The organism is Pseudomonas sp. GW821-FHT10B02 (assembly GCF_059415665.1).
The window spans coordinates 53,403-111,073 of record NZ_JBWKNR010000016.1; the positions used below are offsets into that span (position 1 = coordinate 53,403).

51 protein-coding genes (2 of these 51 cut by a window edge) are annotated in these 57,671 nt (G+C 60.8%); 38 read left to right on the plus strand and 13 right to left on the minus strand.

Translation table 11 applies throughout. The annotated features are described in order from the left end of the window. Positions 1-326, minus strand: the start of a protein-coding gene (gene ftsK / locus AC07OF_RS22400; protein ID WP_495073462.1) for a DNA translocase FtsK. It extends 2,083 nt beyond the left edge of the window; the window shows 326 of its 2,409 coding nt (coding positions 1-326); the start codon lies at positions 324-326; the stop codon falls past the left edge of the window. Positions 327-618: 292 nt separating this feature from the next. Here ftsK and aat point away from each other — a divergent pair, with 292 nt between their 5' ends. The 3 genes from aat to infA all read left to right on the plus strand — a co-directional run bounded on the left by aat (position 619) and on the right by infA (position 2,387). Then, positions 619-1,299, plus strand: coding sequence for a leucyl/phenylalanyl-tRNA--protein transferase (aat, locus tag AC07OF_RS22405; protein ID WP_157193214.1), 681 nt, complete (start codon positions 619-621; stop codon positions 1,297-1,299). A 57-nt stretch (positions 1,300-1,356) separates the two neighbouring features. Continuing rightward, positions 1,357-2,064: an arginyltransferase gene (locus AC07OF_RS22410; RefSeq protein ID WP_157193215.1), complete on the plus strand. Its 708-nt coding sequence runs from the start codon at positions 1,357-1,359 to the stop codon at positions 2,062-2,064. A 104-nt stretch (positions 2,065-2,168) separates the two neighbouring features. Next, the gene (infA, locus tag AC07OF_RS22415; RefSeq protein WP_002553999.1) at positions 2,169-2,387 is read left to right on the plus strand and encodes a translation initiation factor IF-1; all 219 of its coding nucleotides are present in this window, start codon (positions 2,169-2,171) and stop codon (positions 2,385-2,387) included. Between the two features lie 135 nt (positions 2,388-2,522). Here infA and clpA read toward each other — a convergent pair whose 3' ends face one another. Then, positions 2,523-4,793 carry an ATP-dependent Clp protease ATP-binding subunit ClpA gene (clpA, locus tag AC07OF_RS22420; protein WP_038612792.1) on the minus strand — a complete coding sequence of 757 codons (2,271 nt, stop codon included), beginning with the start codon at positions 4,791-4,793 and terminating at the stop codon, positions 2,523-2,525. Between the two features lie 30 nt (positions 4,794-4,823). After that, positions 4,824-5,186 (minus strand): ATP-dependent Clp protease adapter ClpS, encoded by a 363-nt coding sequence (gene clpS / locus AC07OF_RS22425; protein WP_009400967.1) that lies wholly within the window; start codon positions 5,184-5,186, stop codon positions 4,824-4,826. A 225-nt stretch (positions 5,187-5,411) separates the two neighbouring features. Here clpS and cspD point away from each other — a divergent pair, with 225 nt between their 5' ends. Beyond that, the gene (cspD, locus tag AC07OF_RS22430) at positions 5,412-5,675 is read left to right on the plus strand and encodes a cold shock domain-containing protein CspD (protein ID WP_198325370.1); all 264 of its coding nucleotides are present in this window, start codon (positions 5,412-5,414) and stop codon (positions 5,673-5,675) included. Between the two features lie 58 nt (positions 5,676-5,733). On the opposite strand, the gene icd is transcribed toward cspD, so the two are convergent. Then, positions 5,734-6,990, minus strand: coding sequence for an NADP-dependent isocitrate dehydrogenase (gene icd, locus AC07OF_RS22435; protein WP_123567421.1), 1,257 nt, complete (start codon positions 6,988-6,990; stop codon positions 5,734-5,736). Between the two features lie 402 nt (positions 6,991-7,392). Here icd and AC07OF_RS22440 point away from each other — a divergent pair, with 402 nt between their 5' ends. The 24 genes from AC07OF_RS22440 to AC07OF_RS22555 all read left to right on the plus strand — a co-directional run bounded on the left by AC07OF_RS22440 (position 7,393) and on the right by AC07OF_RS22555 (position 36,261). Next, positions 7,393-9,618, plus strand: a complete 2,226-nt coding sequence (locus AC07OF_RS22440) for an NADP-dependent isocitrate dehydrogenase (RefSeq protein ID WP_495073463.1) — start codon at positions 7,393-7,395, stop codon at positions 9,616-9,618. Between the two features lie 82 nt (positions 9,619-9,700). After that, on the plus strand, positions 9,701-10,141 hold the full coding sequence (locus AC07OF_RS22445; protein ID WP_157193218.1) for an NUDIX hydrolase: 441 nt from the start codon (positions 9,701-9,703) through the stop codon (positions 10,139-10,141). A gap of 70 nt (positions 10,142-10,211) precedes the next feature. Beyond that, positions 10,212-11,333 carry a tRNA 2-thiouridine(34) synthase MnmA gene (gene mnmA, locus AC07OF_RS22450; protein ID WP_157193219.1) on the plus strand — a complete coding sequence of 374 codons (1,122 nt, stop codon included), beginning with the start codon at positions 10,212-10,214 and terminating at the stop codon, positions 11,331-11,333. Then, positions 11,333-11,953, plus strand: a complete 621-nt coding sequence (gene hflD / locus AC07OF_RS22455) for a high frequency lysogenization protein HflD (RefSeq protein WP_128324651.1) — start codon at positions 11,333-11,335, stop codon at positions 11,951-11,953. Before mnmA ends, hflD begins: the two co-directional genes overlap by 1 nt. Before the next feature lie 178 nt (positions 11,954-12,131). Further along, positions 12,132-13,502: an adenylosuccinate lyase gene (purB, locus tag AC07OF_RS22460; RefSeq protein ID WP_495073464.1), complete on the plus strand. Its 1,371-nt coding sequence runs from the start codon at positions 12,132-12,134 to the stop codon at positions 13,500-13,502. Between the two features lie 82 nt (positions 13,503-13,584). Continuing rightward, a complete protein-coding gene (locus AC07OF_RS22465) occupies positions 13,585-14,751 on the plus strand; it encodes a ribosomal protein uL16 3-hydroxylase (RefSeq protein ID WP_157193221.1) in 1,167 nt (388 codons plus the stop codon). Further along, a complete protein-coding gene (locus AC07OF_RS22470; protein ID WP_038612808.1) occupies positions 14,744-15,178 on the plus strand; it encodes a GNAT family N-acetyltransferase in 435 nt (144 codons plus the stop codon). Before AC07OF_RS22465 ends, AC07OF_RS22470 begins: the two co-directional genes overlap by 8 nt. Before the next feature lie 117 nt (positions 15,179-15,295). Beyond that, positions 15,296-16,030: a secretin N-terminal domain-containing protein gene (locus AC07OF_RS22475; RefSeq protein ID WP_232478194.1), complete on the plus strand. Its 735-nt coding sequence runs from the start codon at positions 15,296-15,298 to the stop codon at positions 16,028-16,030. Positions 16,031-16,518: 488 nt separating this feature from the next. Next, positions 16,519-17,844 carry an isocitrate lyase gene (aceA, locus tag AC07OF_RS22480; RefSeq protein ID WP_128324647.1) on the plus strand — a complete coding sequence of 442 codons (1,326 nt, stop codon included), beginning with the start codon at positions 16,519-16,521 and terminating at the stop codon, positions 17,842-17,844. Between the two features lie 175 nt (positions 17,845-18,019). Next, a complete protein-coding gene (locus AC07OF_RS22485) occupies positions 18,020-18,682 on the plus strand; it encodes a lysoplasmalogenase (protein ID WP_157193223.1) in 663 nt (220 codons plus the stop codon). A 358-nt stretch (positions 18,683-19,040) separates the two neighbouring features. After that, positions 19,041-19,454, plus strand: a complete 414-nt coding sequence (locus AC07OF_RS22490; RefSeq protein WP_010220397.1) for an NADH-quinone oxidoreductase subunit A — start codon at positions 19,041-19,043, stop codon at positions 19,452-19,454. Positions 19,455-19,464: 10 nt separating this feature from the next. Further along, entirely contained in the window at positions 19,465-20,142 is a 678-nt protein-coding gene (locus tag AC07OF_RS22495) for an NADH-quinone oxidoreductase subunit B (RefSeq protein WP_010220398.1), read from the plus strand. A gap of 78 nt (positions 20,143-20,220) precedes the next feature. Continuing rightward, positions 20,221-22,002, plus strand: coding sequence for an NADH-quinone oxidoreductase subunit C/D (nuoC, locus tag AC07OF_RS22500; protein ID WP_157193224.1), 1,782 nt, complete (start codon positions 20,221-20,223; stop codon positions 22,000-22,002). A 2-nt stretch (positions 22,003-22,004) separates the two neighbouring features. After that, the gene (gene nuoE / locus AC07OF_RS22505; RefSeq protein WP_045188416.1) at positions 22,005-22,502 is read left to right on the plus strand and encodes an NADH-quinone oxidoreductase subunit NuoE; all 498 of its coding nucleotides are present in this window, start codon (positions 22,005-22,007) and stop codon (positions 22,500-22,502) included. Further along, positions 22,499-23,863: an NADH-quinone oxidoreductase subunit NuoF gene (nuoF, locus tag AC07OF_RS22510; protein WP_038612816.1), complete on the plus strand. Its 1,365-nt coding sequence runs from the start codon at positions 22,499-22,501 to the stop codon at positions 23,861-23,863. The genes nuoE and nuoF overlap by 4 nt, the downstream gene beginning before the upstream one ends. Before the next feature lie 133 nt (positions 23,864-23,996). After that, entirely contained in the window at positions 23,997-26,711 is a 2,715-nt protein-coding gene (gene nuoG / locus AC07OF_RS22515) for an NADH-quinone oxidoreductase subunit NuoG (protein ID WP_476446681.1), read from the plus strand. After that, complete coding sequence (gene nuoH, locus AC07OF_RS22520) at positions 26,708-27,715, plus strand: NADH-quinone oxidoreductase subunit NuoH (RefSeq protein ID WP_157193226.1); 1,008 nt, start codon at positions 26,708-26,710, stop codon at positions 27,713-27,715. Before nuoG ends, nuoH begins: the two co-directional genes overlap by 4 nt. Before the next feature lie 11 nt (positions 27,716-27,726). Continuing rightward, positions 27,727-28,275, plus strand: a complete 549-nt coding sequence (gene nuoI / locus AC07OF_RS22525) for an NADH-quinone oxidoreductase subunit NuoI (RefSeq protein ID WP_009400993.1) — start codon at positions 27,727-27,729, stop codon at positions 28,273-28,275. A 9-nt stretch (positions 28,276-28,284) separates the two neighbouring features. Continuing rightward, a complete protein-coding gene (gene nuoJ / locus AC07OF_RS22530; RefSeq protein ID WP_038612821.1) occupies positions 28,285-28,785 on the plus strand; it encodes an NADH-quinone oxidoreductase subunit J in 501 nt (166 codons plus the stop codon). A gap of 4 nt (positions 28,786-28,789) precedes the next feature. Further along, positions 28,790-29,098, plus strand: a complete 309-nt coding sequence (gene nuoK / locus AC07OF_RS22535) for an NADH-quinone oxidoreductase subunit NuoK (RefSeq protein ID WP_107025567.1) — start codon at positions 28,790-28,792, stop codon at positions 29,096-29,098. Beyond that, a complete protein-coding gene (gene nuoL, locus AC07OF_RS22540) occupies positions 29,095-30,948 on the plus strand; it encodes an NADH-quinone oxidoreductase subunit L (protein ID WP_157193227.1) in 1,854 nt (617 codons plus the stop codon). The genes nuoK and nuoL overlap by 4 nt, the downstream gene beginning before the upstream one ends. Before the next feature lie 39 nt (positions 30,949-30,987). After that, positions 30,988-32,520: an NADH-quinone oxidoreductase subunit M gene (gene nuoM / locus AC07OF_RS22545; RefSeq protein ID WP_157193228.1), complete on the plus strand. Its 1,533-nt coding sequence runs from the start codon at positions 30,988-30,990 to the stop codon at positions 32,518-32,520. Between the two features lie 7 nt (positions 32,521-32,527). Beyond that, positions 32,528-33,997, plus strand: coding sequence for an NADH-quinone oxidoreductase subunit NuoN (gene nuoN, locus AC07OF_RS22550; protein ID WP_157193229.1), 1,470 nt, complete (start codon positions 32,528-32,530; stop codon positions 33,995-33,997). Positions 33,998-34,206: 209 nt separating this feature from the next. Then, a complete protein-coding gene (locus tag AC07OF_RS22555) occupies positions 34,207-36,261 on the plus strand; it encodes a TonB-dependent receptor family protein (protein ID WP_495073465.1) in 2,055 nt (684 codons plus the stop codon). Here AC07OF_RS22555 and AC07OF_RS22560 read toward each other — a convergent pair. From AC07OF_RS22560 to AC07OF_RS22570, 3 genes are all read right to left on the minus strand, one after another. Then, positions 36,258-37,322, minus strand: a complete 1,065-nt coding sequence (locus tag AC07OF_RS22560) for an AI-2E family transporter (RefSeq protein ID WP_157193231.1) — start codon at positions 37,320-37,322, stop codon at positions 36,258-36,260. The genes AC07OF_RS22555 and AC07OF_RS22560 overlap by 4 nt on opposite strands. 73 nt (positions 37,323-37,395) lie before the next feature. Beyond that, positions 37,396-37,803 (minus strand): hypothetical protein, encoded by a 408-nt coding sequence (locus AC07OF_RS22565; RefSeq protein ID WP_157193232.1) that lies wholly within the window; start codon positions 37,801-37,803, stop codon positions 37,396-37,398. A 44-nt stretch (positions 37,804-37,847) separates the two neighbouring features. After that, positions 37,848-38,558 (minus strand): cyclic nucleotide-binding domain-containing protein, encoded by a 711-nt coding sequence (locus AC07OF_RS22570; RefSeq protein WP_476446678.1) that lies wholly within the window; start codon positions 38,556-38,558, stop codon positions 37,848-37,850. A 272-nt stretch (positions 38,559-38,830) separates the two neighbouring features. Here AC07OF_RS22570 and trhP point away from each other — a divergent pair, with 272 nt between their 5' ends. After that, complete coding sequence (trhP, locus tag AC07OF_RS22575) at positions 38,831-40,150, plus strand: prephenate-dependent tRNA uridine(34) hydroxylase TrhP (RefSeq protein ID WP_157193234.1); 1,320 nt, start codon at positions 38,831-38,833, stop codon at positions 40,148-40,150. A gap of 60 nt (positions 40,151-40,210) precedes the next feature. Here the strand turns inward: trhP and pvdQ are convergent, their stop codons facing one another. After that, on the minus strand, positions 40,211-42,526 hold the full coding sequence (gene pvdQ / locus AC07OF_RS22580; protein ID WP_495073466.1) for a bifunctional acylase PvdQ: 2,316 nt from the start codon (positions 42,524-42,526) through the stop codon (positions 40,211-40,213). Positions 42,527-42,739: 213 nt separating this feature from the next. Between pvdQ and AC07OF_RS22585 the strand changes: the two genes are divergently transcribed. Continuing rightward, positions 42,740-43,126 carry a fe2+ zn2+ uptake regulation protein gene (locus AC07OF_RS22585; protein WP_157193236.1) on the plus strand — a complete coding sequence of 129 codons (387 nt, stop codon included), beginning with the start codon at positions 42,740-42,742 and terminating at the stop codon, positions 43,124-43,126. A 36-nt stretch (positions 43,127-43,162) separates the two neighbouring features. Here AC07OF_RS22585 and AC07OF_RS22590 read toward each other — a convergent pair whose 3' ends face one another. After that, entirely contained in the window at positions 43,163-43,351 is a 189-nt protein-coding gene (locus AC07OF_RS22590) for a hypothetical protein (RefSeq protein ID WP_038612844.1), read from the minus strand. Between the two features lie 158 nt (positions 43,352-43,509). Here AC07OF_RS22590 and AC07OF_RS22595 point away from each other — a divergent pair, with 158 nt between their 5' ends. From AC07OF_RS22595 to AC07OF_RS22610, 4 genes are all read left to right on the plus strand, one after another. Further along, a complete protein-coding gene (locus tag AC07OF_RS22595) occupies positions 43,510-43,971 on the plus strand; it encodes a hypothetical protein (protein ID WP_157193237.1) in 462 nt (153 codons plus the stop codon). Between the two features lie 218 nt (positions 43,972-44,189). Further along, positions 44,190-44,585, plus strand: a complete 396-nt coding sequence (locus tag AC07OF_RS22600; RefSeq protein ID WP_157193238.1) for a Mor transcription activator family protein — start codon at positions 44,190-44,192, stop codon at positions 44,583-44,585. A 66-nt stretch (positions 44,586-44,651) separates the two neighbouring features. Next, positions 44,652-45,290, plus strand: a complete 639-nt coding sequence (locus tag AC07OF_RS22605) for a DUF2589 domain-containing protein (protein ID WP_157193239.1) — start codon at positions 44,652-44,654, stop codon at positions 45,288-45,290. A 118-nt stretch (positions 45,291-45,408) separates the two neighbouring features. Beyond that, positions 45,409-45,942 (plus strand): DUF2589 domain-containing protein, encoded by a 534-nt coding sequence (locus AC07OF_RS22610; protein WP_157194771.1) that lies wholly within the window; start codon positions 45,409-45,411, stop codon positions 45,940-45,942. Between the two features lie 6 nt (positions 45,943-45,948). Here the strand turns inward: AC07OF_RS22610 and AC07OF_RS22615 are convergent, their stop codons facing one another. The 3 genes from AC07OF_RS22615 to AC07OF_RS22625 are packed head-to-tail and all read right to left on the minus strand — an operon-like array spanning position 45,949 to position 52,079. Further along, positions 45,949-49,572: a translocation/assembly module TamB domain-containing protein gene (locus AC07OF_RS22615; protein WP_157194772.1), complete on the minus strand. Its 3,624-nt coding sequence runs from the start codon at positions 49,570-49,572 to the stop codon at positions 45,949-45,951. A 47-nt stretch (positions 49,573-49,619) separates the two neighbouring features. Beyond that, on the minus strand, positions 49,620-51,362 hold the full coding sequence (locus tag AC07OF_RS22620; RefSeq protein ID WP_157193240.1) for an autotransporter assembly complex protein TamA: 1,743 nt from the start codon (positions 51,360-51,362) through the stop codon (positions 49,620-49,622). Positions 51,363-51,419: 57 nt separating this feature from the next. Continuing rightward, positions 51,420-52,079 (minus strand): GNAT family N-acetyltransferase, encoded by a 660-nt coding sequence (locus tag AC07OF_RS22625; protein WP_157193241.1) that lies wholly within the window; start codon positions 52,077-52,079, stop codon positions 51,420-51,422. Between the two features lie 162 nt (positions 52,080-52,241). Between AC07OF_RS22625 and xthA the strand changes: the two genes are divergently transcribed. From xthA to AC07OF_RS22640, 3 genes are all read left to right on the plus strand, one after another. Then, positions 52,242-53,054, plus strand: a complete 813-nt coding sequence (xthA, locus tag AC07OF_RS22630; protein ID WP_157193242.1) for an exodeoxyribonuclease III — start codon at positions 52,242-52,244, stop codon at positions 53,052-53,054. Between the two features lie 151 nt (positions 53,055-53,205). Next, on the plus strand, positions 53,206-54,528 hold the full coding sequence (locus AC07OF_RS22635; protein ID WP_157193243.1) for a substrate-binding domain-containing protein: 1,323 nt from the start codon (positions 53,206-53,208) through the stop codon (positions 54,526-54,528). 167 nt (positions 54,529-54,695) lie between these two features. Beyond that, on the plus strand, positions 54,696-55,703 hold the full coding sequence (locus AC07OF_RS22640) for a TerC family protein (RefSeq protein WP_157193244.1): 1,008 nt from the start codon (positions 54,696-54,698) through the stop codon (positions 55,701-55,703). 42 nt (positions 55,704-55,745) lie between these two features. Here the strand turns inward: AC07OF_RS22640 and AC07OF_RS22645 are convergent, their stop codons facing one another. Next, positions 55,746-56,975 (minus strand): acyl-CoA dehydrogenase, encoded by a 1,230-nt coding sequence (locus AC07OF_RS22645; protein WP_038612864.1) that lies wholly within the window; start codon positions 56,973-56,975, stop codon positions 55,746-55,748. A gap of 138 nt (positions 56,976-57,113) precedes the next feature. Between AC07OF_RS22645 and AC07OF_RS22650 the strand changes: the two genes are divergently transcribed. Further along, positions 57,114-57,671 carry the 5' portion of a LysR family transcriptional regulator gene (locus tag AC07OF_RS22650; RefSeq protein WP_157193245.1) on the plus strand. 372 nt of this gene lie beyond the right edge of the window, so the window shows 558 of its 930 coding nt (coding positions 1-558); it begins with the start codon at positions 57,114-57,116; the stop codon falls past the right edge of the window.

Genomic DNA, 57,671 nt, shown 5'->3' on the forward strand with positions numbered 1-57,671 from the left:
CACTGCCAGGGCTGGTGACGCTCGCGGAAGATCTGCCAGGTCTTGATCGCCAGCAATAGCGGGAAGATATAGGCGAAGTAGCCCAACACCATGAACAGGACATCGGCAAAGTAAGCACCCGCACGTCCGGCGGCATTCTGCACCTGCTCGACATTGCTGGTATGGCTGAAGCCCGGGTCGGCCTGGTCGTAGGTCAGCAGCGCCATCCACAGGTACAGGCACAGCGCCCCCATGGCAATCAGCGCGCCTTCCTTGAGGCGATAATGCAATTGCTGGCGCCACTGCGGCACAGGCAAGGGATTCGATGTTGCGGTGGATTTCTTCAAAACGCGTCTATTCCTGCGCTCAATGCGCGTCCAACAGTGATTGACCTATGTGAACAGTCAACAAACCACTACTTTTAACATTACTGCCCGCCTACCGCCATGGCGGCACGCCAGAAACACGCGTAAACGGGGGCCAATTTCCTATATCGCAATTTGAGCACGCATTTTCTTTTGTGACAAAGGCTTATGCGGTGTTTTTATGCAAGTGTGACAACAAAGGCCCATGCAAGTTGCGAAGGCTCCGGAATGGAGCGATGCTGGGCGCCCTCCCCTCCTGCGCCATTGAACGACGATGCTGACCTGGTTGAGCCGCGACTCCCTGACCTTCCCTGCGCTGGATAAAGCCCTGCGCGATCCCAACGGCCTGCTGGCCGCTGGCGGCGACCTTAGCGCCGAGCGCCTGGTGCAAGCCTACCGCCACGGTTGCTTCCCCTGGTACCAGGACGGCCAGCCGATCCTCTGGTGGTCGCCCGACCCGCGCACAGTGCTGTTTCCCGACGAATTGCACGTATCGCGCTCACTGCGCAAGTTCATCCGCCAGGGCCATTACCAGGTCAGTTTCGACCAGGATTTTGCCGCCGTGATCAAAGCCTGTGCGGCGCCCCGCAACTACGCCGATGGCACCTGGATCACCGACAGCATGCAGGCGGCCTACCTCAAACTGCATCAGCAGGGCTTCGCCCATTCGGTTGAAGTACGTCAGAACGGCGAGCTGGTGGGCGGCCTGTATGGCCTGGCCATGGGCCGACTGTTTTTCGGCGAGTCGATGTTCAGCCGCGCCGACAACGCCTCCAAGGTAGGTTTCGTGACCCTGGTCGAGCACCTGCAGCAGGCCGGTTTTGTCCTGATCGACTGCCAGATGCCGACCGACCACTTGCATAGTCTGGGCGCCAGGGCCATTGCCCGGGCGACCTTCGCCGACTACCTGCAGCGCTACCTGGACCAACCCAGCAGCGCCAGCTGGGTTTGCTAGGCGAGTTTTTCCAGCTGGCTTACACTTAAATCTAAAGCACCTCCCGAGGGGTTGATCATGACAGAGCTGGCGCGGTTGAAGTTTTATGCCACTCAACCCCATTCCTGCAGTTACCTGCCAGACGAACAGGCCACCACGCTGTTTCTCGACCCGAGCCAGCCAATGGATGTGAACGTCTACGCAGACCTGTCGGAAATGGGCTTCCGGCGTAGCGGCGACCACCTGTATCGCCCGCACTGCCAGAACTGCAACGCCTGCGTGCCGGCGCGGATTCCGGCTGCGCGCTTTCTACCCAACCGTCAGCAGAAACGCATCCTCAAGCGCAATGCCGACTTGACCGTCAGCGCCGCACGCCCGGCGTTCAAGGAGGAGTACTTCGAGCTGTACCGGCGCTACATCGAACAACGCCATGCTGACGGTGACATGTACCCGCCCAGCCGCGATCAATTTGCCACCTTCCTGGTCCGCGACCTGCCGTTTTCCCGCTTCTACGAGTTCCGCCTCAACGGCCGCCTGGTCGCCGTAGCGGTCACCGACCTGTTGCCCAATGGCCTGTCGGCGGTCTACACCTTCTACGACCCCGACGAAGAGCGCCGCAGCCTGGGGCGCTTCGCCATCCTCTGGCAGATCACCGAAGCCCTGCGCCAGGGTCTGGATGCGGTCTACCTCGGTTACTGGATCAAAAACTGCAAAAAGATGAACTACAAAACCCAGTACCGCCCCATTGAGCTATTGATCAATCAGCGCTGGGTAACCCTGAACTGAAATCATTGGCTTAAAATCCAGTTTTCGGGCACAATGCACGCCACTTTTTTTGCCTGGCGCAGTTGTGCACCGGGCCATTAACTGGACACCGAGGGCTTTACTGCATGTCGAAAGAAGACAGCTTCGAAATGGAAGGCACTGTCGTCGACACCCTGCCCAACACCATGTTCCGTGTGGAGTTGGAAAATGGGCACGTCGTTACCGCGCATATCTCCGGAAAAATGCGCAAGAACTACATTCGTATTCTGACCGGTGACAAGGTCCGCGTCGAACTGACGCCTTACGACCTGAGCAAGGGGCGCATCACCTACCGCGCCCGCTAAGCGACACCAACAAAAACGCCCGGCTATATGCCGGGCGTTTTTGTTGGTCTTCGAAAAGCATCGCCGGCAAGGCCAGCTCCCACAGGCTGGGCATACACCCTACCTGTGGGAGCCGACCTTGCCGGCGATTAGCCGTTATGCCATCTCAGCCGTGGTCTCGAACTCGAACACCAGCTCGCCATCGCGAATGTCGATGTGCACCACACCGCCGTGCTCGGCCAGCTCTCCGAACAGGATCTCTTCGGCCAATGGCCGTTTGATCTTGTCCTGGATCAGCCGTGCCATTGGCCGTGCACCCATCTGCGCATCGTAACCACCGGCAGCCAGCCAGCTGCGCGCCGCATCGCTCACCTCCAGCAGCACGCGCTTGTCTTCCAGTTGCGCCTGCAGCTCGATGAGGAACTTGTCCACCACACTCTTGATCGTCTCGTGACTGAGGCGACCAAACTGGATGATGGTGTCCAGACGGTTGCGGAACTCTGGCGTGAAGCTCTTCTTGATCACTTCCATGGCGTCGGAGGAGTGATCTTGCTGAGTGAAGCCGATCGAGGCTCGTGCAGCGGTTTCAGCACCGGCGTTGGTGGTCATGATCACGATGACGTTGCGGAAGTCCGCTTTGCGCCCGTTGTTGTCGGTCAGGGTACCGTGGTCCATCACCTGCAGCAGCAGGTTGAAGACTTCAGGATGGGCCTTCTCGATTTCATCGAGCAGCAATACGCAATGCGGCTGCTTGGTGATCGCTTCAGTGAGCAGACCACCCTGATCGAAACCGACGTAACCCGGAGGCGCACCGATCAACCGCGATACGGTATGCCGCTCCATGTACTCGGACATGTCGAAACGCACCAGCTCGACGCCCAAGGCCTTGGCCAACTGACGCGCCGCCTCGGTTTTACCGACACCGGTAGGGCCGGCGAACAGGAACGAGCCCACTGGTTTGTCCGGCGACTTCAAGCCGGCGCGCGACAGTTTGATCGCAGTCGCCAGCGAATCGATCGCTGCATCCTGGCCGAACACGGTCAGCTTCAGATCACGCTCAAGGTTACGCAGCAGCTCTTTGTCGGAACTGGTGACGTGCTTAGGCGGAATCCGCGCGATTTTCGCGACGATGTCCTCGACTTGTGGCACATCGATACGCTTGACGCGCATCTCCACCGGTTGCAGGCGCTGATAAGCGCCGGCCTCGTCGATCACATCGATGGCCTTGTCGGGCATGTGCCGATCATTGATGTAACGGGCCGCCAGCTCGGCAGCGGCGCGCAAGGCTTCATCACTGTATTCGATATTGTGATGAGACTCGAAACGCCCCTTGAGGCCACGCAGAATGCCCACGGTGTCTTCCACCGATGGCTCGCTGACATCAACCTTCTGGAAGCGCCGCGCCAGGGCGCGATCCTTCTCGAAGATCCCGCGAAACTCCTGGAAGGTGGTCGAACCGATGCAACGGATATCACCCGAAGACAACAACGGCTTGAGCAGATTGGAGGCATCCATGACGCCACCGGAAGCTGCACCCGCGCCGATAATGGTGTGAATTTCGTCGATAAACAGGATTGCCTGCGGCCGTTTGCGCAACTCGTTGAGCAGCGCCTTGAAGCGCTTCTCGAAGTCACCGCGGTACTTGGTACCGGCCAGCAAAGCCCCCAGATCCAGGGAATAGACCACGCTTTGCGCCAACAGGTCGGGTACCTGGCCGTCGACGATACGCTTGGCCAGGCCTTCGGCGATGGCCGTCTTGCCGACGCCGGCCTCACCGACCAGCAGCGGGTTGTTCTTGCGCCGACGGGCAAGGATCTGCGCTACGCGCTCGACCTCAAGCTCGCGACCGACCAGCGGGTCGATGCGCCCTTGACGGGCTTGCTCGTTGAGGTTGCTGGCATAGGCATCCAGTGGATTGCCCGACGATGAAGTCTCGCCGCCGTCCTCGTCCTGCATATCCTGCTCGCCCTCGGAGTGCTCACCATGGCCCGGCACCTTGGAGATGCCATGGGCGATGTAATTGACCACGTCGATACGCGCCACGCTCTGCTGCTTGAGCAGGAATACAGCCTGGCTTTCCTGTTCGCTGAAAATCGCTACCAGCACATTGGCACCGGTGACTTCACGCTTGCCCGAGCTCTGGACATGAAAGACTGCGCGCTGCAACACCCGCTGGAAGCCCAGGGTTGGCTGGGTTTCGCGATCCTCGTCATGCACGGGAATCAACGGCGTGGTGGAGTCAATGAACTCCTGCAGGTCGTGTTTGAGTTTGTCGAGGTTCGCGCCGCAGGCGCGCAGAACGGTCGCGGCGGCCTCATTATCCAATAGTGCCAGCAGCAGGTGCTCGACGGTCATGAACTCATGACGTTTCGAGCGCGCCTCCTTGAAGGCCAGATTGAGGGTGACTTCGAGCTCGCGGTTTAACATAGCTTCACCTCATACCCAAGTGGCCGGCGATTAACCGTCCTTCTCGATTTCACAGAGTAGCGGATGCTGGCTTTCCCTTGCGTATTGGTTGACCTGCATGGCCTTGGTCTCGGCGATGTCACGGGTAAACAATCCGCATACTGCCCGTCCTTCTGTATGGACGGCCAGCATGACCTTGGTCGCCAGCTCGCGATTCAGGTTAAAAAACACCTCGAGCACTTCGACGACGAAATCCATCGGTGTGTAGTCATCGTTGAACAAAACCACCTTGTACATGGGTGGCGCCTGCAGGGCCGGTTTGGCCTCCTGTACCGCCAGGCCAGAACCATCGTCCTCATGCGATTGCGGGCGATCCTGATTGAATGTTAGTCGAATCTGGCTATGTGCATGCATGGAAAGAATTTCATCATTTCGACAGGTTGGATTATGGATTGACCGCACAGGTGACGCGCAACTGCCGCCACCTCACCTTGACTATCGGCAAAACGGTGTTACAACCAATAAGAACCCACCGTGGTCGATAAAGATCCGCGCAGTCAACCAGAATTTTCGCAGGTTCATATGCGGATGGAGTGGATGATACTCCAGTGATGGAGTCCTTTGCAGAGGGATATGAGGATGGCAAGCGGTAAAGTCAAGTGGTTCAACAATGCCAAGGGCTATGGCTTCATCAATGAAGACGGGAAAACAGAGGATCTGTTTGCACACTACTCGGCCATTCAGATGGACGGCTATAAAACATTGAAAGCCGGTCAACCCGTCAAGTTCGAGATTATCCAGGGCCCCAAAGGCATGCACGCGGTGAACATCACCAGTGCAACCGTTCAACCCGCTGCCGCCACTACCCCCAACCCCAACCCGGAAGAAACAGTCAAGGCCTGACCCGCCAGACGAAAAAAAACCGGCCAGCCCGCAAGGGCCGGCCGGTTTTTTGTGCTGATTACATGTGTTTGATCAGCGCATCACCAAAACCGGAGCTGCTGACCAGCGTCGCGCCATCCATCAGGCGCTCGAAGTCATAAGTCACGGTTTTAGCCGCGATGGCACCATTGGTACCCTTGATGATCAGGTCAGCCGCCTCGGTCCAGCCCAGGTGGCGCAGCATCATTTCGGCCGAGAGGATTACCGAACCCGGGTTGACCTGGTCTTTGCCGGCGTATTTCGGCGCGGTACCGTGGGTGGCTTCGAACATGGCCACGGTGTCGGACAGGTTGGCGCCCGGCGCAATACCGATACCACCCACTTCTGCCGCCAGGGCATCAGAGAGGTAGTCACCGTTGAGGTTAAGGGTGGCAATCACGTCATATTCGGCCGGACGCAGCAGGATCTGCTGGAGCATGGCGTCAGCGATGGCATCCTTGACGATGACTTCACGGCCGGTTTTCGGGTTTTTGAACTTCATCCATGGGCCGCCGTCGAGCAGCTCGGCGCCGAATTCGTTCTTGGCCACTTCGTAGCCCCAGTCCTTGAAGGCACCTTCGGTGAACTTCATGATGTTGCCCTTGTGCACGATGGTCAGCGACTTGCGGTCGTTGTCCACTACGTACTGCAGCGCCTTGCGCACCAGACGCTGGGTGCCTTCCTTCGATACCGGCTTGATGCCGATGCCGCAATCCTGGTCGAAACGGATCTTGGTGACACCCATTTCTTCTTTCAGGAACTTGATGACCTTGGTCGCCTCAGGCGAACCGGCCTTCCATTCGATACCGGCATAAATGTCTTCGGAGTTTTCGCGGAAGATCACCATGTCGACGTCACCCGGCTTTTTCACCGGGCTCGGCACACCCTGGAACCACACCACCGGACGCAGGCAGACATACAGGTCCAGTTGCTGGCGCAGGGCCACGTTAAGGGAGCGAATACCTCCACCGACCGGGGTGGTCAGCGGACCTTTGATGGAGACGACGTAATCCTTGACCGCATCCAGGGTTTCCTGGGGCAGCCAGGTATCCTGGTCATACACCTGGGTGGCCTTCTCACCGGCGTAGACTTCCATCCAGGAAATCTTGCGCTTGCCCCCATAGGCTTTCTCTACAGCAGCATCGACCACTTTGATCATGACGGGACTGACGTCTACGCCAATGCCGTCGCCTTCGATGAACGGGATGATCGGATTATCAGGAACATTGAGAGAATGGTCCGCATTGACGGTGATTTTGTCGCCGACTGCCGGAACCTTGATTTTCTGGTATCCCATGCTGCACTCCGTTTTTTTTGGTGTGGTACGTCATCTGGATCCCCAGAGCGTACCCCAGATGCACGGCAACGGGAACCATGGCTGCGAATGCACCAAATTGGAGCTCGCGCACCTACATCTTTGGTCTAAAAAAGGCGCTGTTACACGTTGACCTTGATGATTACGAGCAAGGATTTGATATACTCGACCGGTGACCAAAGGGTCACTGGGGCGAACCGTCATTCAACCCCGACCAGACTGGGCTGTTACCGCAGTTCAGCCGTTTGACACTCGACTGATGCAATCCACCATCACTGCACAGAACCCTCGACCTTCTGCTCATAGATGTGTCTGAGCGAAGCGCCTACCCTGCGCACTTCGAGATTCTGCGCACGCTCAGCAAAACAGAGAGTTAACCCGAATATGCCCACCCGATCCAAGATCATCTACACCTTCACCGACGAAGCCCCTGCCCTCGCCACCTATTCACTGCTCCCCATCGTCGAAGCCTTCACCGCTTGCGCCGACATCGCCGTAGAAACCCGGGACATCTCTCTGGCCGGCCGCATCCTTTCTGCCTTCCCTGAACAGCTCGGCGCCGACAAGCAAGTGGCCGACCACCTGGCAGAACTGGGCCAACTGGCAACCACGCCAGAAGCCAACATCATCAAGCTGCCGAACATCAGCGCCTCGGTACCGCAGCTCAAGGCCGCGATCAAGGAACTGCAAGCCAAGGGCTTCAACGTTCCTGACTACCCTGAAGCCGCCGCTACCGATGCCGAGAAAGAAGCCAAGGCTCGCTACGACCGCATCAAGGGCAGCGCCGTAAACCCGGTTCTGCGCGAAGGCAACTCCGACCGCCGCGCGCCGCTGTCGGTCAAGAACTACGCACGCAAGCACCCGCACAAGATGGGCGCCTGGGCTGCCGACTCCAAGTCTCACGTGGCACACATGAGCCACGGCGACTTCTACGGCAGCGAGAAAGCCGCGCTGATCGAAGCCGATGACAGCCTGCGTATCGAACTGCTGGACAAGAACGGCACCACCACCGTTCTGAAAGAAAAGACCTCGGTCAAAGCCGGCGAGATCATCGACTGCGCAGTATTGAGCACCAAAGCCCTGCGCAAGTTCATCGCCGCCGAAATCGAAGACGCCAAGGCCAAGGGCGTACTGCTGTCGGTACACCTCAAAGCCACCATGATGAAGGTTTCCGACCCGATCATGTTCGGCCAGATCGTTGCCGAGTACTACCAGGACGCGCTGAACAAGCACGCCGCAGTACTGGAAGAGATCGGCTTCAACCTGAACAACGGTATCGGCGACCTGTACGCCCGCATCAAGGCCCTGCCAGCTGAACAGCAGGCGCAGATCGAAGCCGACGTCAAAGCCGTCTACGACGTGCGTCCGGCGCTGGCCATGGTCAACTCCGACAAGGGCATCACCAACCTGCACGTGCCAAGCGACGTCATCGTCGATGCCTCGATGCCGGCGATGATCCGTGACTCGGGCAAGATGTGGAACACCGAAGGTCAGCTGCAAGACACCAAGGCAGTCATCCCGGACCGTTGCTACGCGACCATCTACCAGGCCGTTATCGAAGACTGCAAGCAACACGGCGCCTTCGATCCGACCACCATGGGCAGCGTGCCGAACGTTGGCCTGATGGCGCAGAAAGCCGAAGAGTACGGCTCGCACGACAAGACCTTCCAGGCCAAGGCCGACGGCGTGATCCGTGTAGTTGACGGCAAGGGCAACCTGGTCCTGTCGCAGGAAGTCGAAGCCGGCGACATCTTCCGCATGTGCCAGACCAAAGACGCGCCGATCCAGGACTGGGTCAAACTGGCCGTCAACCGCGCCCGCGCCAGCAACACCCCGGCGCTGTTCTGGCTCGACCCGCAGCGTGCCCACGACGGCGTGCTGATCGAGAAGGTCCAGAAGTACCTGAAAGACCACGACACCGCCGGCCTGGACATCCGCGTCCTGTCGCCTGTCGAGGCGATGAAGGTTTCCCTGCAGCGCATCCGTGCTGGCCAGGACACCATCTCGGTAACCGGTAACGTACTGCGCGACTACCTGACCGACCTGTTCCCGATCATGGAGCTGGGCACCAGCGCCAAGATGCTGTCGATCGTGCCGCTGATGAACAACGGTGGCCTGTTCGAAACCGGCGCCGGCGGCTCGGCACCGAAACACGTACAGCAACTGGTTGAAGAGAACTTCCTGCGCTGGGATTCCCTGGGCGAGTTTCTGGCCCTGGCCGCTTCCCTGGAGCACCTGGGCACTGCCTACGCCAACCCGAAAGCCAAGGTACTGGCGGCAACCCTGGACCAGGCCACCGGCCAGTTCCTGGACACCAACAAGTCCCCTGCGCGCAAGGTTGGCGGTATCGACAACCGTGGCAGCCACTTCTACCTGACCCTGTACTGGGCACAGGCTCTGGCTACCCAGAGCGACGACGCCGCCCTGCAAGCGCGCTTCGCCCCACTGGCAAAAGCCCTGGCCGAGAACGAAGCGACCATCGTCGCCGAACTCAACGCCGTTCAGGGCAAGCCGGCTGAAATCGGTGGTTACTACTACCCGGATGCCGAGCTGACCAGCAAAGTGATGCGTCCGAGCCAGACCCTCAACAGCGCGATTGCCGCCCTGTAAGGTTCGCTTGACGTAACATCGGAAGCCCCGGCCACGCACCGGGGCTTCTGCTTTTCCGGGCTACCACCACAGGACCAACTGCATGACCTGGCAACCCCACATCACCGTCGCCACTATCGTCGAAGACCAGGGCCGCTTCCTCATGGTCGAGGAATTCAAAGCCGGCAAACACGTCTACAACCAACCCGCCGGGCACCTGGAAGCCAACGAGAGCCTGCTCGACGCCGCCCGCCGTGAAACCCTCGAAGAAACCGCCTGGGAGGTCGAACTGACCGGCGTAGTCGGCATCTACCTCTATACCGCCCCGAGCAATGGCGTGACCTACCAACGCGTGTGCTTCGCCGCCCGCCCACTCAAGCATCACCCCGAGCGCGCCCTGGACAGCGACATCGTCCGCGCCGCATGGCTGACCCGCGACGAATTGCTGGCAGACCCTGAACGCTGGCGCAGCGAGCTGGTGCCACGCTGTATCGACGACTACCTGGCCGGGCCGCTACACAGCCTGGCATTGATCCGCGACTGACAGTGACGATGCCTTGAAGGCCGTAGCCTGATAGAATTGTTGTCTTTTTCCAGATACACAGCCGGTACCTATGACCAGTCCAGCACTTTACGAACCCGAAAAGACACGCGTTATTGTCGGCATGTCCGGCGGCGTGGACTCTTCCGTCTCCGCCCTCCTGCTGATGGAGCAGGGCTACCAGGTGGAAGGCCTGTTCATGAAGAACTGGGAAGAGGACGACGGCACCGAATACTGCACCGCCCGCGAAGACCTGGCCGACGCCCAGGCCGTGTGCGACCGCATCGGTATCAAGTTGCATACCGCCAACTTCGCCGCCGAATACTGGGACAACGTCTTCGAGCACTTCCTGGCCGAATACAAGGCCGGACGCACGCCGAACCCGGACATCCTGTGCAACCGCGAAATCAAGTTCAAGGCGTTCCTCGACTACGCCCTGATGCTCGGCGCCGACCTGATCGCCACCGGCCACTACGTGCGCCGCCGCGACACGGACGGCCGCACCGAACTGCTCAAGGGCCTGGACCCGAACAAGGACCAGAGCTACTTCCTGCACGCCGTCGGCGGCAAGGAAATTGCCCGCACTCTGTTCCCCGTTGGCGAGCTGGAAAAGCCCGAAGTACGCGCCATTGCCGAGAAGCACGGCCTGGCCACTGCGAAGAAGAAAGACTCCACCGGCATCTGCTTTATCGGTGAGCGCCGCTTCAGCGACTTCCTCAAGCAGTACCTGCCAGCACAGCCTGGTGAAATCCAGACCACTGAAGGCGAAGTCATCGGTCGCCATCACGGCTTGATGTACCACACCATCGGCCAGCGCCAGGGCCTGGGCATCGGCGGCCTCAAGGACGCCGGCGACGAGCCGTGGTACGTGCTGGAAAAAGACCTCGCCCGCAACGTGCTGGTGGTGGGTCAAGGCAATGAGCATCCATGGCTGTTCTCCCGCGCCCTGCTCGCATCGGAGATCTTCTGGGTCAACCCGATCGACCTGTCCAGCCCACGGCGCCTGACCGCCAAGGTGCGCTACCGCCAGAGCGATCAGGATTGCACCCTGGAACTGACCGCAAGCGGCTACCGTGCCGTATTCGACGAACCCCAGCGTGCGGTGACCCCGGGCCAGTCGGTGGTGTTCTATGACGGTGAAATCTGCCTGGGTGGCGGCGTGATCGAAACGGCCGAGCCGTGGAGCGCTCGCTGATGAGCTCGATCCAAGAGCAACTGATCGCCCTCGGCGGCGTGTTCCAGGCTGCAGTGCTGGTGGACCGCATCGCCCGCACCGGCCAGGCCAGCGAGGCCAACCTGGGCTGCATGCTGGGCAGCCTGCTGGTGCGCGACCCGCAAAACACTCTGGAAGTATTCGGCGGCGACGACCTTAACCTGCGTGACGGCTACCGCGCCCTGGCCAGCGCCCTGGAGCGCGATCCGGGCAGCCTGCAACGCGAGCCGTTGCGCTACGCGTTGTCGATGCTTGGTCTTGAGCGTCAACTGGCCAAGCGTGGCGACATGCTTGATGTGATCGGCAATCGACTGCCACAGATCCAGTCCCAGGCCGACCATTTCGGCCTGGTGCATGAAAACGTCATTGCCTCCAGCGGCGCCCTGTATCAGGACACTTTGAGCACCTTGCGCCAGCGCATCCAGGTACACGGCGACATGCGCCACCTGCAGCAACCAAGCAACGCCTCGAAGATCCGCGCGCTGCTGCTGGCCGGTATTCGCGCGGCACGCCTGTGGCGGCAGCTGGGCGGGCATCGCTGGCAACTGGTGGTCAGCCGGCGCAAATTGCTCAAAGAGCTGTATCCGATGCTGCGCGGCTGACAAAGTCATCGCGGGGCAAGCCCGCTCCCACAGAGTCATCTCATACTTGTGGGAGCGGGCTTGCCCCGCGATGTAGCCAAAGATTTACTGGCGGACCATTGGTCAGCCACCCGACTCGGGCGCATTTTTCATGTATGATATGCGCCCTCTTCAAAGCCTGACTGTCCGAGAACACCCCATGCAGCTTTCCTCGCTCACTGCGGTTTCCCCTGTTGACGGCCGTTATGCCGGCAAAACCCAGGCCCTGCGCCCTATTTTCAGCGAATACGGCCTGATCCGTTTCCGCGCCCTGGTCGAGGTGCGCTGGTTGCAGCGCCTCGCCGCTCATCCGCAAATCGCTGAAGTTCCAGCGTTTTCCGCCGAAGCCAATGCACTGCTCAATGGTCTGGCCGATGAGTTCGCCCTCGAGCACGCCGAGCGCGTGAAAGAAATCGAGCGCACCACCAACCACGACGTCAAGGCCATTGAGTACCTGCTCAAAGAGCAGGCTGCCAAGCTGCCAGAGCTGGCCAAGGTGAGTGAATTCATCCACTTCGCCTGCACCAGTGAAGACATCAACAACCTGTCCCACGCCCTGATGCTGCGCGAAGGCCGCGATACCGTGCTGCTGCCGCTGATGCGCCAGATCGCCCAGGCGATCCGTGAGCTGGCTCACCGCTTCGCCGACGTGCCGATGCTGTCGCGCACCCACGGCCAACCGGCTTCGCCGACCACCCTGGGTAAAGAGCTGGCCAACGTCGTCTATCGCCTCGAGCGCCAGATCGCTCAGGTCGCCGCTGTCCCACTGCTGGGCAAGACCAACGGCGCCGTAGGCAACTACAACGCCCACCTGTCGGCCTACCCGCAGATCGACTGGGAAGCCAACGCCCGCGCCTTCATCGAAGACGAGCTGGGCCTGGTGTTCAACCCGTACACCACGCAGATCGAGCCGCACGACTACATCGCCGAGCTGTTCGACGCAATCGCCCGCTTCAACACCATCCTGATCGACTTCGACCGCGATATCTGGGGCTACATCTCCCTGGGTTACTTCAAGCAGCGCACCATCGCTGGTGAAATCGGTTCCTCGACCATGCCGCACAAGGTCAACCCGATCGACTTCGAGAACTCCGAAGGCAACCTGGGTATCGCCAACGCACTGTTCCAGCACCTGGCCAGCAAGCTGCCGATCTCGCGCTGGCAGCGCGACCTGACCGACTCCACCGTGCTGCGCAACCTGGGCGTCGGTTTCGCCCACAGCGTGATTGCCTACGAGGCCAGCCTCAAGGGCATCAGCAAGCTGGAAATCAACGAAGCCCGTATCGCCGAAGACCTGGACGCCTGCTGGGAAGTCCTCGCCGAGCCGATCCAGACCGTCATGCGCCGCTACGACATCGAGAACCCCTACGAGAAGCTCAAAGAGCTGACCCGTGGCAAAGGCATCAGCCCGGAAGTACTGCTGACCTTCATCGATGGCCTGGACATGCCGGCTGAAGCGCGCGAAGAACTGAAAAAGCTGACCCCAGCCTCTTACATCGGTAACGCTGCGGCTCAAGCCAAACGCATCTGATCTGCGCCCTGCGCGTAAACGCCCGGCTCAGCCGGGCGTTTTTATTACCGAAAGAAAATTACTTTTTTTCAATAGGTTACACATGAATCCTGATACTCCACTGCAGCTGCTGGGCGGCCTCACTGCCCGCGAATTCATGCGCGACTACTGGCAGAAGAAACCTCTGCTGGTGCGCCAGGCCTTCACTGATTTCGAAAGCCCGATCGACGCCGACGAACTGGCCGGCCTGGCCCTGGAAGAAGAAGTCGAATCGCGCCTGGTCATCGAACACGGCGAGCGCCCGTGGGAAATGCGTCGCGGCCCGTTCGAGGAAGACACCTTCAGCACTCTGCCTGAGCGTGACTGGACCCTGCTGGTACAGGCGGTGGACCAGTTTGTGCCTGAAGTCCACGAACTGCTGGAGCACTTCCGCTTCCTGCCGAGCTGGCGCATCGACGACGTGATGATCAGCTTCGCCGCTCCGGGTGGCAGTGTCGGCCCGCACTTCGACAACTACGATGTATTCCTGCTGCAAGGCCAAGGCAAGCGCAACTGGAAAATCGGCCAGATGTGCGACAGCGACAGCCCGCTGCTCGAACACGCCGACCTGCGCATCCTGGCTGAATTCGAGCAGAGCGAAGAGTGGACCCTGGAACCGGGCGACATGCTCTACCTGCCGCCGCGCCTGGCCCACTACGGCATTGCCGAAGACGACTGCCTGACCTACTCGGTGGGCTTTCGCGCCCCTAGCGCCGCCGAAGTGCTGACCCACTTCACCGACTTCCTCAGCCAGTTCCTGCCTGACGAAGAGCGCTACACCGACGCCGACGCCCAGCCGGTCAGCGACCCGCACCAGATCCAGCACGACGCTCTTGGCCGCCTGAAGAACCTGTTGACCGAGCACATGGGCGACGAACGCCTGCTGCTGACCTGGTTCGGCCAGTTCATGACCGAGCCACGCTACCCGGAACTGGTCAGCGGGGAGCCGCTGGACGAAGCGGAACTGATCGAAAGCCTGGCCCAGGGCGCGATCCTGATCCGCAACCCGAGCGCGCGCCTGGCCTGGTCGGAAGTCGATGACAACCTGCTGCTGTTCGCCAGCGGTCAGAGCCGTCTGCTGCCGGGTGACCTGCGCGAACTGCTGAAGCTGATCTGCGCCGCCGACGCGTTGCATATTGAAAACCTTGAGCAGTGGCTTGAAAGCGATCAAGGCATTACCTTGATCTGCGAACTGGTCAAACAAGGAAGCTTGGGGTTTGCCAATGAATAAGATCCGCGTCCGCCTCGCCGACTGGCACAAAGACAACGCCGACATCCGCCGCATCCGCGAAGCCGTGTTCATCGCCGAGCAGTGCGTACCGCCAGAACTGGAGTGGGATGCCGACGACAACAGCGCCGTGCACTTCCTCGCGATGGAGGGTGACTACGCCATCGGTACAGCGCGCCTGCTGGCCGACGGTCAGATCGGCCGGGTATCGGTGCTCAAGGACTGGCGCGGCCTGAAAGTCGGCGATGCGCTGATGCAGGCGGTTATCGTCGAAGCGCAGAACCGCGACCTCAAGCAGCAGATGCTCAGCGCCCAGGTGCAGGCGACGCCGTTCTACGAACGCCTTGGCTTCAAGGTAGTCAGCGAAGAGTTCCTCGAGGCGGGCATTCCGCACGTGGATATGGTTCGCGAGTCGCGCGAACTGGCCTGATAAGCCTTCGCGGGGCAAGCCCGCTCCCACTGTGGGAGCGGGCTTGCCCCGCGATGAGGCCAGCAAAAACCCTACAAATTTGCCATCATGTCCACTCCACCCGCGGAGATCATGGACATGCCGCTACGCCCCCTACTCGCCTCCCTGCTTCTGTCGTTCAGCCTGAATGCGCTGGCCGCCACTGAAGTCCTGCCGCTGAACCACCGCACCAGCGCCGAACTGCTCCCTACCGCACAATCGTTCATCGGCAAGGATGGCAGCGTCAGCGCCTTTGAAAACAAGCTGATCGTCAATGCCGAGCCGAAAAAGATCGATGACTTGCGCACCCTGCTGCAGCAACTGGACACCGCGCCGCGCAGGCTACTGATCAGCGTCGACAACAACGACAGCAATTTCCAGGACAACCGTGGCAACGCCCGGGTCATCCACTACGGCACCGCCAACCGTGAAGGTGGTATGCAACAGGTACAGGCCAGCGAAGGCAGCCCGGCACTGATCCAGGTCGGCCAGAGCATCCCGATCACCAGCACCAGCACTGATGGCTTCGGCCGACTGCAAAGCGACACCGAATACCGTAACGTCACCCAGGGCTTCTACGTCACTGCCAGCGTCACGGGCGACACCGTGCACCTGGCCATCAGCACCAACAATGACCGGATGAGCCTGGAGCGTCCTGATGTAGTGAAGGTTCAAAGTACCGACACAAAAGTCAGCGGCAAGCTCGGTGAATGGATCACCCTGGCCGGGGTCAACCAGCAGAGCCAGTCCGAACGCAGTGCTTCTGCCCTCAGTTACAGCACCCAGCGCGGTGAGAACATGACTTTGCGGGTAAAAGTCGACGCACTGGACTGAACCCAGACAAATCAAGGCCTCGACCGAAGGACTTGGAACTGACCGGCGAGTCGCATTAGACCAAAGATGTAGTGGTTTGAAAAAAGCACTACAAAACATTTGACGACCTCAAATCGCCGAGGCATGATGGCCCCGCTCCCGCTAATCAGAGGCCCTGGCAAGGGCCTTCGAGCCGCGCTCTAACCTACCCACCTGAGCCGACTCGTGTCTGTACAGCCCACAAGGCAGTTTGACGAGATTGCGACTGGAACGAAGTTGTCCCGAGGGACGGAAGCGCATCAAGAGGCACACGGCAGCACTGTTTACTGCAGCTCGGCAACCACGAGCCACCCTGCAGCGAATACCTCGCCCACGCCTGCTCACTTCCCCTCTTCGAGCCCCATCGTTCGACCGTCGCATATTTCGCTGAACATGACTTACGCCAGGCTTCTGATCTGCGCTGTGTGAGCGAGAATTTTTCCAAGACCGATGCGACGAGGTTTATTTCCATGGCACTGACACGCGAACAGCAAATTGCAGCCCTCGAAAAAGACTGGGCCGAAAACCCGCGCTGGAAAGGCGTGACCCGTACCTACACCGCCGCTGATGTCGTACGTCTGCGTGGCTCGGTCCAGCCTGAGCACACCCTGGCCCGCATGGGTGCCGAGAAGCTGTGGAAGCTGGTCACCCAGGGTGCTCACCCATCCTTCCGCCCGGAAAAAGATTTCGTCAACTGCATGGGCGCCCTGACCGGCGGCCAGGCTGTGCAACAGGTTAAAGCCGGTATCCAGGCTATCTACCTGTCCGGCTGGCAAGTGGCTGCCGACAACAACTCGGCCGAGTCCATGTACCCAGACCAGTCGCTGTACCCGGTTGACTCGGTGCCAACCGTGGTCAAGCGCATCAACAACTCGTTCCGTCGTGCCGACCAGATCCAGTGGAAAGCCGGCAAGAACCCAGGCGACGAAGGCTACGTCGACTACTTCGCGCCAATCGTGGCTGACGCCGAAGCCGGTTTCGGTGGCGTACTGAACGCCTACGAGCTGATGAAGAACATGATCGAAGCAGGCGCCGCCGGCGTTCACTTCGAAGACCAGCTGGCCTCGGTGAAAAAATGCGGCCACATGGGCGGCAAGGTACTGGTACCGACCCAGGAAGCCGTACAGAAGCTGACTGCTGCCCGTCTGGCGGCCGACGTTGCTGGTGTACCGACCATTATCCTGGCCCGTACCGACGCCAACGCCGCTGACCTGCTGACCAGCGACTGCGACCCGTACGACCAGCCGTTCGTGATCGGCGAGCGCACCCAGGAAGGCTTCTACAAAGTACGCGCCGGCCTGGATCAAGCCATTGCCCGTGGCCTGGCCTACGCTCCATACGCCGACCTGATCTGGTGCGAAACTGCCAAACCGGACCTGGAAGAAGCGCGTCGCTTCGCCGAAGCGATCAAGAAGGAATACCCGGACCAGATCCTGTCCTACAACTGCTCGCCTTCTTTCAACTGGAAGAAGAACCTGGACGACGCGACCATCGCCAAGTTCCAGCGCGAACTGTCGGCCATGGGCTACAAGCACCAGTTCATTACCCTGGCCGGTATCCACAACATGTGGCACGGCATGTTCAACCTGGCGCACGACTACGCCCGCAACGACATGACCGCTTACGTGAAACTGCAGGAACAAGAGTTCGCTGACGCGTCGAAAGGCTACACCTTCGTCGCTCACCAGCAAGAAGTCGGCACCGGCTACTTCGACGACATGACCACCGTGATCCAGGGTGGCAAGTCCTCGGTAACCGCACTGACCGGCTCGACCGAAGAAGAGCAGTTCCACTGATCTCTGATCGATTGCTGAAATTCGGGTAACAGACAAAACCCGGGGCCTGTGATGGGGCTCCGGGTTTTGTTTTCATCGGCCCGGCCCCACAGTGCCGCGTGTTTCGGCCGATTCGCCACTTCCCTATAAATCCCCATTGGCTATGCTAGGTGCACAACAACACCAAGGATTGGCCATGCCCCGCCCATTGACCCTGCTCTGCCTGGCCCTGCTCGGCGCAGCTTTCTATATATATGCACTGGCAAGCCAGAACGCGCTGCTCGGTCTTGCCGTCAAACCGATCCCAGTGCTGGCATTGATCGCCTGGCTCAGGACCGCAGCGCCTTCGCGCTACCGGCACTGGATCACCATTGGCCTGGGCTTCTCGCTACTGGGCGACATCCTTTTGGCCGTACCTGGCGACCTATTCGTATTTGGCCTGGCAGCGTTTCTTTGCGCCCATCTGGCGTACCTGCGCGGCTACCTGAGCGAAACACGCGAGCGGGCAACCTCGGCTTTGGTCATTTCGGCGTTTGTCGGTATCACGCTGCTGACTGTACTGATCAGTCATGGCCTGGGTGAGCTGCTGATTCCGGTAACGGTGTACGCCCTGGCCATCAGTGCGATGCTCTGGCGCGCGCTGGCCTGTGGTGGCATTGCCGCGCTGGGGGCGATCGCCTTCGTATTCTCCGACAGCCTGATCGGCATCGACCGCTTTGTCGGCCATTTCCAGGCAGCCCCTTACCTGATCATCCTCGCCTACTGGCTGGGCCAATGGGCAATTGCCGCCTCGGCCTACACCAACCGCCCAGCAAAAACCTTGATCCAGACCGCGGCAGGCCAGGATAAATTCGGTTAAAACACGAGGTGTGGAAACTTGCGGGTGATGCCTATGCCACACAACTTTGTAGTTGACCCGAACAGTAGGACGAATTGCACACCTTCAAATGATATTAATTATCATTTCGAAGTTACAGCTTCATTACGCGTTGCAAGAAACATAATTAACAAAACCCGAGACAATGCCCGCCCCATGCGGCCTGCAGCGAGTTACGAAAGATTTTTGTTCTTAATCCTACGAATAAATTTGCTGCAGAAATTTTACTTGCACCGGGTTTACCCATAAAATCAGCACGATAGATTCCGCTGCGACATATCGTCACTGCTTTACTACTTTCCAAGCCGCAGAGACTGGTCTCTGTATAAGGATTTTCAGCATGCCCGATTCGACAGGACTCATCGCCCACAACTGGGGCTTTGCCATTTTCCTTTTGGGTGTCGTTGGCCTGTGTGCCTTCATGCTCGGTCTGTCCGCCCTGCTCGGTAGCAAGGCCTGGGGCCGCAGCAAGAACGAACCCTTCGAGTCCGGCATGCTGCCTACTGGCGGCGCCCGCTTGCGCCTGTCAGCCAAATTCTATCTGGTCGCGATGCTCTTCGTGATCTTCGATATCGAAGCCCTCTTTCTCTTTGCATGGTCTGTGTCCGTCCGCGAAAGCGGCTGGACCGGATTCGTCGAAGCTCTCGTTTTCATAGCAATTCTGTTGGCAGGTCTTGTCTACCTTTGGCGCGTCGGGGCACTTGATTGGGCTCCCGAAGGTCGTCGCAAGCGGCAAGCGAAGCTGAAACAATGAGGCTTTGGCAATGCAATACAATCTCACCAGAATCGACCCGGATGCTCCCAACGAGCAATATCCAATCGGAGAGCGGGAAACCGTCTCCGATTCGCTGCTAGAGGACCAGGTCCACAAGAACATCTTCATGGGCAAACTTGAAGATGTGCTCAGTGGCGCGGTCAACTGGGGGCGTAAAAACTCCCTGTGGCCGTACAACTTCGGCCTCTCCTGCTGCTACGTGGAAATGACCACGGCCTTCACGGCGCCCCACGACATCGCCCGCTTCGGCGCCGAAGTCATCCGGGCATCGCCGCGTCAGGCCGACTTCATGGTCATCGCCGGCACCTGCTTCATCAAGATGGCGCCGATCATCCAGCGCCTGTACGAGCAGATGCTTGAACCCAAGTGGGTCATCTCCATGGGTTCGTGCGCCAACTCCGGTGGCATGTACGACATTTACTCGGTCGTTCAGGGGGTCGACAAGTTCCTCCCCGTGGATGTCTATGTCCCTGGTTGCCCGCCTCGCCCTGAAGCCTTCCTGCAAGGCCTGATGCTGTTGCAGGAGTCGATTGGCCAGGAGCGTCGTCCTCTTTCCTGGGTTGTCGGTGATCAAGGCATTTACCGTGCCGAGATGCCGTCGCAGAAAGAGCAACGCCGTGAACAGCGCATCCAGGTCACCAACCTGCGCAGCCCCGACGAAGTCTGATCCAGCTATCTGTTGCCTGCGCGTGCGCGACAGGCAGCCTGGCTTCATTCTCTACGTTGACCGAAAGCGACCGAGACCATGACAGCGGACACCGCTATTTATATCCCGCCTTACAAGGCTGACGACCAGGATGTGGTTGTCGAACTGAACAACAAATTTGGCCCCGAGGCGTTCGTCGCCCAGGAAACCCGCACCGGCATGCCGGTGCTTTGGGTTACCCGCGCCAAACTCAAGGAAGTCCTGAGCTTCCTGCGCAATGTCGCCAAACCGTACAGCATGCTCTACGACCTGCATGGTGTGGACGAACGTCTGCGCACCCAGCGCCGTGGCCTGCCAAGTGCCGACTTCAGCGTGTTCTACCACCTGCTTTCGGTGGAACGGAACAGCGACGTGATGATCAAGGTAGCCTTGAACGAAGGCGACCTGAACCTGCCGACCGTGACCGGTATCTGGCCGAACGCCAACTGGTACGAGCGCGAAGTCTGGGACATGTTCGGCATCGACTTTGCCGGCCACCCGCACCTGACCCGGATCATGATGCCGCCGACCTGGGAGGGTCACCCGCTGCGCAAGGACTACCCTGCGCGCGCCACCGAGTTCGATCCGTACAGCCTGACCCTGGCCAAGCAGCAGCTTGAGGAAGAAGCCGCGCGCTTCAACCCTGAAGCCTGGGGCATGAAGCGCCAGGGCGCCAACGAGGACTACATGTTCCTCAACCTCGGCCCGAACCACCCTTCGGCGCACGGTGCCTTCCGTATCGTCCTGCAGCTGGACGGCGAAGAGATCGTCGACTGCGTCCCGGACATCGGTTACCACCACCGTGGTGCCGAGAAGATGGCCGAGCGTCAGTCCTGGCACAGCTTCATTCCCTACACCGACCGTATCGACTACCTCGGCGGGGTGATGAACAACCTGCCGTACGTGCTCGCGGTCGAGAAGCTGGCCGGCATCCAGGTGCCACAGAAGGTCGACGTGATCCGCATCATGCTGGCCGAGTTCTTCCGGATCACCAGCCACCTGCTGTTCCTGGGTACCTACATCCAGGACGTCGGCGCCATGACCCCGGTGTTCTTCACCTTTACCGACCGTCAGCGCGCCTACACCGTGATCGAAGCCATCACCGGTTTCCGTCTGCACCCGGCCTGGTACCGCATCGGTGGTGTCGCCCATGACCTGCCGCGCGGCTGGGAAAAACTGGTGAAAGACTTCGTCGACTGGCTGCCAAAGCGCCTCGACGAATACACCAAGGCGGCCCTGCAGAACAGTATCCTCAAGGGCCGGACCATCGGCGTTGCCCAGTACAACACCAAAGAGGCCCTGGAATGGGGCGTCACCGGTGCCGGCCTGCGTTCCACCGGCCTGGACTTCGACCTGCGCAAAGCCCGCCCTTATTCCGGCTACGAGAACTTCGAGTTCGAAGTACCGCTGGCCCACAACGGCGATGCCTACGATCGCTGCATGGTCCGTGTCGAGGAGATGCGCCAGAGTATCCGCATCATCGACCAGTGCCTGCGCAACATGCCGGAAGGCCCGTACAAAGCGGATCACCCGCTGACCACGCCGCCGCCGAAAGAGCGCACCCTGCAGCACATCGAAACCCTGATCACTCACTTCCTGCAGGTTTCGTGGGGCCCGGTCATGCCGGCCAACGAATCCTTCCAGATGATCGAGGCGACCAAGGGCATCAACAGTTACTACCTGACGAGCGACGGCGGCACCATGAGCTACCGCACCCGGATTCGCACCCCGAGCTACCCGCACCTGCAGCAGATCCCTTCGGTGATCCGCGGCAGCATGGTCGCGGACCTCATTGCGTACCTGGGCAGTATCGACTTCGTTATGGCTGACGTGGACCGCTAAGCATGAACAACACGCTTATCCAAACCGACCGTTTCGCCCTGAGCGAAACCGAGCGCTCGGCCATCGAGCACGAGATGCATCACTACGAGGACCCGCGCGCGGCGTCCATCGAAGCCCTGAAGATCGTTCAGAAGGAACGCGGCTGGGTGCCTGACGGCGCCATCTATGCCATCGGCGAAGTGCTCGGCATTCCGGCCAGCGACGTCGAAGGCGTTGCAACCTTCTATAGTCAGATCTTCCGTCAGCCGGTTGGCCGGCACATCATCCGCGTTTGCGACAGCATGGTCTGCTACATCGGCGGCCACGAGTCCGTGGTCAGCCAGATCCAGAGCGAGCTGGGTATTGGCCTGGGCCAGACCACCGCCGACGGCCGCTTCACCCTGCTGCCAGTGTGCTGCCTGGGTAACTGCGACAAGGCCCCGGCACTGATGATCGACGACGACACCTTTGGCGATGTCCAGCCTGCTGGCGTTTCCAAGTTGCTGGAGGGTTACGTATGACCATCACTTCCTTCGGCCCGGCCAACCGCATTGCCCGCAGCGCCGAGACGCATCCGCTGACCTGGCGCCTGCGCGACGACGGCGAGCCGGTCTGGCTGGACGAGTACCAGGCCAAGGACGGCTATGCCGCCGCCCGCAAGGCCCTGGCGCAGATGTCCCAGGACGATATCGTCCAGACCGTCAAAGATTCCGGCCTCAAGGGCCGTGGCGGTGCGGGCTTCCCCACCGGCGTCAAATGGGGCCTGATGCCCAAAGACGAATCGATGAACATCCGCTACCTGCTGTGCAACGCGGATGAAATGGAGCCCAACACCTGGAAAGACCGCATGCTGATGGAGCAACAGCCCCATCTGCTGGTCGAGGGCATGCTGATCAGCGCCCGCGCGCTGAAGGCTTACCGTGGCTACATCTTCCTGCGTGGTGAATACACCACCGCGGCGAAGAACCTCAACCGCGCCATCGATGAAGCCAAGGCCGCAGGCCTGCTGGGCAAGAACATTCTCGGCAGCGGTTTTGACTTCGAGCTGTTCGTGCACACCGGCGCCGGGCGTTACATCTGCGGTGAAGAAACCGCACTGATCAACTCCCTCGAAGGCCGCCGCGCCAACCCGCGCTCCAAGCCGCCCTTCCCTGCCGCCGTCGGCGTCTGGGGCAAGCCAACCTGCGTGAACAACGTCGAGACCCTGTGCAACGTACCGGCCATCGTCGGTAATGGCGTCGACTGGTACAAGTCGCTGGCCCGCGAAGGTTCTGAAGACCACGGCACCAAGCTGATGGGCTTCTCCGGCAAGGTCAAGAACCCGGGCCTGTGGGAACTGCCGTTTGGCGTAACCGCCCGTGAGCTGTTCGAAGACTACGCCGGTGGCATGCGCGATGGCTTCAAGCTCAAGTGCTGGCAGCCTGGCGGCGCCGGTACCGGTTTCCTGCTGCCCGAGCACCTCGATGCTCAGATGTACGCCGGTGGCATCGCCAAGGTCGGCACCCGTATGGGTACTGGCCTGGCGATGGCCGTGGACGACAGCGTCAACATGGTTTCGCTGCTGCGCAACATGGAAGAGTTCTTCGCCCGCGAGTCGTGCGGCTGGTGCACTCCGTGCCGCGATGGCTTGCCGTGGAGCGTGAAGATGCTGCGCGCCCTGGAGAAGGGACAAGGCAAGGCGGAAGACATCGAGACCCTGCTGGGCCTAGTCAACTTCCTCGGCCCTGGCCGCACCTTCTGCGCCCACGCACCGGGTGCAGTCGAGCCGCTGGGTAGCGCCATCAAGTATTTCCGTCCGGAGTTCGAGGCCGGCGTCGCACCTGTTACAGGCAGCGAAGCCCTGCGCCCGAACCTGGCCAAGCCGATCGTCGTCGGCGCATAACGAATAGAAATGCGGACGGTCCGTGCCGTCCGCTGCTTGCACAGCTCGCCCGGGGACACCTGTAGCGGGCTGCAGGCACACAGTTTTCCATTAGCCACGCCCGCAGACGCGGGCCAACGAAGAACTTTGAACCATGGCCACTATCCACGTAGACGGCAAAGCGCTCGAAGTCAACGGTGCAGACAACCTGTTACAGGCGTGTCTGTCGCTCGGCCTCGACATCCCCTATTTTTGCTGGCACCCGGCGCTCGGTAGCGTCGGCGCCTGCCGCCAGTGCGCGGTCAAGCAGTACACCGACGAGAACGACACCCGCGGTCGTATCGTCATGTCCTGCATGACCCCCGCCACCGATGGCACCTGGATTTCCATCGACGACGAAGAGTCCAAGGCGTTTCGCGCCAGCGTCGTCGAATGGCTGATGACCAACCACCCGCACGACTGCCCGGTCTGTGAGGAAGGTGGTCACTGCCACCTGCAAGACATGACGGTAATGACCGGCCACAACGAGCGCCGCTACCGTTTCACCAAGCGTACCCACCAGAACCAGGAGCTCGGCCCGTTCATCGCCCACGAGATGAACCGCTGCATCGCCTGCTACCGTTGCGTGCGTTACTACAAGGACTACGCCGGCGGTACCGACCTGGGCGTATTCGGTGCCCACGACAACGTCTACTTCGGTCGCGTTGAAGACGGCGTACTGGAAAGCGAGTTCTCCGGTAACCTCACCGAGGTCTGCCCGACCGGTGTGTTCACCGACAAGACCCACTCCGAGCGCTACAACCGCAAGTGGGACATGCAATTCGCCCCGAGCATCTGCCATGGTTGCTCCAGCGGTTGCAACATCAGCCCGGGTGAGCGTTACGGCGAACTGCGCCGTATCGAAAACCGCTACAACGGTTCGGTCAACCAGTACTTCCTCTGTGACCGTGGCCGTTTCGGCTATGGCTACGTCAACCGCGAAGACCGCCCACGTCAGCCACTGCTGGCCGATGGCACCAAGCTGAGCCTGGATGCTGCGCTGGACAAGGCCGCCGACATGCTGCGCGGTCGCAACATCGTCGGTATCGGCTCGCCGCGCGCCAGCCTGGAAAGCAACTACGGCCTGCGCGAGCTGGTCGGTGCCGAGCACTTCTACTCGGGTATGGAAGCCGGTGAACTGGCGCGTGTACGCCTGGCCCTGCAAGTCCTCAACGACAGCCCGCTGCCGGTCCCGACCCTGCGCGAGATGGAAGACCACGACGCCGTGTTCGTCCTCGGCGAAGACCTGACCCAGACTGCTGCCCGCGTGGCCCTGGCCCTGCGCCAGTCGGTCAAGGGCAAGGCCGAAGCCATGGCCGATGCCATGCGTGTTCAGCCGTGGCTCGATGCTGCGGTGAAAAACATCGGCCAACACGCCATGTACCCGCTATTCATCGCCAGCCTGGCCGAAACCAAGCTCGATGACGTCGCTGAAGAATGCGTCCACGCAGCACCGGACGACCTGGCCCGTATCGGTTTCGCCGTAGCCCACGCCATCGACCCGAGCGCCCCTGCCGTCGAAGGCCTGGACGCCGAAGCCCTGGCCCTGGCCAAGCGCATCGCCGATGCCCTGGTTGCCGCCAACCGTCCGCTGGTGGTCGCCGGTACCTCGCTGGCCTCCAGCGCACTGATCGAGGCTGCTGCCAACATCGCCAAAGCCCTCAAGCTGCGTGCGAAGAACGGCTCCCTGAGCCTGGTGGTGCCCGAGGCCAACAGCCTGGGTATGGCCATGCTCGGTGGCGAATCCGTCGACGCCGCACTGGACGCCGTGATTACCGGCAAGGCCGACGCCATTGTCGTCCTCGAAAACGACCTGTACAGCCGCGTGCCGGCTGCCAAGGTCGACGCTGCCCTGGCCGCCGCCAAGGTGGTGATCGTCGCCGATCACCAGAAGACTGCAACCGCCGAACGCGCTCACCTGGTACTGCCAGCGGCAAGTTTCGCCGAAGGCGACGGTACCCTGGTCAGCCAGGAAGGCCGCGCCCAGCGCTTCTTCCAGGTATTCGATCCGACCTACCTGGACAGCAGCATCCTGGTTCACGAAGGCTGGCGCTGGATGCACGCCCTGCGTGCGACCCTGCTCAACAAGCCGGTGGACTGGACCCAACTGGACCACGTCACCAGCGCCTGCGCCGCTGTCACGCCGCAACTGTCGGGCATCGTCAACGCCGCGCCGTCCGCTTCGTTCCGCATCAAGGGCATGAAGCTTGCGCGTGAGCCGCTGCGCTACTCCGGCCGTACCGCGATGCGCGCCGACATCAGCGTGCACGAACCACGTACCCCGCAAGACAAAGACAGCGCCTTCGCCTTCTCCATGGAAGGCTACTCGGGCTCGGCCGAACCGCGTTCGCAAGTGCCGTTCGCCTGGTCTCCGGGCTGGAACTCGCCACAAGCCTGGAACAAGTTCCAGGACGAGGTTGGCGGTCACCTGCGCGCAGGCGATCCAGGGACCCGCCTGATCGAAACCGAGGGCGACAAGCTGCACTGGTTCGCCAGCGTTCCGGCAGCCTTCTCCCCGGCGCGTGGCACCTGGCAGGTTGTGCCGTTCTACCACCTGTTCGGCAGTGAAGAGAACTCTTCGCGCGCCGCGCCGGTACAAGAGCGCATCCCGCAGGCCTACGTGGGCCTGGCCAAGTCCGAAGCCGACCGCCTGGGCGTCAACGAGGGTGCGATGCTCAGCTTGAACGTGGCTGGCCAGACCCTGCGTCTGCCATTGCGCATCAATGAAGAACTGGGCGCAGGCCTGGTTGCCCTGCCCAAAGGCCTGGCCGGCATTCCGCCCGCCATCTTCGGTGCATCCGTCGAAGGCCTGCAGGAGGCAGCACAATGACCTGGTTCACCCCTGAAGTGATCGATGTGATCATCACGGTCATCAAGGCCGTCGTCATCCTGTTGGCCGTGGTGGTCTGCGGCGCGCTGCTCAGCTTCGTCGAGCGGCGTCTGCTGGGCTGGTGGCAGGACCGTTACGGTCCGAACCGCGTCGGCCCGTTCGGTATGTTCCAGATCGCAGCCGACATGCTGAAGATGTTCTTCAAGGAAGACTGGAACCCGCCCTTCGTCGACAAGATGATCTTCACCCTGGCGCCGGTCGTGGCCATGAGTGCCTTGCTGATCGCCTTCGCCATCATCCCGATCACCCCGACCTGGGGTGTCGCGGACCTGAACATCGGCGTGCTGTTCTTCTTCGCCATGGCCGGTCTGTCGGTGTACGCGGTACTGTTCGCCGGCTGGTCGTCGAACAACAAGTACGCCCTGCTCGGCAGCCTGCGGGCTTCGGCCCAGACCGTGTCGTACGAAGTGTTCATGGGCCTGGCGCTGATGGGCATCGTTGCCCAGGCCGGCTCGTTCAACATGCGCGATATCGTTGACTACCAGGCCCAGAACCTGTGGTTCATCATTCCGCAGTTCTTCGGCTTCTGCACCTTCTTCATCGCTGGCGTCGCCGTGACTCACCGTCACCCGTTCGACCAGCCGGAAGCGGAACAGGAACTGGCCGACGGTTACCACATTGAATATGCCGGGATGAAATGGGGCATGTTCTTCGTCGGTGAGTACATCGGCATCATCCTGGTCTCGGCGCTGCTGGTGACCCTGTTCTTCGGCGGCTGGCACGGCCCGTTCGGCATCCTGCCGCAGATCCCGTTCATCTGGTTCGCCCTGAAGACCGCGTTCTTCATCATGCTGTTCATCCTGCTGCGCGCCTCGATCCCGCGCCCGCGCTATGACCAGGTGATGGACTTCGGCTGGAAGTTCTGCCTGCCGCTGACCCTGATCAATTTGCTGGTGACCGCTGCGCTCGTGTTGCTCAACACGCCAGCTGTTGCGGCCCAGTGAGGATTTGACCCATGTTCAAGTATATTGGCGACATCGTTAAGGGCACAGGCACCCAGCTGCGCAGTCTGGTGATGGTGTTCTCTCACGGTTTTCGCAAACGTGACACCCTGCAATACCCCGAAGAGCCGGTCTACCTGCCGCCACGCTACCGTGGCCGCATCGTCCTGACCCGCGACCCGGATGGCGAAGAGCGCTGTGTAGCGTGCAACCTGTGTGCCGTGGCGTGCCCGGTCGGTTGCATCTCGCTGCAGAAAGCCGAGACAGAAGACGGTCGTTGGTACCCGGAGTTCTTCCGCATCAACTTCTCCCGTTGCATTTTCTGCGGCCTCTGCGAGGAAGCCTGCCCGACCACCGCGATCCAGCTGACGCCGGATTTCGAAATGGCCGAGTTCAAACGTCAGGATCTGGTGTACGAGAAAGAAGATCTGCTGATCTCCGGCCCCGGCAAGAACCCTGACTACAACTTCTACCGTGTTGCAGGTATGGCTGTTGCCGGCAAGCCGAAAGGCGCCGCGCAGAACGAAGCCGAGCCGATCAACGTGAAGAGCTTGCTCCCTTAAGGAAGAAAGATGGAATTCGCTTTCTATTTCGCATCCGGTGTCGCTGTGGTGTCCACCCTTCGGGTGATCACTAACACCAACCCCGTGCACGCCCTGCTCTACCTGATCATTTCGCTGATCTCCGTGGCGATGACCTTCTTCGCCCTCGGCGCTCCGTTCGCCGGTGTCCTGGAAGTGATCGCCTACGCTGGCGCCATCATGGTGCTGTTCGTCTTCGTGGTGATGATGCTCAACCTCGGGCCGGCTTCGGTCGCCCAGGAACGTGGCTGGCTCAAGCCGGGTATCTGGCTCGGGCCTGTGGTTCTCGCCGCGCTGCTGCTGCTCGAACTGCTGTATGTGCTGTTCAGCAGTGATAGCGGCGCCGGCATTGGCCACACCACGGTCGACGCCAAGGCCGTCGGCATCAGCCTGTATGGTCCTTACCTGCTGGTGGTGGAACTGGCCTCGATGCTGCTGCTCGCTGCAGCGGTGACGGCTTTCCACCTCGGCCGCAACGAGGCGAAGGAGTAATCACATGACTGCAATTCCTCTCGAGCATGGCCTGGCAGTCGCCGGCATCCTGTTCTGCCTCGGCCTGGTCGGCCTGATGGTGCGCCGCAACATTCTTTTCGTGTTGATGAGTCTGGAAATCATGATGAACGCCTCGGCACTGGCGTTCATCGTTGCCGGTAGCCGCTGGGCGCAGCCGGATGGACAGATCATGTTCATCCTGGTGATCAGCCTGGCAGCCGCCGAGGCCAGTATCGGCCTGGCGATCCTGCTGCAGCTGTATCGCCGCTTCCACACTCTCGACATCGATGCTGCCAGTGAGATGCGCGGATGAACCTTATCTTCCTGACGTTCCTATTCCCCCTGATCGGCTTCCTGCTGCTGTCGTTCTCGCGCGGTCGCTGGTCCGAGAACCTGTCGGCGCTGGTCGGCGTCGGTTCGGTGGGCCTCTCGGCCGCCGTGGCCGCCTACGTGATCTGGCAGTTCAACGTCGCCCCGCCTGAAGGCGGTGCGTACAGCCAGCTGCTGTGGCAGTGGATGTCGGTGGATGGCTTCGCGCCGAACTTCACCCTGTACGTGGATGGCCTGTCGGTCACCATGCTCGGTGTGGTCACCGGTGTCGGCTTCCTGATCCACCTGTTCGCCTCCTGGTACATGCGTGGTGAAGCCGGCTACTCGCGCTTCTTCGCCTACACCAACCTGTTCATCGCCAGCATGCTGTTCCTGGTGCTGGGCGACAACCTGCTGTTCATCTACTTCGGTTGGGAAGGCGTGGGCCTGTGCTCGTACCTGTTGATCGGTTTCTACTACAGCAACCGCAACAACGGTAACGCCGCACTCAAAGCCTTCATCGTTACCCGTATCGGCGACGTGTTCATGGCCATCGGCCTGTTCATCCTGTTCGCCCAGCTCGGCACCCTGAACGTGCAGGAGCTGCTGGTACTGGCGCCGCAGAAGTTCCAGGCCGGTGATTTCTGGATGGTCCTGGCGACCCTGATGCTGCTCGGTGGTGCGGTCGGTAAATCCGCCCAGCTGCCGCTGCAGACCTGGCTTGCGGACGCGATGGCCGGTCCTACCCCGGTTTCGGCGCTGATCCACGCGGCAACCATGGTTACCGCCGGTGTCTACCTGATCGCCCGTACCCACGGCCTGTTCGCCCTGGCCCCTGACGTGCTGCACCTGGTCGGTGTGGTCGGCGGTGTGACCCTGGTCCTGGCCGGCTTCGCGGCTCTGGTACAGACCGACATCAAGCGTATCCTCGCCTACTCGACCATGAGCCAGATCGGCTACATGTTCCTGGCCCTGGGCGTTGGTGCCTGGGAAGGCGCGATCTTCCACCTGATGACCCACGCCTTCTTCAAGGCCCTGCTGTTCCTTGCTTCCGGTGCGGTGATCGTTGCCTGCCACCACGAGCAGAACATCTTCAAGATGGGCGGCCTGTGGAAGAAACTGCCGCTGGCCTACGCCAGCTTCATCGTCGGTGGTGCCGCCCTGGCTGCCCTGCCGCTGCTGACCGCCGGTTTCTACTCCAAGGACGAGATCCTCTGGGAAGCCTTCGCCAGCGGCAACAACGGTCTGCTGTACGCCGGTCTGGTCGGTGCGTTCATGACCTCGCTGTACACCTTCCGCCTGATCTTCATCGCCTTCCACGGCGAAGCCAAGACCGAAGCGCATGCTGGTCACGGGATCTCCCACTGGCTGCCACTGGGCGTGCTGATCGTGCTGTCGACCTTCGTCGGTGCCTGGATTCATCCACCACTGGCCGGTGTCCTGCCGCAGAGCGTCGGCCATGCCGGCGGCGAAGCCAAGCACAGCCTGGAAATCGCCTCGGGCGCCATCGCCATCGCCGGTATCCTGCTTGCCGCAGTGCTGTTCCTCGGCAAGCGTCGCCTGGTGACTGCGATTGCGGGCAGCGGTATCGGTCGTGTGCTGTCGGCCTGGTGGTTCGCCGCCTGGGGCTTCGACTGGATCTACGACAAGCTGTTCGTCAAACCTTACCTGCTGATCGCCCACATCCTGCGCAAGGATCCGGTTGACCGCAGTATTGGCCTGATTCCGCGTATGGCGAAAGGCGGTCATGCCGCCATGAGCAAAACCGAAACCGGTCAGCTGCGCTGGTATACCGCTTCGATCGCCGTAGGTGCCGTGCTTGTACTCGGTGCCGTTGTAATGGCTGCGGTCTGATATGAACCTTGCGACTTTGCGAAAGGAATTGAGCCCGTCATGATTTTGCCTTGGCTGATCCTGATCCCCTTTATCGGCGGCCTGCTGTGCTGGCTGGGTGAGCGCTTCGGCGCCACCCTGCCGCGCTGGATTGCGCTGCTGACCATGTCCCTGCTGCTTGGTATCGGCCTCTGGCTGTGGGCCAACGGGGACTACACCCTGGCCCCTGCTCCAGGCGCTGCGCCTGAGTGGGCGGTCGAATTCAAAGTGCTGTGGATCGAGCGCTTCGGCATCAGCCTGCACCTGGCCCTCGACGGCCTGTCGCTGCTGATGATCCTGCTCACCGGCCTGCTCGGTGTGCTCTCGGTACTGTGTTCCTGGAAAGAGATCCAGCGTCACGTCGGCTTCTTCCACCTCAACCTGATGTGGATCCTCGGCGGCGTGGTCGGTGTGTTCCTGGCCCTGGACCTGTTCCTGTTCTTCTTCTTCTGGGAAATGATGCTGGTGCCGATGTATTTCCTCATCGCGCTCTGGGGCCACAGCTCCTCCGACGGCAAGAAGACCCGGATCTACGCAGCCACCAAGTTCTTCATCTTCACTCAGGCCAGCGGCCTGATCATGCTGGTGGCGATCCTTGGCCTGGTACTGGTCAACTACAGCAACACCGGTGTGATCACCTTCGACTACACCCAGTTGCTCAAGGCTGAACTGCCACCTGCCACCGAATACGTGCTGATGCTCGGCTTCTTCATCGCCTTTGCGGTCAAGCTGCCGGTGGTACCGTTCCACTCCTGGCTGCCTGACGCGCACGCCCAGGCACCGACCGCAGGTTCGGTGGACCTTGCCGGTATCTTGCTGAAAACCGCTGCCTACGGCCTGCTGCGTTTCGCCCTGCCACTGTTCCCGAACGCTTCGGCCGAGTTTGCGCCGATCGCCATGACCCTGGGTCTGATCGGGATTTTCTACGGTGCCTTCCTGGCGTTCGCCCAGACCGACATCAAGCGTCTGGTCGCCTTCTCCAGCGTTTCGCACATGGGCTTCGTGCTGATCGGTATCTACTCCGGCAGCCAGCAAGCGCTGCAAGGTGCAGTGATCCAGATGCTGGCTCACGGCCTGTCGGCGGCGGCACTCTTTATCCTCGCCGGCCAGCTGTACGAGCGCCTGCACACCCGTGACATGCGTGAGATGGGCGGCCTGTGGCATCGCATCGCTTACCTGCCGGCAATCAGCCTGTTCTTCGCTGCAGCGTCGCTGGGCCTGCCGGGTACCGGTAACTTCGTTGGCGAGTTCCTGATCCTGATCGGCAGCTTCGTCGCCTCGCCATGGGTCACCGTCATCGCCACTTCCGGCCTGGTGTTCGGTTCGGTCTACTCGCTGATCATGATTCACCGTGCCTACTTCGGCCCGGCGAAGTCGGACGAAGTCCTGGCTGGCATGGATACCCGCGAAATGATCATGGTACTGGGCCTGGCTGGCCTGCTGATCTTGCTGGGCGTCTACCCGCAGCCGTTCCTGGACACTTCCGCCGCCACTATGAGTGGTGTGCAGCAGTGGTTCGGCTCCGCTTTCACTCAACTCGCTTCGGCCCGGTAAGAGCGCTATGGACCTGACGATTCAACACTTTATCGCGCTTGCGCCGCTGCTGATTACCACCATCACCGTTGTCGTGGTGATGCTGGCAATCGCCTGGCGCCGCAACCACTCGCAAACCTTCCTGCTGTCGATCGTGGGCCTGAACCTGGCCCTGCTGTCGATCCTGCCGGTACTCAAAGTCGTGCCACTGGCGGTCACTCCGCTGCTGACCATCGACAAGTTCGCCTGCCTGTACATGGCGTTGATCCTGGTCGCCACCCTGGCCTGTGTAACCCTCGCCCATGCCTACCTGGGTGACGGCGGCAAAGGCTACCCGGGCAACCGCGAAGAACTGTACCTGCTGATCCTGATGGCTGCCCTGGGCGGCCTGGTACTGGTCAGCGCGCAGCACCTGGCTGGCCTGTTCATTGGCCTGGAACTGCTCTCGGTACCGGTCTACGGCCTGGTCGCTTATGCCTTCTTCAACAAGCGTTCGCTGGAAGCCGGCATCAAGTACATGGTGCTGTCGGCCGCCGGTTCCGCCTTCCTGCTGTTCGGTATGGCCCTGCTGTACGCCGACGCTGGCAGCCTGAGCTTCGACGGTATCGGTAAAGCCCTGGCAGCCACCAACATGCCAAGCCTGCTGGCTCAGCTGGGCCTGGGCATGATGCTGGTGGGCCTGGCGTTCAAACTGTCGCTGGTGCCTTTCCACCTGTGGACCCCGGACGTCTACGAAGGTGCTCCGGCACCGGTCGCCGCCTTCCTGGCCACCGCCAGCAAGGTCGCGGTGTTCGCCGTTGTCGTGCGCCTGTTCATGCTCTCCCCGGCTGCCAGCAGCGGCGTGCTGACCACCGTGCTGTCGGTGATTGCCGTTGCGTCGATCCTGATCGGTAACCTGCTGGCACTGACCCAGAGCAACCTCAAGCGTCTGCTCGGTTACTCGTCGATCGCCCACTTCGGTTACCTTCTGATCGCCCTGGTGGCGAGCAAGGGTCTGGCCGTCGAAGCCATTGGCGTGTACCTGGTCACCTACGTGATCACCAGCCTGGGCGCGTTCGGCGTAATCACCCTGATGTCGTCGCCGTACAACGGCCGTGACGCAGACGCCCTGTACGAGTACCGCGGCCTGTTCTGGCGCCGTCCGTACCTGACCGCAGTACTGACCGTGATGATGCTGTCGCTGGCCGGTATCCCGCTGACCGCAGGCTTCATCGGCAAGTTCTACATCATCGCTACCGGCGTCGAGTCGCAGCTGTGGTGGCTGGTCGGCGCCCTGGTGATCGGTAGTGCCATCGGCGTGTTCTACTACCTGCGGGTTATGGTCACCCTGTTCCTGATCGAACCGAACCTGCGTCGTCACGATGCTCCGCTGAACTGGGAACAGCGCACCGGCGGCGTCATGCTGCTGGCGATCGCGATCCTGGCCTTTGTGCTGGGTGTGTACCCGCAGCCGTTGCTGGACATGGTCCAGCATGCCGGACTGCAACTGGTCGGCTGATCGATCTTGCTGCAACAGACACCCCGCTTCGGCGGGGTGTTTTGTTTTGTGGCTGAAATTGTTATCGCGGGGCAAGCCCGCTCCCACCGGGCTGTCCAGATCCGGTGGGAGCGGGCTTGCCCCGCGATGAGAGCAGTACATATCCATGACTGTGCTTCGTCTGATAGTTGCGACGTCAGATACCCGCTCACAGTCCCGGAACCCCATCGATGTGCCCCACCCTACCCCGCTCCTCCCTTGCCCTGTTGATTTCCTGTGCCGCTTCAGTCCAGGCCAGCGATGGCATTGAACTTGGCCAGGTGCTTATCCAGGAACAGGAACAGAGCGAGCTGCAGGACGCTCGCGAACGTCTGAATCAGGTACCAGGCGCCAGCAACCTGATTGACATGCAACGGGTGGAGCAAGGCCGGGTCGCCAGCAATCAGGATGTGCTCGCCTACCAACCGGGCGTGTTTGCCCAGTCTGCCGGCAACGACGGTATCAAGTTGTCGATCCGCGGCTCGGGCATCAACCGTGCGCCGGGCAGCCACGGTTCAGGCGTCTACACGATGTTCGACGGCCTGCCGCTGACCGGTCCTGGCGGCACACCGTACGAGTTGTTCGAACCGTTGTGGCTGAGCCGCGCCGAAGTCCTGCGCGGTGCCAACGGTTTCGACCGCGGTGCTCTGGCCCTGGGCGGCGCCATCGATTACATCACCCATACCGGCCATGATGCCGCGCCCTTGCAAGTGCGCTATGAACTGGGCAGCCGCGGCTATGCCAAGCGTCAGATCAGCTCCGGTCAGGTGTTGGGCGATCTGGACTACTACGTGGCCCTGACCGATTCTGAGTACGATGGTTACCAGGAGCACAGCAGCGGCAGCAGCAAGGGCATCGCCGCCAATGTCGGTTATCGCTTCAGCCCAAGCCTGGAAACCCGCTTCTACCTGCGCTACCGGGAAACCGAGAATGACCTGGCCGGGCGCCTGACCAAAGACCAGATCAAGCACCACCCACGCGACGCCAACCCGGCGTACCTGGCCCGGGATGACAGCCGCCCGCAACCGGGCAGCACCTGGGTGGGCAACAAGACCACTTTCTATCTGGACGACGACTCCCGCCTGGAAGCCGGGCTGGTCTACCACGACTACCCGATGGACCTGCGCGAGGGCCCGATGCGCCTCAAGGTCGCCTATACCGATGTCAGCGGGACACTGAATTATTTCCGTAGAGACACCCTGTTCGGGCACGAAAGCAACACCACCGTGGGCTGGCGGACCACCAAGCACCTGCCCAACAGCGGTGCTTCACAGTTTGCCCGCAAAGACGACATCACCGGCGCCCGGACCCGCGACTTCAGCTACCAGGGCTCGGACACCGTGATCCACGTCGGCAACGAGCTCGAGCTGGTGCCGGACCTGTGGCTGACCAGCGGCCTAGCGATGATTTATACCCGCCGCGAAAGCGACGTGAGCTTCCCGGCCAATGGCGGCAAGGTCAGCCAGCACGACTGGGACTACGCCCCGCGCCTGGGCCTGCGCTACGACATCAACCCTCAATTGCAGGTCTATGGCAACCTGAGCCGCTCGGTGGAGCCGCCGCACCCGTGGTCACTGATCTGGAGTTCGCCCAGCGCCACCCAGCCTATCGAAATGCAGAACCAGACCGCCACCACCCTGGAGCTGGGTGCACGCGGCGAGTCGTCCATCGGCCGCTGGGACCTGGCCTGGTACTACTCGGACGTGCGCCATGAACTGCTGGCCGTGGAGATCGTGCAAGGCCTGCCCGCCAAGGAGTTCAACGCCAGCCCCACCGTCCACCAAGGGGTAGAAGCGGGCCTCGACAGCCTGCTCTGGGAACGCGCCGCCGTTGGCAAGCTGTCGCTACGCCAGGCCTATACCTTCAGTGACTTCCACTACCGCGACGACGATGTCTTCGGCGACAACCGTCTGCCCGGCATTCCAATGCACTACTACCAGGCCGAGCTGCGCTTCGACCTGCCGAGTGGTTTTTACGCCGGGCTCAATACGCAGATGGCTTCCAAGGTTCAGGTCGACTACGCCAACAGCTATCCGGCCGACGCCTATGCCCTGCTCGGTGCAACCTTGGGTTACAACGCGCCGAAACAGGACTGGCAAACCTGGATCGACCTGCGCAACCTGACCAACAAGCGCTACGCCGCCACGGTCACCCCCGGCTACAACGACAACGGCAAGGACGTTGCCCACTCGACTCCCGGTGAAGGTTTCGGGGTGTACGCCGGGGTGTCCTACAGCTTCCGCTAGCTGGGTAGTTGTACCTGTGGTTTGGTCGCAACGAAGATCGCCCAGCTGGACATGAACAGTGCGGCGATCAACGGTCCGATGACAAAGCCATTGAGGCCGAATACCGCCAGACCACCCAAGGTCGAGATCAAGATCAGGTAGTCGGGCATTTTCGTGTCCTTGCCCACCAGCAGCGGACGTAAAACGTTGTCCACCAGACCGATTACGAAGACGCCGAAAGCGGCCAGCACCGCACCTTGCCAGACTGCCCCGGTGGCAACGAAATACACCGCCACCGGCGCCCAGACGATTCCCGCCCCGACTGCCGGCAACAGCGAAAGAAAGGCCATCAGCACACCCCAGACCAAAGCACTGGGAATATCCAGCATCCAGAAAATGATGCCGCCAAGCGTACCCTGGGTGATCGCGACCAGCAGGTTGCCCTTGACGGTGGCGCGCACCACTCGGTTGAACTTCAGTTGCAAGCGGCGTTTCTGCTGCTCGGCCAACGGCACCGCCGCGCGGATTTTGCGCGCCAGCTCGGCCCCGTCACGTAAAAAGAAGAACAACAGGTAGAGCATTACCGCAAAGCTCACCAGGAAATCGAAGGTGCCCTGGCCGAAGCTGAACACCTGAGTGGCAAAGAACTGACTGCCCTGCAGAGCGCCCTTGGTAATCTTGTCGCGCAGGCCTGCCAGATCGCCCATGCCCATGCGCTCCAGGCTATTTTGCGCAAAGGCCGGGAGAATATCCTTGAAACGCTCAATGTAGCCGGCCAGGTCCAGTTCACCGCTCTCAAGGTTCTTGTACAGCGCCGCACCTTCCTGCACCAGCAAGGTGCTGATGATGATCACCGGCAGGATGGCGATCACCAGGCATATCAGCAACGTCAGGCCCGCAGCCAGATTGCGCCGCCAGTCCAGGTACGCCAGCAGACGGCGCTGCAGCGGGGCGAAGACGATGCCAAGGATCACCGCCCAGAACACTGCGCCGTAGAACGGCAGCAGGATCCAGATGAAGGCAATGGTCACCAGGGCCAGTAACAGATGCAGGGCCTTGTGCTGCACGGCGGTTTCGTTCATGTGCGCTCCGTTGCTGTTCACAACGTTAGTGCACGGCGCAGTGGCAAAAGTGCCGTGCGCACAAGACGATCGGTCAGGCCCCGGCTGGCCAGGTCTCCAATGCCCGCTCTGCGGTCAGGTCACTTTCCCAGAAATACTGAGCGCTCAATTCGATTTGCACATAAGCCAGGTCGTCGTTTTCATCGTTCGCGCCTGCAAGCCCCTGAGCACCACCATTGTCACCGCCAGTTGGCGTCACGTCGTACCAAGCCCTCTGACCGAGTGACGTACTCCAGGTCGTCAGGCTGTGCAGATCCGGGTTGGCGAAGGTAAACGTGCAGTTGCTCACACCCGCCAGGTTTTGCCCTTTCCAGTTCCAGTGGTAGGTGGTGTCCACCTGCGCTCGTTCATTCAAGGTGTAATGCGGCTCAAAGGTAGGACGTGAATCCGCAGGCTGCGCAATCGTGACGGACCAAGGTCCATGCGAAAGAATCAAAGTCATTTAGGGTCCTTAAAGCAGGCTGGGCACTGCCATTGATCCATCGGCTAGTTGATAGACTGAATGGGTTGGAGAAGGCGTACTTGTTTACCGTCGACTTCGATCTGGCCGTTTTGCTGGAGACGGGTGAACACCCTGGAAACAGTCTCTCCGGCCAGCCCCAGGTAATTGCCGATTTCGTTACGTGAAATGCTCAGGTGCAGTTGATTGGCTGCGTATCCAAGCGAGTGAAAACGTGCAGACAGGTTGACCAGCAAGGAGACGACCCGGGCATCGGCGGCTTTTTTCGAATGCAGCCGGGTCATTTGTTGGGTATTGCGAATCTCACTGCTCATCGCCCGCATCAGATGCCGGCGTATCTGCGGCAAGCGGATCAACAGCTCATCGAGAGGCGCGAAAGGAATTTCGCACACCTCGGTGGACTCCAGCGCCTGGACTGATACCGGGTACGCTTCGGAACCCAGTCCCGACAGACCAATCGACTCACCGGGCAGATGGATGCCGATGATCTTTTCTTCACCGGTCTCACTCAGGCAAACGGACTTCAATACGCCGGAGCGGATCACGTAGATCGAGTTGAAACTGTCGCCCTGGCGAAACAGAAAATCGTTCTCTTTCATGGCCCGGACGTGCTTGACCACGTCATCGAGCATGTCGACTTCTTCGGGACTCGCTGAACCAGGCAGGCACAGCGGCGCGAGACTGCAGGTTTTGCATTGTGTCTGGCGGTAAGCTGGCAATCGAATGGGCTCAGGCATTTATCTAGTCCTTATGGCGGAACACACGGTGCGCCTGAGCTGTTTCCATCAAGCGCACTTTGCAGGCCAGACCAGTGTCCCGTGAGCCAACTTCAAACACCCCTCAATAATCGTTATTTGATATCAAACCCTTGTTTCTATTGAATAAATGCAAAGAGCCAGCACGCAGCACCCGAGGTAAACGCAAGCAGCGGCAAAAGCGCCGTTGACATGGATCAATTACCCGCCGGGGCATTCCCGGTAGCATCCGCGCCTTTTGCCGCGACCTGATCATGACCCCGCTTGCCAAACCTGAATTGCTCGCCCCAGCCGGCACTCTGAAGAACATGCGTTACGCTTTCGCCTATGGCGCCGACGCAGTCTATGCCGGCCAACCGCGCTACAGCCTGCGCGTACGCAACAATGAGTTCGACCACGCCAACCTGGCGCTGGGCATCAAAGAGGCCCAGGCCCAGGGCAAGCGTTTTTACGTGGTGGTCAACATTGCCCCGCACAACGCCAAGCTCAAGACCTTCCTCAAAGACCTTGCGCCGGTAGTCGAGATGGCCCCGGATGCGCTGATCATGTCTGACCCGGGCTTGATCATGCTGGTGCGCCAGCACTTCCCGCAGATGCCGATTCACCTGTCAGTGCAGGCCAACACGGTGAACTGGGCCAGCGTCGAGTTCTGGCGCAGCCAGGGGCTGACCCGGGTGATCCTGTCCCGCGAGCTGTCGCTGGAGGAAATCGAGGAAATCCGTCAGCAGGTACCGGCCATGGAGCTGGAGGTTTTCGTCCATGGTGCTTTGTGCATGGCCTACTCCGGGCGTTGTCTGCTGTCGGGCTACCTCAACCGCCGTGACGCCAATCAGGGCAGCTGCACCAATGCCTGCCGCTGGAAGTACAGCGCCACAGCAGCCACTGAAGATGTCAGCGGCGATATCGTCCGCGAAGTACAACCGACCCTGGGGGTCGGTGCGCCGACCGAGCAGGTGTTCCTGCTTCAGGAAAGCAATCGTCCGGATGAAGACATGCCGGCCTTCGAGGACGAGCACGGCACCTACATCATGAACGCCAAGGACCTGCGTGCGGTGCAGCACGTCGAACGCCTGACCCGCATGGGCGTGCATTCGCTGAAGATCGAGGGTCGCACCAAGTCGCACTTCTACTGCGCACGCACCACTCAGGTCTACCGCCAGGCCATCGATGATGCCGTGGCAGGCCGTGAGTTCGACCGCAGCTTGATGCTCAATCTGGAATCGCTGGCCCAGCGCGGTTACACCGAAGGCTTCCTGCGCCGTCACGTGCATGACGAATATCAGAACTATCAACGTGGCAACTCGGTGTCCGAGCGCCAGCAGTTTGTCGGTGAACTGACCGGTGAACGCGTCGATGGCCTGGCTGAAGTGAAGGTCAAGAACCGCTTTGCCCTGGGAGATCATCTGGAACTGATGACCCCGCGTGGCAACTATCATTTCGATCTGCACCAGTTGCGCGATCGTCAGGGGGCATCGATCGAGGTGGCACCGGGGGATGGGCATACCGTCTACCTGCCGATTCCCGAGCAGGTGGACCTGAGGTTTGGCCTATTGTTGCGCGACTTGGTGCAATGATCGCGGGGCAAGCCCGCTCCCACAGTGGGAGCGGGCTTGCCCCGCGATAAGGCCGACGGATCAGGGCATGACGTTGGCCACCGCCGCCGAATCCGCCTCCCGAATCACCTGCACGCGATACTGTGGATCAGCCTTGATCTGTGCCTCGGTGAAGGGAATCACATGCCACTGCTTGGCCGAGAAAGCCCGAGTCTGGTCACTGGCATGCGCTGAACCGGCCTCGCTGGACTCGGAAAAAGCCAGCAATCCCAAGGCCTGCGGCCCCTTGCTATCAAAGGTCACCAGCTGCAAGTAGCTGGTACCACTGACCACCAGGCGCTTGCCAGGCCCGGCCGCTACACTCTGGATCGCATTGTAGACCCCCAGGCTGGCAGGCCCGCCGTGAATCGGCGTGCCGTCGGCGGCTTGTTGTATCTGCCCCCACTGCGCATCAGCCGTCAGACCGGCCTGCTCCACCTCGGCCAGCGAGGCCAGGGCGGCTTGGTTCAAGGCTGCTGCCACGTCGGCACGCTCGACTGCCAGTCCACGCGGGGTATGCTGGGGATCGCTCGGGTCGAACGCTACTCGCCAGATATCCGGGCGCTGCAGCAGCGGCTCCAGAATGTTCTGAAAATGCACCAGCCCGATGCCACTGTCGAGGTCGGCACGCAGGTTCCAGGCTTTCAAGCTGCTGCACAGCGTCGTCAATCGCGAATCCGGCGCCTGTTCACCACACCATTGCAACAGGTCCGGCATCAGCAGTTCCGCCAGATAGACCTGGTTGTCCATCACCATCTGCTGCAGATCGGCGCCGGTCAGCTTGCCCTCGCGGTTCAGGCGCTGCAGGGCAAAGCGGCTGCGTGGCCCCAGGGGCTGGTCCTCACGACTGACCAACGGCGAATAGCCACGCAACGGCTGCGCCGGATTGACCATCCAGGCGGAGTCGTTGGAGTGCTGGATGAAGTCGCCGCGGCTCAGGCTCGGCAGCAGCTGGCTTGGAAAGATCCCCGGCTGCGCCGCACGCGGGTCAACTCTCCAGTTGCAGGCACTGCGCGAACCGTCGAGCACAATCAACGCCTGTCCTGCTGCCGAATCGCTGCACTGTGCCAGCAAGGCAGCATCGACAAAAGGCACCACCGACTGATTCAGGTACAAGGTTTGCCCCTTGGCGTCCACGGCCAGGGTGTTGACCCAGGGAATACCCTGCAATCGATGCACCGAGTCTTGCAACGCTTTCAGGCTGTCAGCCTGGTTCATGCTGTACCACTGTTGCAGTACGCGAGTGTTGTCCAGGTTGGCGTCGCGCAGGCTGAAAGCGTACTGCTTGTCCCAGTCCAACCGTCCAGGCCACTGGACTACCGGGCCGAACACTGAGCTGTAAACGTCACGGTTGACTGGTGTCAGCTTGCCGTCCGCTCCCTTGACCGTCACCGTCAGCCGTTGGCGGCTCATCGGCATCGACTTGCCATCGAGCAGGTAGCGGGTCGGATCCTTGGGATCGAGCTCAAGCCGATACACCGTGAAGTGCCTGGAAGTATCCACCGTGTGGGTCCAGGCCAGGTGACGGTTGAAACCGATGTTGATCAGGGGCAGACCTGGCAAGGCCGCCCCCATGACATCCAGCTTTCCGGGCACGGTAAGCTGCATCTGGTAAAAACGCATGCCGCCTGCCCAGGGGAAGTGCGGGTTAGCCAGCAACATGCCATGACCACTGGCCGATCGCTCGCGCCCCACCGCCACCGCATTGCTGCCACGCTCCAGAGCAAAATTGTTCTGCCGTGCTTGCGCCACACTCATGTCCACGTTCAGGCGCGCGACGGCATTGGGCGGGGTAGCGCCCGCCAGGGCTTCGGCAAACGGTCCTACCCCACCTTCAACCAACAGACGCCGGGTGAGCTTGACCAGATCAAGCGTGGTAATCGGTCTCAGCCACTGCGCCTGCAGGCATTGCGCACCCTGCCCCTGAGCCACGCGCTCGGCCAGCGCGCGGTTGTAGCCCTTGGCATAGCCCTCGAGCAAGGCCCGCACCTGCGCCGGTTGTGCCTGCCAGAAGCCGAATACTGCAGAGGGCGCGTTTAGCCAGCTGAAGAACAGATCACTGGCCAGGTTCTCGCGCTGCTCGAAGGTTACCTGCTCAGGCCCGAAGTAGCGTGAGCGCTCGGCATTGACCGTGACCACTTCATTGGCCAGCAGGCACAGGTTGTCCTGGGCGTAGGCATAACCGATGCCATAGCCCAGCCCCTGTTCATCCCGGGCCAGGATGTGTGGGACCCCAAAGCTGGTGCGGCGAATTTCGGCACTGGCATCGCCCGGAGCAACACGGCCCTGGGCAGCAAAACTGAGGCCGAGCAGCAGTCCGGCCAGACAGACGCTTGCCAACGGATGGGATTTGATCACGGACACTCCTGCATCGATCAGGGAACTATTGATCCTGATTGAACGAAACACAGGCGAAAAATTTACGGAATCTGCCTTGCCGAAACGTCTTTACCTAAGTGGCTCGATAATTTTTTTTCCCGGGTACTGCAGTTTTGCCACGCTCATTCGTCTTATAGGGTGTAGGCAACAATTTTGACGGTATCTGGACTGGCCACGAAAGGGAGCTTTCACATGTATAACCAGCAACAGGCAGCGATCGCCAACCGCCCCGAGCGAAAACCTCGGCAAGCCTTGACAGTAAAAGTCGACAACAGCGACAACGAGCGTCCCGGCAACGAACATATTCGCGAACTGCTCAGGACATTCGGGCTGCGTACCAGTCTGATCCGCCTCAAGGTCATCGATGCCTTGCACATGGCTGACAGGAGTGGGCGCAGCATCGGCGTACGTGGCGTCCACAGCCAGCTTGAACAGCTGGATGTTCCCCTGTCGTTCCTCAGTGTGCGGGAAGTGCTCAAGCGCTTGTGCGTCGAGGGTGTGATCAGCATGGGCAACGACAAGTGCTACAGCCTCAACCCCGAGGCCCGCAGCATTCTGGAGCAATCCTGCCCACGCTAAGCGCAAGGCCGGCGTATGCCGGCCGTGCTGATCGGTTCAGAGCTTGACCTTGCGGCGCATGATGCCGTTGATCACCACAACCGCGACTGCCACCGCAATGGCAATGTACTGGAACACTTGTTCACTGATCGTCCCCTGCTTTTGCAGGTAGGACAGACCAAGCATGATCCCCAACACCAGCAGGGAGATCAGAATGGAGTATTTCAGGCGTTGACCTTGAGTCATTGATATTTCCTTGCAACATCGGGGTAAGGGCCCGGAACGGCCCATGCGCATCATACAACGCAGCCTTGCCGCGAGCGGACAATTTCCTCCTTCTGTAGCGACCTTCCTCCTGAAACCATGGCGTCCCGGGCATAGTCCCAGACGAATGGAAACTCGCCATGTTCCTCGGTCGATTACTAAGTAGCATCACCTTGCTGGTTGGCCTTGAGGCCCAGGCGCTCCCCACCTCGACACTCTCCCCCGATCAACGCGTTGCACTGGGCAAGCAACTGGCCGAACACGCCGGGGCCAGCCAATGGCAACAACTCTGGCAGCGCTCGCGTCAGGCCGGCTATCTGTACGAACAATCGACTACCCCCCACTTCAGTCTTGATTCCGCCGAGCTCATCAAGGCAGCAGCCCTGACCCTGTCGCAGCCAAAAGAGACAAGTGCAGTCAACCAGACCCAGGTTCTGTATCGCCGGGACTTTTCTCCGCAAACCGTAGGTAAACACGCAAACGCCAGCCTCAGCGCCGTGTGCATCTGGGTTGACTGGCGCACCCTCCCGGAGCACGCCGTGAACCGGCCCGGCCCCTACCTCGGGCAAATCAGCCTGCTGCTGGTGCACCCCTGCCAGTAATCATGGGTTGCCAGACCTTGCCCCCCTCGCTCAAGCGTCTGCAGCGCAGAAGCAAGGGGTTACGCCGAATCAGCCGTGACTTTCCTATTCCCATGGCCCTACTTGCCTACAAACCACATATCCGATGCCCACCGTCCCTGCTGCGCTTGCTGCCTGTTACGCACGGTCGGGATGTTCAAACATGAAGGTGTCAAGCCAATCCCTACAAGGAAGTCACCATGGAACTGCGCGATCTCAACCGTATTGACATCCAACAGCTGCCCCATTCGCTGCAGATGCTCATCGAATGCCTGGGCATTGAAAACGCTTACAACTTGACCTGTGCTTTCGGTGGCCGCCCCAAGTACATCCCCAAGCACCGTGAACGCACCACGCTGTCTCAGGTTCTCCCCGCGACAGCCCTGGACGCCCTGATCAAACGTTTTGCCGGTATGGCTCTGGAAATCCCCAAGGTCGACCACTTCCTGCGCCAATTGCGCAATCAACAAATCCAGCAGGAAAGCGCCGAGGGTCTCTCGCGCAGCATGCTAGCCAACAAATACGGCTTGAGTTTGCGCCAGATCGGCAACATCCGTCGCCAGGAGTCGTGTGCACACGCTCGTCTCACCCCTTGAGCCGCTAACCTCGGCACTCAAGACACATCCGCACAATGATGTGCATTCATCAAAAGGAATTCCCTAATGGCAACTATCGATAACAGCTTGATCGGCTCGGTCATGAATGCCTTGCCACTGGACCGAATGATCTCCGGCCCTTTGCAGGCGATGATTCAGGCGCAAGTCACCGCGAGCAAGTCGTACGCCGACTTTCTTATGGGCGTGTGTATTCAGGATGGCAAGGCCGTCGCCATTCAGTTTGACTACGACGAAACCATCACCGATGAACAAGGGGTCTATAAGGGGACTGTCTCCAAGAAGATGCAGATCCCGCTGCTGGCAGCGGTTACCCACCCCAACATTGTCATTGAAGAAGGCAATATCGAGTTTGAGTTGACCATCAGCCAGCAAGCCGAGAGCACCACCGAGACCGGTGGTGAAGCGAGTTTCGGTGCGTCGCTGGGTTGGGGGCCGTTCAAACTCAACGTCAAGGGCCAGGTCAGCCACAAGTCCAGCCAGACCCGTAAAACCGACACCCGTGCGCGCTATGCCTTCAACACCAAAGTCCGCCGTCAGGACCCACCAGAGGCGTTGATGCGCGTGATTGATTTCCTCACTGAAGCGGCTACCAAACCGGTGGTCATGGGTGATGCCACGGCTCAAAACCTTGATGCACTACCTGGTTCGGCCCTGCCAATGCCTGACAAGGCAACACAACCCTGATTCATACCCGCTTGATCATGCTTTGCCAACGAATCCGGCCTCTCCCTCGTGAGAGGCCTCCTACCAGAAACACAAGGAGTGCGAACGCTTGGATGATCTCTCCTCGAAAAACGCCCCCATCACCGCCAGCGATCTTTGTGACATTACCCGTGGTCTACAAGAAGCCGCTGCTGCCACCAATAATCTGATCGCCCAGCAGTACATCAAACTCTTCGATCAGTTTTTCGATTATGACGCCCAGGCACTGGGCTCACCGATGAAGGCCAAGATGGTTGAGGTGGCGATGGATGATCAGCACAAGATGCACGTCCCGCTGATTGCCCTGGTTTCACCCAGGGGGCTGGCGCTGGAGCGTATGCAGGTCGATCTGTCGGTGAGAATCCAGAACACCGAAACCACCAAGGCCAGCGAGAATCTGCAGCGCGAGCGCTTCTATGTAACGGTAGGCGGCCAGAACAAGCGCAACGGTGACGGCCGTGATCCCGATGAAGTGCAAATCCGCATGCAGTTCCAGGCGTGCGAGCCTCCCGAGGCGCTAAACCGTCTGATCGAGGAATACACCAACCTGATCAGCCCGCAACGACTGCCTGATCCTCCCAAGCCCGCCGATGACAGCAACGAATTCATCGAAGCTGCCACCGTACGCGGATAGCGATTATCAAAAATCGCGCTTGTAGAAAATATCCAGAGAGCTTGCCAGGCCACTGGCAGCCTCAAGGTAGACCTTCTTGCTCAATTTGTAGCGCAAAGCAACCGTGTTGACTGGCTCGAACACGCCTACGCCATAGCGCAAGCTCAAGCGTTCGGTGAGGTTACCGCTGGCCACCACGCTGGTGCTGTTACCACTGCCTTGAGTGTCCAGCTGGAAATCGTCGATCCCCAGGCTTGAGGCCAGACTGCCAGTCACCCCGGCGCTGCTAGCCAGGCCCAGGCCAAGCGCCGCTTGAGCGAGCACGTTGTTATCTTCCCCCGTGGAACCCAAGGGGCGCCCCAATACCAGGTACGACAGCGCCTGTTCCTGGCTCATGGCCGGCTCGGAAAACACCTGGGTGGTGGGTTGTTCGGCACTGCCGCTGAGACGGATACCGGCAATCACGTCATCGGTCTGGCGGATAGCTTCGATGTCCAGGTAAGGCTGGTCAATGGGCCCGGCAAACAACAGGCGCGCACGGCGGATAGTCAGGCGCTGGCCGTAGGCCCGGTAACGTCCGTCGGCCAGGCTCAGCTCGCCACGGGTGTCGAGGTTGTCGCCGATGTGCACATGGCCGAGTAGATTGGCGGTCAGGCCAAAGCCGCTGAACGACAACTTGTCCTGGCCCACCTCGACATCGATGTCCATGGCGACTGCCATCGGTGCCTTGCCCTCTTCGGTCTGATGGCCAACGATCACCGTGTCATCAGAAACCTTGACGGTCGAAGGCGGCAACTCACGCACCGTGATCTTGCCCTTGGGCACCCGTACCTTACCCGCCACCGCCAGCTTGTCATCGATCAGGCTGATCTTCAGGTCCGGCGCCACCTCCAGGTTCGCATAGGGCTCGACGGTGACCGGTAGACGTTGACCCTGCAACTGCAGATCAACCGCCAGAGCCCGCCCCCAGCCGACCTGGCCGCGCAAGCTGCCTTGACCGGCCTCACCACTTTTCCAGGCACCGTTAATCTGCACTTGCTCTCCAGCGATCCGCGCCTGCAGGCTCAGGTCTTCCAGGCTGATCGGCAATTCTGCCCCGGCAACTTCGCCAGCGCTCAGGTTCAAGCTGCCGTTTACCTGTGGCGCCAGCAACGTGCCAGACAGCTGTCCGCTGCCGTTCAACTGGCCGGCCAGGCGCTCGACCATCGGTGCAAACGGGCGGGCAATGGCGATATCCAGCCCGGTCAGGCGGAAATCGCCGCTCAGTGGTTTGTTGGTGGCTACAGGATCGAGCCGGGTGACCAGAGACAGTTCGCCCAGACGCTCACCCTTGAAATCCAGACGGGTATCAACCCGGCGTGGCGCCAGGGTGCTTTGCAAACGGAGGGTCTGGTAGGGGAAATCCAGCCATTGATCCTTCTCGCGCAAACGCAGGGTGCCACCGCTGGCATCGACCACAATGGTGCCTTTCGGACCACTGGCGGGCAGGTCCAGATTGATGTCGGCATTAAGCAACCCCTGCCAGGCGAAGTCCTTGGGCAACCATTGCGCCAGGCTTTGCAACGGGAATTGCTTGAGGTGATAACGCAGACGCGGCTCGGGAGCCAGACGCTGGTCGTCGCCGCACAGGCTGGCTTGTCCGGAGCGCCAGCAATGGGCGCCGAAATCCAGTTGTCCTGTGGCCAGACGTTGTAATTTCGCCGGTGCTTGCAAGCGCCAGTCCTGACCACCGGCCTGGATCTGACCACTGGCCAGGCGTCCACGCCAGTTGCCCTTGTCCAGCTGCCCATCCAGCCCCAGGTCAAGCTTGAGCTGCGGTCCGTCCAGCGCCAGTTCCAGCTGCTGTTGGCGAATATCTCCACGACCCTTGGCGGTGAGCACGCCCAGCGCGGTATCGCCCAGACGAATTCCGCCGGCCTGCAGATCAATCACTGCACGCTGGGCACTGTCCAGCCGTGCATCCAGGGTCAGGCGCTGCAAGTGATTTTCAGCCTGGGCCAGCTTCTGACCCTGCAAGGTCAGCGTGCCTTGCGGCGCCTGCAGGGTTCCGGCGACTTCCAGCTTACCCTTGAGCTGCCCCTGCAAGTGCGGCCAGAGCTGGCCAAGACGAGGCAGATTGAGGTCCAGCTGACCGGCCAGACGCTGCTGCAGGCTGCCACTGCCGTTGATGTGGTTGTCGCCCAGGCGGATATCGAGAGTGCCGAGGGTCCAGGTCTGTCCAGCACCCTCAGCGACAGCCTTGAGCACTGCCGTCTGACCGCGCAGACGTCCCTTGAGGTCAAGGTCGGCGTCCAGGCTGAGTTCGCCATTTTTGATCTGGCCCTTGCTGCGTAGCGGACCGGCCAACGTGCCGGGCAGCTCGGCGAGCCAGTAGGCCGGGTTCAGCGCCGACAGTTCGAGAGCGGCCTCCCAGGCCACAGCATCAGCAAACTGCACACTCACGCTTCCCGCGAGCTTGCCTTGCCCGGCATTGAGCGCCAGCTGTGGCAGTGCAATCTGCTGCAGGTCGCCCTTGAACGGACTGCTCAGGCTGAACGCACCCGCCGGCCCGTCGAGGTCGCCCTTGAATTCGCCCTGATAGTTGCCATCGCGGTATTGCACCTGGCCATTGAAGCGGCGCAACGTGACCTGCGGCGCTGGCTCCAGCGGATACAGACGCAGCCAGGGAAAGTCCAGCCAATCGATGGTCGCCTCGGCGCTCAAGCCTGTTTGCCAGTCGGCACTGGCCGTGAGTTTGAGGCGCTGATCCGCGCTGGCAGTAAGCTCCAGGGCGCTCAGTTGCGCACCCTTGGCATCGACCCTGCCCTGCAGGCTCAAGGCTACAGGTTGCTGCTCGGACGCCAGGCTGGCCGAGCCGAGCAATTGATAGCCGCTCTGCAGGTTGCCGTTGGCGCTGAGTTGCAGATTATTCAGTTGCAGCGTGTCAGGCAGCTCGGCACCGGGTTTGAACGCCTGGGCACTGAGCTGTAGCTTGGCCGGCAACTGTTCGGCCAGCGCCTGCAGTTCACCACTGAGCCGGGCGTTCAGGTAGCCGCTACTGTCGCCAGTGAGCTTGAGGGTTTTCTGCAGTTCACCCTCAATCTGTACCGCCAGTTGCCAGTCCTGGCCATCGACCTTGGGCAGCCGTAACTGCCCCTGGACCTGCAACGGCCAGTCGCCCTCAGGTTGCAGCCGGCCTTGCAGGCGCAAATGCAAGTCATCGCGTTGCAGTTGCAGGCTGTCGATCTGCAAACCCGCAACAGTCCAGTGAGCCGCCAGATGCAATTGGCTCAATTGCTCATTGCCATCCAGACGCAAGTGCCCGATGCGCACCTCACCCAGCTCGATTGCCAACGGTAGTTTCAACGCCGGCAATTGCAGCGGCCCGCTGTCGGGCTTGGCCTCGCCAGGGGCGAAGGCGAGATTGACCTGCTCGGCCTGCAGGCGCTCGATACACAAGGTCATGCGCAACAGGCAGGACGGTGACCAGGCGAACACCGGTGCAACCAGTTCGACCCGGTCGGCGCCCTGCTCCCACAGCACGCGCTCGGCCTGCCATTGACCACCCAGACGCCCCTGGAACTGCTCAAGTTGCAAGCCCGGCACCAGTCCCAGCGCCCAGCGGCTGCCGGCCTGGGTCCCCAGTAACAGGCCCAGCAGCAACACCAGCATGAGCAGCAGTGCAAGCACCGCGAGCAGGATGTTTCTGAAAACGCGACTCACAGTTCCGGCCCCATGGAGAAGTGCAGACGAAAGCCGCCATCGTCATCCAGCGCGTGGGCCAGATCCAGACGCAGCGGCCCGACCGGAGATACCCAGCGCACGCCAATACCGACACCGGTCTTGAGGCTGGGAAACTCCAGGTTGTTGAATGAATTACCCTGGTCGACAAAAGTCGCTACCCGCCACTTTTCCACGACTTCGTACTGATACTCGGCACTGCCGGCCACCAGGTAGCGGCCACCGATTCGGTCACCATCGGAGTTTTCCGGCGACAGGCTCTGGTAGTCATAGCCGCGCACGCTCTGGTCACCACCGGCAAAGAACCGCAGCGATGGCGGAATCGAACTCTGATAGTCGTTGGTGGCGCTGCCACCGACTTGCACGCGACCAAGGAAGCGATGTTTCTGGCCCAGCGTGGTCAGACCTTTGAGCACCACATTGGCATGCAACAGGTTGGTATCGGACACCAGTCCTTCCTTGGCCGCCTGTACATCGAACTGCAGGCGATAGCCGTTGTGCGGGTCGATACGGTTGTCGCTACGCAGGTAGGAATAGCTGATGCCAGGCATCAACAGGTTGCTCAGGCCCGAGTCATCACCCAGGCGATACTCTTCGCGCTGGTACTTGAGCGACAGCACGCGCTGCCAGCCACTGGGCAACTTGCTGTGCCATTCCGGGCCAACCGTGAGCAGCTTGCTCAACGTGTCGGTGCCGGCAATTTCTTCGTTCTGGTAGCCACCGGCAAAGCGGAATTTGTCGGTCAACGGTGGATCAAGGGGTATGTCGTACCACAACCCGACGTTCTGCCGGGGGGCCGACAACTCGGTTTCCCAGCCGTAACTATGGCCCTGCGGATTGACCCAGTGGCGGGTCCAGTTGGCCTTGCCACGCGGCCCGACGTCGGTCGAAAAACCCAGGCCCAGGCCCATGGTGCGGGGCTTGCGGGTGCTCAGTTGCACTGCGACGGGAATGCTTTGCGCTACCGCGGCCGTAGGCGCGGCATCGACCCGCACGCCCTCGAAATAGCCGCTCGATTGCAGGGCATTGTTGAGTTCGGCAATCAGCTCGGAATCGTAGGGGGTGTCGGCCTTGAACGGCACCATGCGCTGCAGCAGGGTCTCGTCGAACGGGGTGTCGCCGGCGAAACTTACCTTACCCAAGCGATAGCGTGGGCCGCTGTCATAGATCAATTCGATGTCGGCAACGCCGGCCTGGGGATCAACCGCCAGGCGCTGGCGCACGAATCGCCCGCTGAAGAAACCGTAGCGCGCAGCCTGGTTCTGGATCAGCCGTTTGGCGTCTTCGTAATACCCGTGGTTGAGCACTTCACCTGAACGCAGGGCCTTGCTGTCGGGCATGCGAAATGCCTTGAGTTCAGAGGCCGGGCCATCAATACGGATGGTCACGTCACGCAGGTGCACGGGCTCACCAGGGTCGATGCTGAGGATCAGCTGCGGGCCCTTGTCGGCCTTGGCCGGCGCCTTGACCTCACTGTCGATCTGCGCCTGGTAGTAGCCCAGTGCCTGAGCCGCCTTGCGCGCCTGCTCGACAGCCCCACGGCTGAAACGCAGCAGCGCCTCTTCATCGCGTTTACCAAGGCTGCCGATATAGCCCTCGACATTGGCCTTGAGTTCGTTATTGGCAGGTTTGACCTTCACAACCAGCTCGCTTTGCGCATACGCGGCAACGCTGGCCATCCATAGAATCAAACCGCAGGTGAATCGTCCTGAATACGTCATAGGCGCGGATGCTACCAGAGCTTGGCGCCAGCATGGAGTCCGAGGCTCTCGCGCCTGTTACGCAGGCATGGCCGATGCACGTTGAGATGGCTGGGGGTTGGGATGAAAGAACACATGCTCGCGGACAGGTCCTACAGCAATTTCGCCGATTTCCTGGTAACCCTGGCGCTGATAAAAGGCCAGATAGTGCTCATTTCCGGTGTCCAGTACTACACCTTGGGAATGTTCGTCTTCGGCACACCAGTCGTGCACAGCTTGCAACAATTGCTCGCCGTAGTGTTTACCCTGGAACTGCGGATGAATCCCCAGCAGCGGCAAAATATGCACGGCCTCGCCCGGCAGACAGGCCATCAGTGCCGCCTGATAATCGAGATAGCGCCGGGTACAACGAAACCCGGTACTCAAGACCATGCGCATGCGCCAGGCCCAACTTTCAGTGATGCCCAGGCGGCGCTGTGGCGGTGCAATCAGGGCAATACCGATCAGCCGGTCGTCAACCAGCAGCCCCAATGCCGGCAACTCCTGCAGAAAATGTTGCTTGACCAGTTCACGCACCGTGGCGCGAATGCGCTGGTCATAGCCAGGACGCTGCGCCTCGAACAAGAAGGCAAAGGTCGGTTCATGCCGATAGGCGTGATACAACAATGAACGCGCCTCACGGCTGTAGCCACCATCAAGCAGTCGGACCTGAGCCGGGACAGCAGTCGATTCGGTCATGCTGACAAACCTCCACAAATGGGCATTCATTGCCTTCAAGGCGTACGTTGCGCCGACGTTCGCCCCGAGCACCACGTTAGCAGCCTATGCAGTGCTGCGCCACGCTGGCCGCAGCCGTCGATGTCGGCTAGGATCCTTGGTTTTATCAGGATTGTGTTTCCCATGAAGATCGTCTCGTTCAACATCAATGGCCTGCGCGCCCGGCCCCATCAATTGGCGGCGTTGATCGAAAAGCATCAGCCAGACGTGATCGGCCTGCAGGAAACCAAGGTCAGCGACGATCAGTTCCCGTTGGCCGAGGTCCAGGCCCTGGGTTATCACGTGCATTTCCATGGCCAGAAAGGCCACTATGGCGTCGCCCTGCTCTCGCGTCAGGCGCCGCTGAGCCTGCACAAAGGCTTTGCCAGCGATGAAGAGGATGCCCAGCGCCGCTTTATCTGGGGCACCTTCGCCGATGACGATGGCACACCGATCACCATCATGAACGGCTATTTCCCCCAGGGCGAAAGCCGCGACCACCCGACCAAATTCCCGGCCAAACAGCGCTTTTACAGCGACCTGCAGGCCCTGCTGGAAAACCAGTTCAAGAACGATCAGCCATTGCTGGTCATGGGTGATGTGAACATATCGCCCGAGGACTGCGACATCGGCATCGGCGCCGACAACGCCAAACGCTGGCTCAAGACCGGTAAGTGCAGCTTCCTGCCCGAAGAGCGCGAGTGGATGGCACGCCTGAAAAACTGGGGTCTGGTCGACAGCTTCCGTCACCTGCACCCTGAGGTTGCCGACCGTTTCAGCTGGTTCGACTACCGCAGCCGCGGCTTCGAAGACGAACCCAAGCGCGGCCTGCGCATCGACCTGATCATGGCCTCCCAGGGCTTGCTGCCGCGGATCAAGGCAGCCGGGGTCGATTACGACCTGCGCGCCATGGAAAAACCTTCGGACCATGCGCCGATCTGGCTGGAACTGGCGTAACGCCGATTCTTCGCGGGGCAAGCCCGCTCCCACAGCCTTATATACACAACCTGTGGGAGCGGGCTTGCCCCGCGACCAGGCGCTGTCACGTTACGGTCATCCAACCGTCTTAATCTGCGGCACATCCTTTGCCCGAAGAGTGTCTGCCGGCATGTTCCGCCACCTCAGCCTGATTCTGCTGTGCCTGCTTCCGCTCCTTGCCCGGGCCGCCCCTGACACCCCGGTGCAACTACGTATCCAGGGTTCGAACACCATTGGCGCGGCGCTGGCGCCAGCGTTGGTCAAGGGTATGCTGGAAGCTCAAGGCGCCAGCCATATATCAACCGTGACCACCCGTATTGCCAACGAAATCCAGGTCAGCGCCCAGGATGCCCATGGCCAGCCCTTGCGTATCGACATCGCCGCCCATGGCAGCAGCACCGGCTTTGCCGCACTGAAGACCGGACAGGCCGATCTGGCTGCCGCCTCACGCCCGATCAAGGTCAGTGAACTGAGCGCGCTCCAGGCATTGGGTGACCTGAACAGCACCGCCGCCGAGCAGGTCATCGGTCTGGATGGCGTCGCCGTCATCGTCCATCCCGACAATCCCCTGCCGCAATTGAGCACCGGGCAACTGGCGCAGATTTTTTCCGGACGGATCACCACCTGGGAGGAACTGGGTCTGGGTAACGGACCAATTCACCTGTATGCCCGGGATGACCGCTCAGGCACCTTCGAAACCTTCAAGGCGCTGGTGCTCGATGCCGCCGGGCAGACGCTGGCCAGCACCGCCCGGCGCTTCGAGTCCGGCGAGCAATTGGCTTCTACAGTCCTGACTGACCGCCAGGCCATCGGTTTCAGCAGCCTGGCGTCAGTACATGGCGCCAAGGTGCTGGCGATCGCCGATGGCGCCTCCCGCCCCATGCTGCCAAGCCCGGCACTGGTGGCCAGCGAAGACTATCCGCTGTCACGGCGTTTGTACTTCTACCTGTCGCCGAGTCAGGCTACACCGTGGGCCCGGGCGCTGGTGGAGTTTGCCCAAAGCCCCGAAGGGCAAGCCATTGTCACCGCCAGCGGGTTTGTCGGGCAGCAGGTACAGGCCGTCAAAGTGCCCCCCGCCGACAACATGCCGCCGCGCTATCGGACGCTGGCCCGCAACGCCCAGCGCCTGTCGGTGAACTTCCGCTTCCAGGAGGGCAATGCCAGCCTGGACAACAAAGCACTGCGTGATGTGCAGCGGGTGGTCGAGTTCCTGCGCCAGCACAACAAACGGGAACAAGATGCCGTACTGGTTGGATTTGGCGATGCCAAGGATGATCCCGAGCGTGCCGTCTTGCTTTCTCGCCTGCGCGCCATGGCCGTGCGCCGGGAGCTGGCCAGAGAAGGCGTGGCCCCGCGCGAGATCATCGGCCTGGGCGACGAACTGCCGGTGGCAGCCAATACCGCCGAAGAAGGCCGTATCCGCAACCGGCGGGTTGAAGTCTGGGTCTACTGACAGCCCGCATTATCCCGCGCAATTATTTGTAACAGCCCGGTCGGGCACCCGCGCTCCCCCGCAGCTAGGCTTTGATTAGTGACGCCGGGCCCCTCTGACGGCTGCCAAGCCGCCATGTCGGAGTCACTGTTGCTTTTTTGGCAACGTCGACAATCAAGGAGGGGCGCATGGCGGCTCTACAGGCATTTCTCGAAAACGACATTCTCGGCACCAGCACCTGGTTCTGGCTGGCATTCATTGGCATCGTCCTGACCCTGCTGGTACTGGACCTGGGCGTGTTGCATCGCAAGGCTCACGAAATCGAGATGCGTGAAAGCCTGCTGCTGTACGCCAGCTATTTCAGTGTCGGTGTGCTGTTTGGCGGGTGGGTCTGGTGGGAGCTGGGCGCACAACGTGCCCTGGAGTTCTACACCGGGTTCCTGGTCGAGCAGTCGCTGTCCATGGACAATGTCTTCGTCATGGCGATGATCTTCAGCTACTTCGCCATCCCCCGTCTCTACCAGCACCGGGTACTGTTCTGGGGCATCCTCGGCGTGGTGGTGTTGCGCGCGATCATGATCGGCGTAGGCAGCGCCCTGGTTCAGGAGTTTGCCTGGATCCTCTATGTGTTCGGTGCCTTCTTGCTGGTTACCGGAATAAAGATGCTGTTCTCCCGCGAAGAGGCCCACCCGGACCTGGCCAACAACCCGGTACTCAAGTTTGTACGCGGCCATTTGCGCGTCACCGATGACCTGCATGGCCCGCATTTTTTCGTGCGCCTCAAGGCTGCCGGGCAAAGCAAGACTGTGCTGTACGCCACGCCGCTGTTCCTGGCGCTGGTGCTGATCGAACTGGCCGATCTGGTGTTCGCCGTAGACAGTGTGCCGGCCATCTTCGCCATCACCCAGGACCCGTTCATTGTCTACACCTCGAACATCTTCGCGATCCTTGGCCTGCGTGCCTTGTATTTCGCCCTGGCGGCGCTGATGCATCGGTTTGTCTATCTCAAGTACGCCCTGGCCCTGGTGCTGATCTTTATCGGTAGCAAAATCTTCTATCACGGCCTGATCGGCGCAGTGCCGGCATTGCTGTCGCTGGGTGTGACTGTGAGCCTGTTGACTGGCGGCATACTGTTGTCACTGTTCAAGACTCGCGACCAACCACACCACCCCGCAAACTCCGGCAGCCACAAATGAATCAGGCCCGCATCGGCGGGCCTGATATCCAAAGCGTGCGGATCAATGCCCGCTGCGCAGCATTTCCTTAGGGACGTATTTGCCGATTTCGTACTTGCCGATTGCCGCCCGGTGCACTTCATCCGGGCCATCGGCCAGGCGCAGGGTACGCTGCATTGCGTACATGTAAGCCAGCGGGAAGTCACCACTGACCCCGGCACCACCATGAATCTGAATCGCCCGGTCGATGACCTTCAAGGCCACGTTCGGCGCCACCACCTTGATCTGGGCGATCTCGCTGCGAGCGACTTTGTTGCCCACCGTGTCCATCATGTAAGCCGCCTTCAGCGTCAGCAGCCGTGCCATGTCGATTTCCATGCGCGAATCGGCGATCTTGTCGACGTTACCGCCCAGGCGCGCCAGCGGGCGGCCAAACGCGGTACGTTCCACCGAACGCTTGCACATCAGCTCCAGGGCCCGCTCGGCCATGCCGATCGAGCGCATGCAATGGTGAATGCGTCCAGGGCCAAGGCGCCCCTGGGCAATCTCGAAACCACGCCCCTCACCCAACAGCACGTTCTCGTAAGGCACTCGCACGTTCTCGAACAGCACTTCGGCATGGCCATGGGGAGCGTCGTCGTAACCGAACACCGGCAGTGGCCGGACGATTTTCACCCCGGGGGTATCGGTGGGCACCAGAATCATCGAATGCTGCTGGTGACGCGGGCCGTCCGGGTTGCTCAGGCCCATGAAGATCATGATCTTGCAGCGCGGATCGCAAGCACCGGAGGTCCACCACTTGCGGCCATTGATCACCCACTGGTCGCCCTCGCGGACAGCGCGGGCGGCCATGTTGGTGGCATCGGAAGACGCCACATCCGGCTCGGTCATGGCAAAGGCTGAACGGATGTCACCACGCAACAGCGGCTCCAGCCACTGACGTTTCTGTTCCTCACTGCCATAGCGCACCAGCACTTCCATGTTGCCGGTGTCCGGGGCCGAGCAGTTGAACGGTTCGGGGCCCAGCAGCGAACGGCCCATGATTTCAGCCAGGGGCGCATATTCCAGGTTGCTCAAGCCTGCGCCCAGCTCCGACTCGGGCAGGAACAGGTTCCACAGCCCTTCAGCCTTGGCCTTGGCCTTGAGCTCTTCCATGATTGCGGTCGGCTGCCAGCGGTCGCCCTCGGCGACCTGGCGCTCGAACACCGCTTCGGCGGGATAGACATAAGCATCCATGAACGCCGTGACACGTTCGCGCAACGCCTGGACCTTGGGTGAATAGGCGAAATCCATGGGCAGTACCTTCAGTGGAAAGAGGATCTGATGAAGAGCCTAGATCAGCGAGCAAAATCCACCTAGTCTATTCTCGGCGTGTATAAACATTCATAACCAATATATGATTGACCCATAACACCAACAAGAGCAGCGCCCATGAACCTGAGCAAGGTCGATCTGAATCTGTTCATCGTCTTCGATGCCATCTACACCGAAGCCAACCTGACCCGTGCCGGGCAGATCGTCGGCATTACCCAGCCTGCGGTGTCCAATGCCCTGTCGCGGCTACGCGAGACCTTCAACGACCCGCTGTTCGTCCGTACCGCGCAAGGCATGGTGCCTACGCCCATGGCGCAGAACATCATCGGCCCGGTGCGCAATGCCCTGTCGTTATTGCGTGTGTCGGTTCAGGAAAGTCGCATCTTCAATCCCCTGCAGGCGAACAAGACCTTTCGCATCAGCATGACCGACCTCACCGAGGCGGTGATTCTGCCGCCGCTGTTTCAGCGCCTGCGCCGCCTGGCGCCAGCGGTAATCATCGAGAGTTTTCTCTGCAAGCGCCGTGAGACCACCAAGGAACTGGCTGCCGGGCGCCTGGACTTTGCCGTCGATGCCCCGCTCAACACCGACCCGCAGGTGCGCCACGTCAAGCTCATGCAGGATCAGTACGTCTGCGCCTTGCGCCAGGGCCACCCGATGGCCAAAGACAAACTC

Bases quoted from the DNA above. Each gene is read 5' to 3' on its own strand.
- aat (WP_157193214.1), top strand. From the start codon at position 619: ATGCTGACCTGGTTGAGCCGCGACTCCCTGACCTTCCCTGCGCTGGAT.
- AC07OF_RS22410 (WP_157193215.1), top strand. From the start codon at position 1,357: ATGACAGAGCTGGCGCGGTTGAAGTTTTATGCCACTCAACCCCATTCC.
- infA (WP_002553999.1), top strand. From the start codon at position 2,169: ATGTCGAAAGAAGACAGCTTCGAAATGGAAGGCACTGTCGTCGACACC.
- clpA (WP_038612792.1), bottom strand. From the start codon at position 4,793: ATGTTAAACCGCGAGCTCGAAGTCACCCTCAATCTGGCCTTCAAGGAG.
- clpS (WP_009400967.1), bottom strand. From the start codon at position 5,186: ATGCATGCACATAGCCAGATTCGACTAACATTCAATCAGGATCGCCCG.
- cspD (WP_198325370.1), top strand. From the start codon at position 5,412: ATGGCAAGCGGTAAAGTCAAGTGGTTCAACAATGCCAAGGGCTATGGC.
- icd (WP_123567421.1), bottom strand. From the start codon at position 6,990: ATGGGATACCAGAAAATCAAGGTTCCGGCAGTCGGCGACAAAATCACC.
- AC07OF_RS22440 (WP_495073463.1), top strand. From the start codon at position 7,393: ATGCCCACCCGATCCAAGATCATCTACACCTTCACCGACGAAGCCCCT.
- AC07OF_RS22445 (WP_157193218.1), top strand. From the start codon at position 9,701: ATGACCTGGCAACCCCACATCACCGTCGCCACTATCGTCGAAGACCAG.
- mnmA (WP_157193219.1), top strand. From the start codon at position 10,212: ATGACCAGTCCAGCACTTTACGAACCCGAAAAGACACGCGTTATTGTC.
- hflD (WP_128324651.1), top strand. From the start codon at position 11,333: ATGAGCTCGATCCAAGAGCAACTGATCGCCCTCGGCGGCGTGTTCCAG.
- purB (WP_495073464.1), top strand. From the start codon at position 12,132: ATGCAGCTTTCCTCGCTCACTGCGGTTTCCCCTGTTGACGGCCGTTAT.
- AC07OF_RS22465 (WP_157193221.1), top strand. From the start codon at position 13,585: ATGAATCCTGATACTCCACTGCAGCTGCTGGGCGGCCTCACTGCCCGC.
- AC07OF_RS22470 (WP_038612808.1), top strand. From the start codon at position 14,744: ATGAATAAGATCCGCGTCCGCCTCGCCGACTGGCACAAAGACAACGCC.
- AC07OF_RS22475 (WP_232478194.1), top strand. From the start codon at position 15,296: ATGCCGCTACGCCCCCTACTCGCCTCCCTGCTTCTGTCGTTCAGCCTG.
- aceA (WP_128324647.1), top strand. From the start codon at position 16,519: ATGGCACTGACACGCGAACAGCAAATTGCAGCCCTCGAAAAAGACTGG.
- AC07OF_RS22485 (WP_157193223.1), top strand. From the start codon at position 18,020: ATGCCCCGCCCATTGACCCTGCTCTGCCTGGCCCTGCTCGGCGCAGCT.
- AC07OF_RS22490 (WP_010220397.1), top strand. From the start codon at position 19,041: ATGCCCGATTCGACAGGACTCATCGCCCACAACTGGGGCTTTGCCATT.
- AC07OF_RS22495 (WP_010220398.1), top strand. From the start codon at position 19,465: ATGCAATACAATCTCACCAGAATCGACCCGGATGCTCCCAACGAGCAA.
- nuoC (WP_157193224.1), top strand. From the start codon at position 20,221: ATGACAGCGGACACCGCTATTTATATCCCGCCTTACAAGGCTGACGAC.
- nuoE (WP_045188416.1), top strand. From the start codon at position 22,005: ATGAACAACACGCTTATCCAAACCGACCGTTTCGCCCTGAGCGAAACC.
- nuoF (WP_038612816.1), top strand. From the start codon at position 22,499: ATGACCATCACTTCCTTCGGCCCGGCCAACCGCATTGCCCGCAGCGCC.
- nuoG (WP_476446681.1), top strand. From the start codon at position 23,997: ATGGCCACTATCCACGTAGACGGCAAAGCGCTCGAAGTCAACGGTGCA.
- nuoH (WP_157193226.1), top strand. From the start codon at position 26,708: ATGACCTGGTTCACCCCTGAAGTGATCGATGTGATCATCACGGTCATC.
- nuoI (WP_009400993.1), top strand. From the start codon at position 27,727: ATGTTCAAGTATATTGGCGACATCGTTAAGGGCACAGGCACCCAGCTG.
- nuoJ (WP_038612821.1), top strand. From the start codon at position 28,285: ATGGAATTCGCTTTCTATTTCGCATCCGGTGTCGCTGTGGTGTCCACC.
- nuoK (WP_107025567.1), top strand. From the start codon at position 28,790: ATGACTGCAATTCCTCTCGAGCATGGCCTGGCAGTCGCCGGCATCCTG.
- nuoL (WP_157193227.1), top strand. From the start codon at position 29,095: ATGAACCTTATCTTCCTGACGTTCCTATTCCCCCTGATCGGCTTCCTG.
- nuoM (WP_157193228.1), top strand. From the start codon at position 30,988: ATGATTTTGCCTTGGCTGATCCTGATCCCCTTTATCGGCGGCCTGCTG.
- nuoN (WP_157193229.1), top strand. From the start codon at position 32,528: ATGGACCTGACGATTCAACACTTTATCGCGCTTGCGCCGCTGCTGATT.
- AC07OF_RS22555 (WP_495073465.1), top strand. From the start codon at position 34,207: ATGTGCCCCACCCTACCCCGCTCCTCCCTTGCCCTGTTGATTTCCTGT.
- AC07OF_RS22560 (WP_157193231.1), bottom strand. From the start codon at position 37,322: ATGAACGAAACCGCCGTGCAGCACAAGGCCCTGCATCTGTTACTGGCC.
- AC07OF_RS22565 (WP_157193232.1), bottom strand. From the start codon at position 37,803: ATGACTTTGATTCTTTCGCATGGACCTTGGTCCGTCACGATTGCGCAG.
- AC07OF_RS22570 (WP_476446678.1), bottom strand. From the start codon at position 38,558: ATGCCTGAGCCCATTCGATTGCCAGCTTACCGCCAGACACAATGCAAA.
- trhP (WP_157193234.1), top strand. From the start codon at position 38,831: ATGACCCCGCTTGCCAAACCTGAATTGCTCGCCCCAGCCGGCACTCTG.
- AC07OF_RS22585 (WP_157193236.1), top strand. From the start codon at position 42,740: ATGTATAACCAGCAACAGGCAGCGATCGCCAACCGCCCCGAGCGAAAA.
- AC07OF_RS22590 (WP_038612844.1), bottom strand. From the start codon at position 43,351: ATGACTCAAGGTCAACGCCTGAAATACTCCATTCTGATCTCCCTGCTG.
- AC07OF_RS22595 (WP_157193237.1), top strand. From the start codon at position 43,510: ATGTTCCTCGGTCGATTACTAAGTAGCATCACCTTGCTGGTTGGCCTT.
- AC07OF_RS22600 (WP_157193238.1), top strand. From the start codon at position 44,190: ATGGAACTGCGCGATCTCAACCGTATTGACATCCAACAGCTGCCCCAT.
- AC07OF_RS22605 (WP_157193239.1), top strand. From the start codon at position 44,652: ATGGCAACTATCGATAACAGCTTGATCGGCTCGGTCATGAATGCCTTG.
- AC07OF_RS22615 (WP_157194772.1), bottom strand. From the start codon at position 49,572: ATGCTGGTGTTGCTGCTGGGCCTGTTACTGGGGACCCAGGCCGGCAGC.
- AC07OF_RS22620 (WP_157193240.1), bottom strand. From the start codon at position 51,362: ATGACGTATTCAGGACGATTCACCTGCGGTTTGATTCTATGGATGGCC.
- AC07OF_RS22625 (WP_157193241.1), bottom strand. From the start codon at position 52,079: ATGACCGAATCGACTGCTGTCCCGGCTCAGGTCCGACTGCTTGATGGT.
- xthA (WP_157193242.1), top strand. From the start codon at position 52,242: ATGAAGATCGTCTCGTTCAACATCAATGGCCTGCGCGCCCGGCCCCAT.
- AC07OF_RS22635 (WP_157193243.1), top strand. From the start codon at position 53,206: ATGTTCCGCCACCTCAGCCTGATTCTGCTGTGCCTGCTTCCGCTCCTT.
- AC07OF_RS22640 (WP_157193244.1), top strand. From the start codon at position 54,696: ATGGCGGCTCTACAGGCATTTCTCGAAAACGACATTCTCGGCACCAGC.
- AC07OF_RS22645 (WP_038612864.1), bottom strand. From the start codon at position 56,975: ATGGATTTCGCCTATTCACCCAAGGTCCAGGCGTTGCGCGAACGTGTC.